Origin of the sequence: Nonomuraea sp. NPDC050022 (assembly GCF_044460705.1) — a bacterium.
Taxonomy (GTDB): domain Bacteria; phylum Actinomycetota; class Actinomycetes; order Streptosporangiales; family Streptosporangiaceae; genus Nonomuraea.
In genome coordinates this window covers 1-56,573 of the sequence record NZ_JBITKE010000009.1, presented here as the reverse complement: position 1 = coordinate 56,573, position 56,573 = coordinate 1, and the positions used below count along the sequence as shown (strand labels likewise).

General features: G+C 69.5%; 52 protein-coding genes and 1 tRNA gene (1 of these 53 running past the window's edge). 13 read left to right on the top strand and 40 right to left on the bottom strand.

Features of this window, described 5'->3' with window-relative positions:
- Window positions 1-148 carry the 3' portion of an IS200/IS605 family transposase gene (gene tnpA, locus ACIBO2_RS35445; protein WP_397302641.1) on the top strand. It extends 269 nt beyond the left edge of the window, so the window shows 148 of its 417 coding nt (coding positions 270-417); its start codon lies beyond the left edge, outside the window; it ends in the stop codon at window positions 146-148.
- A 95-nt stretch (window positions 149-243) separates the two neighbouring features.
- On the opposite strand, the gene ACIBO2_RS35440 is transcribed toward tnpA, so the two are convergent.
- Window positions 244-618 carry a hypothetical protein gene (locus tag ACIBO2_RS35440; RefSeq protein ID WP_358557242.1) on the bottom strand — a complete coding sequence of 125 codons (375 nt, stop codon included), beginning with the start codon at window positions 616-618 and terminating at the stop codon, window positions 244-246.
- 84 nt (window positions 619-702) lie between these two features.
- On the bottom strand, window positions 703-1,296 hold the full coding sequence (locus ACIBO2_RS35435) for a hypothetical protein (RefSeq protein ID WP_358557245.1): 594 nt from the start codon (window positions 1,294-1,296) through the stop codon (window positions 703-705).
- 27 nt (window positions 1,297-1,323) lie between these two features.
- On the opposite strand from ACIBO2_RS35435, the gene ACIBO2_RS35430 reads away from it, so the two are divergent.
- From ACIBO2_RS35430 to ACIBO2_RS35395, 8 genes are all read left to right on the top strand, one after another.
- Window positions 1,324-2,001, top strand: a complete 678-nt coding sequence (locus tag ACIBO2_RS35430) for a response regulator transcription factor (protein ID WP_358557248.1) — start codon at window positions 1,324-1,326, stop codon at window positions 1,999-2,001.
- Complete coding sequence (locus ACIBO2_RS35425; RefSeq protein ID WP_397302637.1) at window positions 1,998-3,299, top strand: sensor histidine kinase; 1,302 nt, start codon at window positions 1,998-2,000, stop codon at window positions 3,297-3,299. The genes ACIBO2_RS35430 and ACIBO2_RS35425 overlap by 4 nt, the downstream gene beginning before the upstream one ends.
- A gap of 41 nt (window positions 3,300-3,340) precedes the next feature.
- On the top strand, window positions 3,341-4,342 hold the full coding sequence (locus ACIBO2_RS35420) for a lytic polysaccharide monooxygenase (RefSeq protein WP_397303245.1): 1,002 nt from the start codon (window positions 3,341-3,343) through the stop codon (window positions 4,340-4,342).
- 176 nt (window positions 4,343-4,518) lie between these two features.
- Window positions 4,519-6,021 (top strand): M28 family metallopeptidase, encoded by a 1,503-nt coding sequence (locus ACIBO2_RS35415; RefSeq protein WP_397302634.1) that lies wholly within the window; start codon window positions 4,519-4,521, stop codon window positions 6,019-6,021.
- Window positions 6,022-6,186: 165 nt separating this feature from the next.
- The gene (locus ACIBO2_RS35410) at window positions 6,187-7,152 is read left to right on the top strand and encodes a hypothetical protein (RefSeq protein WP_397302631.1); all 966 of its coding nucleotides are present in this window, start codon (window positions 6,187-6,189) and stop codon (window positions 7,150-7,152) included.
- Between the two features lie 175 nt (window positions 7,153-7,327).
- Entirely contained in the window at window positions 7,328-9,124 is a 1,797-nt protein-coding gene (nhaA, locus tag ACIBO2_RS35405) for a Na+/H+ antiporter NhaA (protein ID WP_397302629.1), read from the top strand.
- A gap of 62 nt (window positions 9,125-9,186) precedes the next feature.
- A complete protein-coding gene (locus tag ACIBO2_RS35400; protein ID WP_358557266.1) occupies window positions 9,187-9,714 on the top strand; it encodes a hypothetical protein in 528 nt (175 codons plus the stop codon).
- 71 nt (window positions 9,715-9,785) lie between these two features.
- The gene (locus ACIBO2_RS35395) at window positions 9,786-10,562 is read left to right on the top strand and encodes a hypothetical protein (protein ID WP_397302626.1); all 777 of its coding nucleotides are present in this window, start codon (window positions 9,786-9,788) and stop codon (window positions 10,560-10,562) included.
- On the opposite strand, the gene ACIBO2_RS35390 is transcribed toward ACIBO2_RS35395, so the two are convergent.
- Entirely contained in the window at window positions 10,549-11,001 is a 453-nt protein-coding gene (locus ACIBO2_RS35390; protein ID WP_358557272.1) for a hypothetical protein, read from the bottom strand. The genes ACIBO2_RS35395 and ACIBO2_RS35390 overlap by 14 nt on opposite strands.
- Before the next feature lie 44 nt (window positions 11,002-11,045).
- Between ACIBO2_RS35390 and ACIBO2_RS35385 the strand changes: the two genes are divergently transcribed.
- Complete coding sequence (locus ACIBO2_RS35385; RefSeq protein WP_397302623.1) at window positions 11,046-12,020, top strand: helix-turn-helix transcriptional regulator; 975 nt, start codon at window positions 11,046-11,048, stop codon at window positions 12,018-12,020.
- Between the two features lie 16 nt (window positions 12,021-12,036).
- Here the strand turns inward: ACIBO2_RS35385 and ACIBO2_RS35380 are convergent, their stop codons facing one another.
- From ACIBO2_RS35380 to ACIBO2_RS35330, 11 genes are all read right to left on the bottom strand, one after another.
- On the bottom strand, window positions 12,037-13,038 hold the full coding sequence (locus ACIBO2_RS35380; RefSeq protein WP_397302620.1) for an ABC transporter ATP-binding protein: 1,002 nt from the start codon (window positions 13,036-13,038) through the stop codon (window positions 12,037-12,039).
- Entirely contained in the window at window positions 13,035-14,021 is a 987-nt protein-coding gene (locus ACIBO2_RS35375; protein ID WP_358557279.1) for an ABC transporter ATP-binding protein, read from the bottom strand. The genes ACIBO2_RS35380 and ACIBO2_RS35375 overlap by 4 nt, the downstream gene beginning before the upstream one ends.
- A complete protein-coding gene (locus ACIBO2_RS35370; protein WP_358557282.1) occupies window positions 14,018-14,845 on the bottom strand; it encodes an ABC transporter permease in 828 nt (275 codons plus the stop codon). Before ACIBO2_RS35370 ends, ACIBO2_RS35375 begins: the two co-directional genes overlap by 4 nt.
- Window positions 14,842-15,822, bottom strand: coding sequence for an ABC transporter permease (locus ACIBO2_RS35365; RefSeq protein WP_358557284.1), 981 nt, complete (start codon window positions 15,820-15,822; stop codon window positions 14,842-14,844). The genes ACIBO2_RS35370 and ACIBO2_RS35365 overlap by 4 nt, the downstream gene beginning before the upstream one ends.
- On the bottom strand, window positions 15,819-17,429 hold the full coding sequence (locus tag ACIBO2_RS35360) for an ABC transporter substrate-binding protein (RefSeq protein ID WP_358557287.1): 1,611 nt from the start codon (window positions 17,427-17,429) through the stop codon (window positions 15,819-15,821). The genes ACIBO2_RS35365 and ACIBO2_RS35360 overlap by 4 nt, the downstream gene beginning before the upstream one ends.
- Window positions 17,426-18,136, bottom strand: a complete 711-nt coding sequence (locus ACIBO2_RS35355; protein ID WP_358557290.1) for a PIG-L deacetylase family protein — start codon at window positions 18,134-18,136, stop codon at window positions 17,426-17,428. The genes ACIBO2_RS35360 and ACIBO2_RS35355 overlap by 4 nt, the downstream gene beginning before the upstream one ends.
- Window positions 18,133-19,068, bottom strand: a complete 936-nt coding sequence (locus ACIBO2_RS35350; protein ID WP_358557293.1) for a GNAT family N-acetyltransferase — start codon at window positions 19,066-19,068, stop codon at window positions 18,133-18,135. Before ACIBO2_RS35350 ends, ACIBO2_RS35355 begins: the two co-directional genes overlap by 4 nt.
- A gap of 155 nt (window positions 19,069-19,223) precedes the next feature.
- Window positions 19,224-19,763: a dihydrofolate reductase family protein gene (locus tag ACIBO2_RS35345; protein ID WP_358557295.1), complete on the bottom strand. Its 540-nt coding sequence runs from the start codon at window positions 19,761-19,763 to the stop codon at window positions 19,224-19,226.
- A 264-nt stretch (window positions 19,764-20,027) separates the two neighbouring features.
- The gene (locus tag ACIBO2_RS35340; RefSeq protein ID WP_397302614.1) at window positions 20,028-23,132 is read right to left on the bottom strand and encodes a DUF4082 domain-containing protein; all 3,105 of its coding nucleotides are present in this window, start codon (window positions 23,130-23,132) and stop codon (window positions 20,028-20,030) included.
- 472 nt (window positions 23,133-23,604) lie between these two features.
- Window positions 23,605-24,192, bottom strand: coding sequence for a TetR/AcrR family transcriptional regulator (locus tag ACIBO2_RS35335; protein ID WP_358557301.1), 588 nt, complete (start codon window positions 24,190-24,192; stop codon window positions 23,605-23,607).
- Between the two features lies 1 nt (window position 24,193).
- Window positions 24,194-24,580, bottom strand: coding sequence for a hypothetical protein (locus tag ACIBO2_RS35330; protein WP_397302611.1), 387 nt, complete (start codon window positions 24,578-24,580; stop codon window positions 24,194-24,196).
- A gap of 92 nt (window positions 24,581-24,672) precedes the next feature.
- On the opposite strand from ACIBO2_RS35330, the gene ACIBO2_RS35325 reads away from it, so the two are divergent.
- Window positions 24,673-25,173: a carboxylesterase family protein gene (locus tag ACIBO2_RS35325; RefSeq protein ID WP_358557307.1), complete on the top strand. Its 501-nt coding sequence runs from the start codon at window positions 24,673-24,675 to the stop codon at window positions 25,171-25,173.
- Window positions 25,174-25,249: 76 nt separating this feature from the next.
- On the opposite strand, the gene ACIBO2_RS35320 is transcribed toward ACIBO2_RS35325, so the two are convergent.
- A complete protein-coding gene (locus tag ACIBO2_RS35320; RefSeq protein WP_397302608.1) occupies window positions 25,250-25,543 on the bottom strand; it encodes a hypothetical protein in 294 nt (97 codons plus the stop codon).
- A 50-nt stretch (window positions 25,544-25,593) separates the two neighbouring features.
- Here ACIBO2_RS35320 and ACIBO2_RS35315 point away from each other — a divergent pair, with 50 nt between their 5' ends.
- Entirely contained in the window at window positions 25,594-26,028 is a 435-nt protein-coding gene (locus tag ACIBO2_RS35315) for a helix-turn-helix domain-containing protein (RefSeq protein ID WP_397302606.1), read from the top strand.
- A gap of 54 nt (window positions 26,029-26,082) precedes the next feature.
- On the opposite strand, the gene ACIBO2_RS35310 is transcribed toward ACIBO2_RS35315, so the two are convergent.
- The 6 genes from ACIBO2_RS35310 to nadD form a co-directional block, all read right to left on the bottom strand.
- Window positions 26,083-26,337, bottom strand: coding sequence for a hypothetical protein (locus ACIBO2_RS35310; RefSeq protein WP_397302603.1), 255 nt, complete (start codon window positions 26,335-26,337; stop codon window positions 26,083-26,085).
- 608 nt (window positions 26,338-26,945) lie between these two features.
- A tRNA-Ala gene (locus tag ACIBO2_RS35305) sits at window positions 26,946-27,018 on the bottom strand.
- 65 nt (window positions 27,019-27,083) lie between these two features.
- Complete coding sequence (locus ACIBO2_RS35300) at window positions 27,084-27,998, bottom strand: TetR/AcrR family transcriptional regulator C-terminal domain-containing protein (protein WP_358557315.1); 915 nt, start codon at window positions 27,996-27,998, stop codon at window positions 27,084-27,086.
- 174 nt (window positions 27,999-28,172) lie between these two features.
- Window positions 28,173-28,796: a histidine phosphatase family protein gene (locus tag ACIBO2_RS35295; protein WP_357939809.1), complete on the bottom strand. Its 624-nt coding sequence runs from the start codon at window positions 28,794-28,796 to the stop codon at window positions 28,173-28,175.
- Window positions 28,793-29,188, bottom strand: a complete 396-nt coding sequence (gene rsfS, locus ACIBO2_RS35290) for a ribosome silencing factor (protein ID WP_357648089.1) — start codon at window positions 29,186-29,188, stop codon at window positions 28,793-28,795. The genes ACIBO2_RS35295 and rsfS overlap by 4 nt, the downstream gene beginning before the upstream one ends.
- 91 nt (window positions 29,189-29,279) lie before the next feature.
- The gene (gene nadD / locus ACIBO2_RS35285) at window positions 29,280-29,897 is read right to left on the bottom strand and encodes a nicotinate-nucleotide adenylyltransferase (protein WP_357648087.1); all 618 of its coding nucleotides are present in this window, start codon (window positions 29,895-29,897) and stop codon (window positions 29,280-29,282) included.
- A 121-nt stretch (window positions 29,898-30,018) separates the two neighbouring features.
- On the opposite strand from nadD, the gene ACIBO2_RS35280 reads away from it, so the two are divergent.
- On the top strand, window positions 30,019-31,050 hold the full coding sequence (locus tag ACIBO2_RS35280; RefSeq protein ID WP_225302586.1) for a M48 family metallopeptidase: 1,032 nt from the start codon (window positions 30,019-30,021) through the stop codon (window positions 31,048-31,050).
- Between the two features lie 11 nt (window positions 31,051-31,061).
- On the opposite strand, the gene ACIBO2_RS35275 is transcribed toward ACIBO2_RS35280, so the two are convergent.
- The 19 genes from ACIBO2_RS35275 to ACIBO2_RS35185 form a co-directional block, all read right to left on the bottom strand.
- Window positions 31,062-32,834, bottom strand: a complete 1,773-nt coding sequence (locus ACIBO2_RS35275) for a protein kinase (protein ID WP_397302597.1) — start codon at window positions 32,832-32,834, stop codon at window positions 31,062-31,064.
- Between the two features lie 220 nt (window positions 32,835-33,054).
- The gene (locus tag ACIBO2_RS35270; protein WP_397302594.1) at window positions 33,055-34,335 is read right to left on the bottom strand and encodes a glutamate-5-semialdehyde dehydrogenase; all 1,281 of its coding nucleotides are present in this window, start codon (window positions 34,333-34,335) and stop codon (window positions 33,055-33,057) included.
- Window positions 34,336-34,536: 201 nt separating this feature from the next.
- Window positions 34,537-35,685 carry a glutamate 5-kinase gene (proB, locus tag ACIBO2_RS35265; RefSeq protein ID WP_397302591.1) on the bottom strand — a complete coding sequence of 383 codons (1,149 nt, stop codon included), beginning with the start codon at window positions 35,683-35,685 and terminating at the stop codon, window positions 34,537-34,539.
- 187 nt (window positions 35,686-35,872) lie between these two features.
- A complete protein-coding gene (obgE, locus tag ACIBO2_RS35260; RefSeq protein WP_358557324.1) occupies window positions 35,873-37,222 on the bottom strand; it encodes a GTPase ObgE in 1,350 nt (449 codons plus the stop codon).
- A gap of 243 nt (window positions 37,223-37,465) precedes the next feature.
- Complete coding sequence (gene rpmA, locus ACIBO2_RS35255; RefSeq protein WP_090773491.1) at window positions 37,466-37,723, bottom strand: 50S ribosomal protein L27; 258 nt, start codon at window positions 37,721-37,723, stop codon at window positions 37,466-37,468.
- Window positions 37,724-37,739: 16 nt separating this feature from the next.
- A complete protein-coding gene (gene rplU, locus ACIBO2_RS35250; RefSeq protein WP_357939795.1) occupies window positions 37,740-38,042 on the bottom strand; it encodes a 50S ribosomal protein L21 in 303 nt (100 codons plus the stop codon).
- A 201-nt stretch (window positions 38,043-38,243) separates the two neighbouring features.
- Window positions 38,244-41,042 (bottom strand): Rne/Rng family ribonuclease, encoded by a 2,799-nt coding sequence (locus ACIBO2_RS35245; protein WP_397302588.1) that lies wholly within the window; start codon window positions 41,040-41,042, stop codon window positions 38,244-38,246.
- A 143-nt stretch (window positions 41,043-41,185) separates the two neighbouring features.
- Window positions 41,186-41,938, bottom strand: a complete 753-nt coding sequence (locus tag ACIBO2_RS35240) for a TIGR03936 family radical SAM-associated protein (RefSeq protein ID WP_358557328.1) — start codon at window positions 41,936-41,938, stop codon at window positions 41,186-41,188.
- 165 nt (window positions 41,939-42,103) lie between these two features.
- Window positions 42,104-44,014 (bottom strand): TIGR03960 family B12-binding radical SAM protein, encoded by a 1,911-nt coding sequence (locus tag ACIBO2_RS35235; RefSeq protein WP_358557330.1) that lies wholly within the window; start codon window positions 44,012-44,014, stop codon window positions 42,104-42,106.
- A 20-nt stretch (window positions 44,015-44,034) separates the two neighbouring features.
- Window positions 44,035-44,214, bottom strand: a complete 180-nt coding sequence (locus ACIBO2_RS35230; RefSeq protein WP_357648066.1) for a hypothetical protein — start codon at window positions 44,212-44,214, stop codon at window positions 44,035-44,037.
- 4 nt (window positions 44,215-44,218) lie between these two features.
- Window positions 44,219-45,385, bottom strand: coding sequence for a rod shape-determining protein RodA (rodA, locus tag ACIBO2_RS35225; protein ID WP_358557333.1), 1,167 nt, complete (start codon window positions 45,383-45,385; stop codon window positions 44,219-44,221).
- Complete coding sequence (gene mrdA / locus ACIBO2_RS35220) at window positions 45,382-47,700, bottom strand: penicillin-binding protein 2 (RefSeq protein WP_358557336.1); 2,319 nt, start codon at window positions 47,698-47,700, stop codon at window positions 45,382-45,384. The genes rodA and mrdA overlap by 4 nt, the downstream gene beginning before the upstream one ends.
- Window positions 47,697-48,164, bottom strand: a complete 468-nt coding sequence (gene mreD, locus ACIBO2_RS35215; RefSeq protein WP_357939781.1) for a rod shape-determining protein MreD — start codon at window positions 48,162-48,164, stop codon at window positions 47,697-47,699. The genes mrdA and mreD overlap by 4 nt, the downstream gene beginning before the upstream one ends.
- The gene (mreC, locus tag ACIBO2_RS35210) at window positions 48,161-49,039 is read right to left on the bottom strand and encodes a rod shape-determining protein MreC (protein ID WP_358557339.1); all 879 of its coding nucleotides are present in this window, start codon (window positions 49,037-49,039) and stop codon (window positions 48,161-48,163) included. Before mreC ends, mreD begins: the two co-directional genes overlap by 4 nt.
- Window positions 49,039-50,070 carry a rod shape-determining protein gene (locus ACIBO2_RS35205; RefSeq protein ID WP_357939777.1) on the bottom strand — a complete coding sequence of 344 codons (1,032 nt, stop codon included), beginning with the start codon at window positions 50,068-50,070 and terminating at the stop codon, window positions 49,039-49,041. Before ACIBO2_RS35205 ends, mreC begins: the two co-directional genes overlap by 1 nt.
- Window positions 50,071-50,614: 544 nt before the next feature.
- Complete coding sequence (ndk, locus tag ACIBO2_RS35200) at window positions 50,615-51,025, bottom strand: nucleoside-diphosphate kinase (RefSeq protein WP_214642928.1); 411 nt, start codon at window positions 51,023-51,025, stop codon at window positions 50,615-50,617.
- Between the two features lie 594 nt (window positions 51,026-51,619).
- On the bottom strand, window positions 51,620-53,446 hold the full coding sequence (locus ACIBO2_RS35195; RefSeq protein WP_358557342.1) for a hypothetical protein: 1,827 nt from the start codon (window positions 53,444-53,446) through the stop codon (window positions 51,620-51,622).
- 11 nt (window positions 53,447-53,457) lie between these two features.
- Window positions 53,458-53,796, bottom strand: coding sequence for a DUF4233 domain-containing protein (locus ACIBO2_RS35190; protein ID WP_357648052.1), 339 nt, complete (start codon window positions 53,794-53,796; stop codon window positions 53,458-53,460).
- Window positions 53,796-55,085 (bottom strand): bifunctional folylpolyglutamate synthase/dihydrofolate synthase, encoded by a 1,290-nt coding sequence (locus tag ACIBO2_RS35185; RefSeq protein WP_397303242.1) that lies wholly within the window; start codon window positions 55,083-55,085, stop codon window positions 53,796-53,798. Before ACIBO2_RS35185 ends, ACIBO2_RS35190 begins: the two co-directional genes overlap by 1 nt.
- Between the last annotated feature and the right edge of the window lie 1,488 nt (window positions 55,086-56,573).

Genomic DNA, 56,573 nt, shown 5'->3' with positions numbered 1-56,573 from the left:
GCGGATGCGGCAAGAGTTCCCCGACCTGTCCGCCCACTACTACCGGGCCACCAAGCTGTGGTCGGGCTCCTACTTCGCCGGCTCCGTCGGCGGTGCACCCTTGTCGACCGTGCACCAGTACATCGAGCAGCAGAACCGACCAATCTGAACCGAAGGGACACCGGCCCACCCGGCGGCGAACCGGCTGTTCTCTCCCCGCTACACGGGCCAGTCGGCTTCACCCCCGGTCTGAAGCCCGGAGCACTACCGACGAACCCGGTAACCGGCGCCGGCCAGGCCCGCGATCAGCAGGGTCGCCATCACGCGGTGATACCAGGTGTTCAGCGTAGTCGTCTCGCCCGCGCCGAACGCCATCGCGAGTATCCCCATCAGCACCCCGGCCAGCGCGCCCGCGTGGGTGTGGAACAAACCGTCCCACGCCCACGGCCGGCGGCTCAGCGCACCGCGGGCGCCGACGAGCATGGCCAGGCCGCAGAGCGTCTCCACGATCGTCGCCGGCACGATCACCGGCTCGCGCAGCGGGCCGAGCGGGAGCCCGGTGTGCAGCAGCGCCGCGCAGAAGAAGATCAGCGCGTAGGCCGCCGAGAGGGCTCCCAGCGCTTTCCGCAGTGCGTCCATGCCGTCACGTTCGCACCTTGGGCGGCGCTGGGAATCGGCTGTACGGCTATGGCTCGGCTACTCCGTCCGTAGTACGTGAGCGCATCAGTACTCCCAGGTGTCGGTGCGCTGCTCGCCGCTGATGCACCACACCCCCGAGCCGTGCTCGCCCTTGACCAGGTCCACCCTGATCCAGCCGGTGTTCCTGGCGACCTTGGTGGAGTAGCCGCTCCTGGGAGTGGCCGACACCAGGCGGCAGCCGTCGGGGCCCAGCGTGAACGCCACCTCGCCGCCCTTCACCGACACCACCCGCAGGTCTTTCGGGCTGCTGGTGGGTGCGGTCGCCTGCGTCTTCCGCACCGCCGGTTTGGTGGAAGCCGCCGTCCTGGTAGGGGTGGGCGCCTTCGTGGGGGTGGCCGCCTTCATGGGAGTGGCCGTCTTCGTGGGAGCGGCCGTCTTCGTGGGAGCGGCCGCCTTCGTCGGAGTGGGCGTCCTGGTGGGAGTGGGCGTCTTGGCGGGAGCGGGCGCCTGGCTGGGCGTACGGTCGCCGTCCGCGACCGCCTGCGCCAGGAACGGCTCAACCTGGACATCGTCCACGAACTCGGTACGCAAGACACCGCGCACGCCGAACCACGACACTGAGACCGCGATCACGGTGGCTCCACACCAGACCACGATGTATCCAAGGGCTCGACGCATGGGACGAATTATGGACGGTTGGTGCGCATGGCGACGGTTCTTGTAGTCGAAGACGATGAATTCGTCCGATCGGCGATCATCCGCGAGCTGGCCGGCCGGCAGCACGCGGTGCGCAGCGCGGGCTGCGCCCTGGACGCGCTCCGGGAGATCTCGCAGAGCCCGCCGGACGCCGTCATCCTCGACCTCGGCCTGCCCGACCTCGACGGCTCGGAGGCGCTGAAGATGGTGCGCGGCATCTCCGACGTGCCGGTCATCGTGGCCACGGCCCGCGACGACGAGGCCGAGATCGTCAGGCTGCTGGAAGCGGGAGCCGACGACTACCTGGTCAAGCCGTTCTCGGGTGACCATCTGGGTGCCCGGCTGGACGCCGTACTGCGCCGGGCCAGGTCCGCGCCGCCGCCACAGGTGCTGCGCGTCGGCGGGCTGGTGGTCGACGTCAACCGGCGAACGGCCGCGCTGGACGCTGGGCCGCTCACGCTGACCAGGCGCGAGTTCGACCTGCTCGCCTACCTCGCCACGCGGGCCGACCGGGTCGTCACCCGCAAGGAGTTGCTGACCGAGGTCTGGCACCAGGCGTACGGGGACGACCAGACCATCGACGTGCACCTGTCCTGGTTACGCCGCAAGCTCGGTGAAAGCGCCTCGAACCCCCGCTACCTGCATACCGTCCGGGGTGTCGGCTTCATGCTGTCCGCGCCCCGATGAGACGCGCGCTGGCCGTGCTGATGGTCGCCGTCACCTCGATGGTGGCGCTGGCCTTCCTGGTGCCACTCGCCCTGATCGTCAAGGAGACGGCGCAGAGCCGGGCGGTCTCCGGCGCCGAACGCCAGGCGTCGGCGCTGGTCCCGGTGCTGGCCCTGACCACCAAGACAGACGACCTCGCCCACGCGATGGCGCGTACCGAGGCGGGCCGGCGCGGCCTGCTGGCCATCCACGTCAACGGCGGCCCGACCACGGGCGCCTCCCGCGCCCCGGCCGCCGACGTGGCGCGGGCGGCGGCGCAGACCAGGGCCGACACCGTCGAGCTGCCGACTGGCCAGGTGCTGCTCCGGCCGGTCGCGCTGGACGGTGACCGGGGCGCGGTGATCGAGGTCTTCGTGCCCGCCGATGACCTGAACCGGGGAGTCGGCACATCGTGGGCGGTGCTGACCGGTGTGGCCGTGGTGCTCGTGCTCGGCTCGGTGCTCGTCGGCGACCGGCTGGGCGCGCGCGTGGTCCGCTCGGCCCGCCGGCTCGGTTCGGCGGCCACCGCGCTGGGCGCGGGCGACCTGAGCGAGCGCATCTATCCGGAGGGGCCGCCGGAGCTGGTCGCGGCGGCCACGGCGTTCAACGCGATGGCCAACCGGGTCACCCACCTGCTCGCCGCCGAACGCGAACTGGCCGCCGACCTGTCACACCGCCTGCGTACGCCGCTCACCGCGCTCCGGCTCAGCCTCGACCAGCTCGGCACGCAGGCCGAGCCGAGCAGGCAGGCGCTGGCCCGGCTGGAGGGCGAGGTGGACACGATCATCTCCGCGGCCAGGCGGCCGTCACGCGCCGACCGGGTCTGCGACGCGGCGGAGGTGCTGCGCGACCGGCTGACGTTCTGGTCGGCGCTGGCGGAGGACCAGCAGCGGCCGTGGCAGCTCATGGGCGCGACGCTGCCGGTACGCGTGCCGGTGCCCGCGACCGAGCTGACGGCGGCGGTCGACGCGCTGCTGGGCAACGTGTTCCGGCACACGGCCGAGGGCACCGCGTTCAGCGTGTCCTTGCACGAGGGCAAGGACACGGTCGGCATCCTGATCTCCGACGCCGGTCCCGGCATCGCGGACCCGGAGGCGGCGCTGGAGCGGGGCACCAGCGGCGCCGGCTCGACCGGGCTCGGCCTGGACATCGCCCGCCGCCTGGCGGAGTCGTCCGGCGGGTCACTCCGGCTGGACCGCTCGTCGCTGGGCGGCGCGCAGGTCCAGGTCTGGATCCGCCGCACTGAAAAGGCACCTAAGTCAACCTTAAGAGCGGTTTAAAGAGCATTTTTCGCCCCTTTTCATGCTTCAACGTGATCTACATGCAGATCAAGCGCAAGGCGCTCGCCGCCGCCACCCTGACCGCCGCCACACTGCTCGTCCTGACCGGTGTCGCCGACGCCCACGGCACCATGAACAACCCGCCCAGCCGGACCCTGGTCTGCTACAACGAGAACCCGGAGAGCCCCAAGTCCGCCGCCTGCAAGAAGGCCGTGGAACTCGGCGGCACCCAGCCGCTCTACGACTGGAACGAGGTCAACCTGGCGAACGCCGCGGGCAGGCACCGCGAGCTCATCCCGGACGGCAAGCTGTGCAGCGCGGGCCGCGACAAGTACCGCGGCTTCGACCAGGCACGCGCCGACTGGCCCGCCACCAGCATGTCGAGCGGCGCCGCGTTCACCTTCCGCTACCGGTCGACCGCTCCGCACAAGGGCTCCTTCGAGCTGTATGTCACCAAGGACGGCTATGACCCGTCGAAGCCGCTCAAGTGGTCGGACCTGGAGTCGAAGCCGTTCCTCACCCAGCGGGATCCCGCGCTGACGGACGGCGCCTACAACCTTCAGGGCAAGCTGCCCGCCAAGCAGGGCCGCCACCTGATCTACTCCATCTGGCAGCGCAGCGACAGCCCGGAGGCGTTCTACTCCTGCTCGGACGTGACCTTCGGCGGCGGCACGACCACCCCGACCACCGCGCCGACCACCGCCCCCACCGCTGCCCCGACCAGCAAGCCCACCACGCAGCCGACCAGCGCTCCGCCGGCGCAGCAGCCCGGCGGCATCGCCCTGTCGGCGATCAACGCGGGAGCCGGGGTCAGCCCCGCCTCGGTCCGGGTGGGCGGGCAGGTGACGGTCACGGCGGTGTGCGGCGGGTCCAAGGTACGCGGCGTGGCCTCCGGCGCCTTCAGCCCGCGCCAGGCGTTCGCTCCGGCGTCGACCGCCGCCTGGACGCCGTCGTTCAGGGCCGCCCAAGCGGGCAGGTACCCGGTGATCGTCTACTGCCGGAACGGCGGCCAGGCCCGCACGGTCGTTTCCGTACGGGCCTGAGGCTCGCCCCCTGGCCATCCCCATGTGAACTTCTGTGACAAATGGGTCTTCTCAGGATCAAGTCCGCTAGTTACGTTCAGGCAGCGCGGCTGTTTACGGGGCTGTCCGCGCCTGCCGAACATCCCAGAACGGGATCTAGCAACCTGACCTCTGTCCACCCCCCACGGAGGACCCCGATGAAGCTCCTCGCAGCATTAGGTGCTCTCGCGCTGGCCTTACCCCTGGCGCTCAGCGCGCCCACCCAGGCAGCCGTCGCGGCGGCACCGCCGAACATCTCCCTCACCAACGTCAAGGCCCACCTGGCGCAGCTACAGACGATCGCCAACAACAACGGCGGCACCCGCGCGCACGGCCGGCCCGGCTACCTGGCCTCAGCCAACTATGTGAAGGGCCAGCTCGACGCCGCCGGATACACCACGACGCTGCAGTCGTTCACCTACAACGGCGCCACCGGCTACAACGTGATCGCCGACTGGCCGGGCGGCGACCCCAACGACATCCTCATGATCGGCTCCCACCTCGACAGCGTCACCGCCGGACCCGGCATCAACGACAACGGCTCGGGCTCGGCGTCGATCCTGGAGGTCGCGCTGGAGGTCTCGCGCCAGGCGCTGCAGCCCACGAAGCACCTGCGTTTCGCCTGGTGGGGCGCCGAGGAGCTGGGGCTGCGCGGCTCGCAGTTCTACGTGAACAACCTGCCGGCCGCCGAACGTACCAAGATCAAGGCGTACCTGAACTTCGACATGGTCGGCTCCCCCAACCCCGGCTACTTCCTCTATGACGGCGACAACTCCGACGGCACCGGCTCCGGTCCTGGCCCGGCCGGATCGGCGCAGCTGGAACAGACCCTGGCGGCGTACTTCTCCTCCATCGGTGTCCCGACCCGCGGCACCGACTTCGACGGCCGCTCCGACTACGGCCCGTTCATCGCCGTCGGCATCGCGGCGGGCGGCACGTTCACCGGCGCTGAGGGGATCAAGTCGAGCGCGCAGGCGCAGCTGTGGGGCGGTACGGCGGGCCAGGCGTTCGACGCCTGCTACCACCGCTCCTGCGACACGACCGCCAACATCAACGACACCGCTCTCGACCGCAACGCCGACGCCATCGCCTACTCCGTCTGGACGATCGCCACCGCGACACCGCCCGTGACCGTCTGGTCGGACACCTTCGAGACCGCCAACGGCTGGGTCACCAACGCCGGCGGCACCGACACCGCGACCACCGGCCAGTGGGAGCGCGGCGACCCGGAGGCGACGACCTCCAGCGGCACCAAGCAGCTCGGCACCACGGTGAGCGGCACGAACGACCTGGTAACCGGCAGACTGGCCGGGGCCAGTGCGGGCGAGAACGATCTGGACGGCGGCACCACCTCGATCCAGTCGCCGGCGATCACGCTGCCGACCGGCGGGACGCTCCGGCTGTCGCTGTCGTGGTATCTCGCGCACGGCAGCAACGCCTCCAGCGCCGACTTCTTCCGCGTCAGGGTGGTGGGAAACACTTCCAGCACGGTGTTCCAGCAACTGGGGGCCGCGAGCAACCGCGACGCGGCCTGGAGTACGGCCGCCGCCGACGTCTCCGCCTTCGCCGGGCAGAGCGTCCGCATCGTGATCGAGGCCGCCGACGCGTCAGGGGCCAGCCTGGTCGAGGCGGGCGTGGACGACGTCAAGATCACCCGGTAGTCGAATGACCCAATGAGCCCGGGCCGCGCGGGGCCTGGGCTCATTGCTGTTCGGAAGGCTGAAGGGTGTCGGCCGTGCACTGCGGGGCACATGTGGCTGTCGTCCGGCTTACTCCCGTTTTAGACCCGCCGGGATTGAATCGGAGCAACTCAGCTGGAGGACATAGTGACGCCAACGCGTTCTGACCACCCAAACGAGGACCAGTCGATCGGACCGGACGAGCCGCGCAGGCGCGTCCCACGGCCGCTGATCGTTGCCGCGACCATCGCCATGGTGGCGACGAGCGGGATCGGAGTGGCCGCCGCGGCGTCGGGAACGCCGACGGAGACGCCGACCCCCACGCCGACCATCAGCGAGACACCGACCGAGACCCCCACCGAAACCCCAACCGCGACCGAGTTGCCGCCCATCAGCCCTTGGGGCTTCGTCGGCGCGATGCACGGCGAGTTCGCTGTGGCGTCCAAGGACGGTTGCGGCGTCGTCACGCTGCTCGCCCAGACCGGGCAGGCGACCGCTGTCGCCGAGGACTCCATCACCGTGAAGAGCCAGGACGGCTTCGAGAAGGTGTACGCGATCAGCGAGTCCACCCGCACGATCGCGGGACGCCGTGGGACCAGCAAGGTCAAGGAGGGCGACTGGGTATCGGTGACCGCCACCGCAAATGACGACACGGGCACAACGCCACCCACAGAGACGCCCACCGAGACGCCCACAGAGACACCGACCGAAACACCGACCGAGACCCCAACAGAGACACCGGCCCAAACGCCCACCGAAACGCCCGCCGAGACGCCGACCGTGACGCCCACGGTCACGGCGACATTGGCGCCCACCGAGACGACCGCACCAACAACGACGGCGACGGCGACAGCCGCTTACGTCTTCGACCTGTCCAGGCCCACCAAGAACTTCTGGCGCGGCCACGGCTGGTGGCAGTCGAAGCAGCCGTGGATGAACCCGCCGACCTGGCGGACCCCGACCGCCTGCCCCACGCCCACCGAAACCGTGACCCCACCCGAGACCCTCACAGATACTCCGACCATCGACCCGACCCCGACAATCTCCGAGACCCCGACCCCGACCCCGACCCCGACCCCGACCCCGACCCCCACGCCCACCCCGAACTCGTGAGCATCCGGTAGCGGCGCAGCTCCTGTCCCGAGCAGCCCCCTCACCACCCCGGAAGTGCTCCGACCAGCCGCTCCACCCCTGAAGCGCGGTGGGGCGGCCGATGCGAGGCGAACGTCGCCGCCCATCTTCGGTCTCACCCCGCGGGCCGCCTATCATCGGACGCCGGGGGTCTGACATGTTGCGGGCGTTCTTCAAGACCGAGACCGGCAGCACCAGCGTGCTGCTGGCGGCCACCCTGCTTGCCCTGCTGTGGGCCAACTCCCCCTGGGGCGGCAGGTACGAATCCTTCTGGCACACCAACATGGGCCTGTCGTTCGGCAGCGCCACGTTCGAGCTCGACCTGCGCCACTGGGTCAACGACGGCCTCATGACCATCTTCTTCTTCGTCATCGGCCTGGAGATCTCCTACGAGGCGCGGCTCGGCCAGTTGCGGGATCGGCGGCTGATCGCGGTGCCGGCGCTCGCGGCACTGGGCGGGATGATGGTGCCCGCCGGTGTCTATCTGGCGCTGAACGCGGGTGGGCCCGCGGCCGGTGGATGGGGAGTGCCGATCGCCACCGACACCGCGTTCGTGCTCGGCATGCTCGCCATCGTGGGTGCGCGGTGCCCGGAGCCGTTGCGGGTGTTCCTGCTGACGCTGGCGATCGTCGACGACGTGCTGGCGATCATCATCATCGCGCTCTTCTACACCGAGAGCCTGGACGTCATCGCCCTGGTGGTCGCGGCGGCGCTGCTGGCGGCGATCATGACGCTGCGGTGGCTGAGGATCTGGCGGGCGCCCGCGTACATCGTGCTCGGGTTCGCCCTGTGGGTGGCCACGCTGGAGAGCGGCGTGCATCCGACGCTGATCGGCATCGCGCTGGGCATCCTGGTGTTCGTGTACGCGCCCAGCGACCGCAAGTTGCTCCGCGCCGACGAGGCCGTACACGAGTTCACCAGCGACCCGAGCCCCGAGGCGGCCAGGGTGGCGGCGCGCACGCTGCGGCGGGCCGTGTCCGTCAACGAGCGGCTGCAACTCCTGCTGCACCCCTGGAGCAGCTATGTGATCGTGCCGATCTTCGCGCTGGCCAACGCGGGTGTCCGGCTCGACGCCGAGACGCTGCGCACGGCCTTGACCTCGCCCATCACGATCGGGGTGGCGGCCGGGCTGCTGCTGGGGAAGTTCGTCGGCATCTCGCTGGGCACCTGGCTGCCGCTGAAGTCCGGCTGGGGGATCCTGCCCGGCAACCTGGTCTGGGGGCAGTTGCTGGGTGGCGCGGCGGTGTCCGGCATCGGGTTCACGGTGGCGCTGTTCATCGTGGACCTGGCCTTCGACGACCCGGCGGTGCAGAGCCAGGCGAAGATCGGCATCCTGGCCGGGTCGCTGCTGGCGGCGCTGATGGGCGGGGCGATCTTCCGGATCGCCTGGGACCGGGGCGGGGTGTGCGCGCCTCCCGACGCCGAGCCGGAGGAGGAGCTCCCCGTGCTGCTGACCGAGCCCGTGGGACCCGACGACCACGTACGGGGGCCGGCGGACGCACGGGTGACGATCGTGGAGTACGGCGACTTCGAGTGCCCCTACTGCGGAGCTCTCCATCCGGTCCTGAGCGAGTTGCTGCGGAAGTCCGCCGACGTGCGCCTGGTGTTCAGGCACTTCCCGCTGCGCACCATACATCCTCGGGCCTTTCCCGCCGCGGTGGTCGCCGAGGCCGCGGCGATGGAGGGCCGGTTCTGGGAGATGCACGACACCCTCTTCGACAACCAGCGCTTCCTGACCGACACCGACCTGGCCCGCTACGCCGCCGAACTGGACGTCGAGCCGTGGCCCGACGTGCCCGCGCAGGCCGCGCGGGTCGACCGGGACGAGGAGTCGGGCCGCGCGAGCGGCGTCCGCGGGACGCCCACGCTGTTCCTGAACGGCGTCCGCTATCAGGGCGATCTGGATCTCCGTTCGATCACCCGGGCGGTGGAAAGCGCGCGTCAATCCCCGTAAGGTCGCGTCTCGACACAGATCGTGTGAAATGCGTGCGTACCGGAGCCGAAAGACGGGGACATATGTCATTTGCCAATCTGCTCTACTACATCCTCAGGCTGCTGATGATCAGCCTGCTGATCGTGGGTGTCGTGCTGACGGCCAAGGCGAAGGCGGAGCGCGGCCGGGCGGCCACCTTGGGGATGTTCGGCTGTCTCGTGCTCCTGTTCGGCGAGCTCTTCAGCATCGTGCGCGTCGCCTCGGCGGCGAGCCTGATCCGCGCGGTCGGCATCAACTCCTACAACATGGTGATGGTCGCGATAGAGACGATCGCCACGCTCATCACCGCAGTCGGCGTGGGCTTGCTGATCTGGGCCGTGGCCGCCCGCCGCACCCCGGCCCAGCCGCAGCAGACGCCGGGCTGGCCGCAACCCCAGCAGCCGCACGGCTGGCCGCAGCCCCAGCAACCCCAGCCCCAGCAGCCCGAGTGGCAGCGCCAGTCCCAGGCGCCGCCCGAGTGGCAGCCGCAGTCCCCGCCGCAGCCGCCCTCGGCCCCGCAGCCGGGCTGGCAGGACCCCGAGCGGCCCGGCTGGCAGAACCCGCAAGGCTAACCAGCCGCCCGATCGCCAAGGAATGTGACAATGTCTGGATAAAAGCTCTCTGCGCCGCGTCCGAGGGGATCATGACTCCAGAGCAGCCGGATCAGCCCGGCCCCGACCCCAACCGGACCATCAGGCACCGCTGGCCGCAACCTGAGCCACCCCGCCAGGAACCCGGCCTGACGCCTTACACGCAGCGCCTGCCCTACACCCCCGACATGCTCCCCGACGTCCCCCAATACGAGGCCAAGCCACCGAAGTCGGGCTGGTGGTGGGTGATTCTGGTCGGCGGGATCGCGGTCCTGGTGGTCGCCGTCGCCGTGGTCGCCCTCCTGTGGGCCCGGAGCACCGTCGAGCCACCCGTCAAACCGGGCTCGCAATCGTCCGTCAAATCGGGCCCCGCGCGGGTCACCGACACCAAGGCCCAGGTGTCCTACCTCATCCCGGAGGGCTGGACGAAGGCCGACCGGCCGTCCTACACCTCGGGCATCGCCGCGGGCGGCGCGGTCGTGGTCGCCTTCCCGCAGCAGCAGGGCGGCATCGGCGGCGCCGCCACGTCCGAGCAGTTGCAGGCCAGGGCCGACGCCGTGGCGCTGGACACGGCCCGGCGGTTCCTGCCCGACCTGGGCAGCCGGGACGGTCTGCGCACCCGGGCGCTGGAGGTCGGCGGCCAGCCGGCGGCCACGGCGTCGTTCCGGGTGGTGTTCAAGAGCGCTACCAAGGATCCGGCTTATGTCCGCATCGTGGCGGTGCACACCGCCGATGGCGGCCTCTCCTACGTATACGGCAGCACGGTGCCCGACGGCGACGCCGCCCGCCGGGCCCTCGACGGGGTGCTCGACAGCGTCACACCCGCGTGAAGTCCATGGTCCAGTTGGTCTCCCAGGTCTGCCCGCCATCCGCCGAGAATGCCTGCTCCCACCGGCAGGAGTCCGGGCCGCGCACGGTCCAGATGAACCGGCAGCGCACCGGCGCGCCGTCGTGCTGTTCCTCGCCGTAGAACTCGCCCCGGTCACCGTCGAAGGCGCCGACCATGGGCGTCGGGTCGAGCGTGCCCCTTGAGGTACTCGCCCAATAGATGGACCACTGCTCCGTCGCGGGGTTGAAGATCCGGATGGTCAGCCCGGTGAAGCCCCTGGCCGGGCACTTGATCTCGTCGAAGCTCGCCGCGCCGTCGAAGTGGCGACTGGCCACACTGGTGCCGGGGAACTCGTCCCACTCGTCACTGCCCGTCAGGGGCTTGACGAGCCTGCGGTGGGTGACATTCCAGGAGCCGGCGAAGAAGTCGAAGTCGTTCATGCGGACGAACGTAGAGCAGGGTCACTGACAGGTAGTGTCAGTGAATGCGCGCCTCCCGGCTGGTCTCCCTCCTCCTGCTGCTGCAGACGCGCGGCCGCATGACGGCTCAAGAGCTGGCCGAGCGGCTCGAGGTCTCCGTACGGACGATCTACCGCGACGTCGAGTCGCTGCACACCGCGGGCATCCCGCTGTACGGCGACGCCGGGCCGAAAGGCGGCTACCAGCTCCTCGACGGCTATCGCACCCGGCTCACCGGGCTGACCACGGACGAGGCGGAGTCGTTGTTCCTCGCCGGGCTGCCGGGTCCCGCGGCCGAGCTGGGATTGGCCGCCGTGGTGACGGCCGCGCAGCTCAAGCTGATGGCCGCGCTGCCCGTCGAGCTGCGCGACCGGGCCGGGCGGATCCAGGAGCGCTTCCACCTGGACGCCCCGACCTGGTACCGCGACGCGCAGCCGGTGGCGCACCTGCCGGCCGTGGCCGACGCCGTGTGGAACGAGCGCGTCCTGGAGGTCAGATACCGCCGCTGGAAGGCGCCGCAGGAGGTCGAGCGGCGGCTGGAGCCGTACGGGCTGGTGGTCAAGGCCGGACGCTGGTATCTAGTGGCGCGGGCCGGTGAGCAGGTGCGTACCTACCGGGTGTCACAGATCCTCGGCCTGCACGCGCTGCCCGAGCGCTTCACCCGGCCCGACGACTTCGACCTGACCGCCTACTGGCAGGCGTACCTGGCCGAGTTCGAGGCCCGGCTGCGGTGGGGCGAGGCGGTGATCCGGCTGTCGCCGCAGGGGATGCGGCTGCTGGCCAACCTCATGACACCCGGTGTGGCGGCGGCGGCGAAGGAGAGCGCGCAGCCGCCGGACGGCGAGGGCTGGACCCAGGTGACGGTCCCGATCGAGTCGATCGAGCACGCGGCGGGTGAGTTCCTGCGGCTCGGCACGGACGTCGAGGTCCTCGCTCCCGCCGAGCTCCGCGACCGCGTCGCCACCACGGCCGAGGAACTGACCCGCCGCTACAACGGGTGAGCCGACCCGCGTGAGCTCACCGCGTGAGCGCTGTCTCCTCGGCCTGCCAGCAGTGCGTCCAGTGCCCCTCGCCCACCTCGGTACGGCCGGGCACCCGCTCCGAGCAGACCGGCAGCGCCACCGGGCAGCGCGGATGGAAGCGGCATCCGCTCGGCGGCTCGATCAGGCTGGGTGGCTCGCCGTGGCGCGTCGCCTCCGGTGCCGTCACCCGGTCGGGGTCGGGCGCCGACTCCAGCAGCAGGTTCGTGTAGGGATGGGCGGGCGACTGGGTGAGCGTCTCACCGTCACCGCTCTCGATGAGCCGCCCGGCGTACATCACCGTGATGTCCTCGGCGAAGTAACGCGCGCTGGCGATGTCGTGCGTGATGTACAGGAGCGCCAGCCCGCTCTCGTCGGCCAGTTTCTCCAGCAGCCGCAGCACGCCGAGCCGGATCGACACGTCGAGCATCGACACCGGCTCGTCGGCGATGAGCGCGATGGGCCGCACGGCCAGCGCGCGGGCGATCGCCACCCGCTGCCGCTGCCCGCCCGACAGCTCGTGCGGCAGCTTGTCCATGAACTGATCGACCGGTGTGAGGCTGACGCGTTCGAGCAGCTCGGCGACCTGCTCCTGTTCGTGCGCGGGCGAGCGGACATGTCCGTGAATGCGCAGCGGCCGCGCCAAGTGGTAGCGGACCCGGTGGAACGGGTTCAGCGACGCGAACGGGTCCTGGAAGATCAGCTGCACCTGCCGCCGGTAGTCGCGGAACGCCGCCCCGCGATGCGCCTTCACCCGCTCGCCGCGCAACAGCACCTCACCCGAGGTCGCCGGGTACACCTGGGCGAGCAGCCGGGCCACCGTGCTCTTGCCGCAGCCGCTCTCGCCGACCAGCGCGGTCACCGTTCCGGCGCGCAGCGCCAGGGAGACATCCTCGACCGCGCGCACCGGGGGCCGCTTCCCGAACCGGCCCCGCGGGCCGCGGGCCGCGGTGAAGTGCTTGGTGAGGTTCCGGCCCTCCAGGACGATCTCGCCGCTCACTGGCGCACCCCCTTGTCGTCGTTCAGCAGGCACGCGACCTGCCCTTCCGTGCCCGGGACCAGCTCGGGCCGCCGCACCGAGCACGTGTCCATGGCGAACCGGCAGCGCGGATGGAAGGCGCAGCCAGGTGGCAGTGAGCGCAGGTCCGGCGGGGTGCCCGGGATGCCGAGCAGTTCCTCGCGCGGCCCGTGCAGCCGGGGGAACGAGCGCAACAGGCCCAGCGTGTACGGATGGCTGGGCGACTTGTGCAGCGCCTTGGCCGAGCCCGTCTCCACCACCCGGCCCGCGTACATGATGGCGATCCGGTCGGAGATCTCCATGAGCAGGGACAGATCGTGCGTGATGAACACGACCGCGAAGCCGTACTCCTCCCGCAGCGTCCTGATCTCGTGGAGGATCTCCCGCTGGACGACCACGTCGAGCGCGGTGGTCGGCTCGTCCATGATGATGATCTCGGGGTTGAGCGCCAGCGCGATGGCGATCGCGGCCCGCTGGCGCATGCCGCCCGACAGCTCGTGCGGGTAGCCGCGCCGCCGGTCGGCGCTGATGCCGACGCGTTGCAGCAGCTCGACCGTCCGCTCGACGCGCTCCTTGCGTGACATGCGCGGGGCGTGGACGCGGAGTACGTCGTCGATCTGGTCGCCGATCGTGCTGACCGGGTTGAGCGCGTTCATGGCGCTTTGGAAGACGACCGCCAGCTCCTTCCAGCGGAAGGCGCGCAGCTCGCCACGACCGAGTCCGAGCACGTCGACCGGCTCGTCGTCCCTGCGGTGGTAGACGACGGAGCCGGAGGTGATCGCCGCCGGTGGGCGCAGCAGCCGGGCGACGGCGTTGGCCAGCGTCGACTTGCCGCTGCCGCTCTCGCCCGCCAGGCCGAGGATCTCGCCCCGGCGCAGGTCGAGCGAGACGTCGGAGACGGCGTGCACGGCGCCGCTGCCCGACTGGTAGTCCACGCTGAGGTCGCGGATCTCCAGGACGTTCATGCGCGGGCCTTCCGGACCTTGATCGTCCGTAGACGGGGGTTGGCGATCTCGTCGATGCCGAAGTTGACCAGCGCCAGCCCGGTGCCGATCAGCGCGATGCACAGCCCCGGCGGGATGAACCACCACCAGGCCCCGATGAGCAGCGCCTGCCCGTTCTGTGCGAAATACAGCATGCTCCCCCAGCTCACGGTCGACAGGTCGGCCAGGCCGAGGAAGGACAGCCCGGCCTCGGCCAGGATCGCGCCGACGACCGTGGCCAGGAAGCTGGTGGCGATGACGGGCAGCAGCACGGGCAGGATCTCGAAGAAGATGATCCGCAAGGGCCCTTCGCCACTGGCCCGGGCCGCCGCCACGAAGTCGCGCCGCCGTACCGACAGGGTCTGGGCGCGCAGCACGCGGGCACCCCAGGCCCAGCCCGTGACGGCGATCACCACGGCGACCGAGGCGACGCCGCGCTGCGGCAGGTAGCCCGCCAGCACGATGATCAGCGGCAGCGAGGGCAGCACCAGGAAGATGTTGGTCAGCACCGAGAACGTCTCGTCGATCGCGCCGCCGAAGTAGCCGCCGACCAGGCCCACCGCCACGGCCAGCACGGTGGCGATCACCGCCGACAGCAGGCCGACGCCCATCGAGATCCGGGCGCCGTACACGATCTGGGTGAGGATGTCCTGCCCGGTCTGTGTGGTGCCGAGCCAGTGCGCGGCCGAGGGGCCCTGCAGGCCGTCGTCGCTGGTGGCGGCCGGGTCGGCGCCGATGAGCAGCGGCCCGACGAGCGCCATCAGCGCGAAGAAGACGAGGATGCCCACGCCGATCTTGATCTTCACTGGGCCTCCTGCCGGGTGCGGGGATCGAGGACCACGTACGCGAGGTCGGCCAGGAAGTTGGCGACGAGCACGGCCAGCGAGATGACGAGGAAGATGCCCTGCATGAGCGGAAAGTCCTCGTTCTCCACGCCTTTGAGGAGCATCGACCCGATTCCCGGATAGGAGAAGACGATCTCGGTCAGCACCGAGCCGCCCACCACGAAGCCGAGCGACAGGGCGAAGCTGGTGATGTTCGGCAGGATCGCGTTGCGGGCCGCGTAGGCCCACATGACCCGGCGGCTGGTCAGCCCCTTGGCCTCGGCCATCACCACGTAGTCCTCGCCGAGGGTGGTCACCATGACGTTGCGCATGCCGAGGATCCGGTCGGCCATCGAGGCGACCACGATCGTGACGGCCGGCAGCGTCGCGTGGTAGAGCACGCTCGCGGCGAACTCCCCGGTGAAGCCGGGCGCGACCTCCAGCCCGTACGCCCGGGAGACCGGAAACCACTGGAGCGTCACCCCGAAGACGAACACCAACGCCAGCGCCACCCAGAAGTACGGCACCGCGTGCATGAACGTGGCGGCGGGCAGCACCCCGTCGAGCCAGGTGCCGCGCTTCCACGCCATCAGCACGCCCAGCGAGGTGCCGACGAAGTAGCTGATCAGCGTGGCCACGCCGACCAGCCCGACCGTCCACGGCAGGCTGTCGGCGATGACGGTGGACACTTCGGTGGGAAAGAAGGTGATCGAGCGGCCGAGTTCCCCATGAGCGAGATTGCCCAGATAATCCAGATACTGCTGCCACAGGCTGGCGTCGCTGATCCCGAAGGCCCGCCGCATCGCGTCGATGGCGGCGGGGTCCACGTTGTCCCTCATCCGGGCGACCAGCAGCTCGACCGGGTCCCCCGGCATGAGCCGGGGGATGAGGAAGTTGAGCGTGACGGCGGCCCAGGCCGTGAGCAGGTAGAACCCGAGCCGCCTGGCCAGAAACCTCACTTGGCCGCCGGCTTCAGGTGCAGCAGGACCACGGCGGCGTCAGGCGAGGTGTACGGCGAGGGCATCGCGTACGGATCCTGCTCGGAGGGCCAGCCGACATACTTGTTCGTCCGGTACTGCGACCAGGCCGGGCTGTAGAACAGCGGCACCGTCGGCAGCTTCTCCACCATGATCTTGCCCAGCCCTTGGACGGCCTTCTGCTGCGCGGCCTCGTCCTCGGTGGCCGCGTACTCGTCGATCAGCTTGTCGGTCTCGGCGTCCTTCCACCGCTCGTAGTTGCCGGTCCCCGGCTTGCCGACCGGCTGCGCCAGGTCGCCGTAGAGCATCGAACGCATCTGGAAGTACGGTGTGGGTCCGGAGGGCGTGGCCCGGATCGACAGGTCGTAGTCACCCTTGCCGACCTTGGACACCCAGTCCGCGAACGCCACACCCCGCGTGTTCACCTTGATGCCGACCTTGGCCAGGTCCTCCCTGATGAGCTGGGCGGCGTTCACCCAGTCGGTGAACGGCGAGGGCACCAGCAGGGTGAAGCTCAGCTTGGCCGGGTCGACGCCCTTGAGCAGCTCCTTGGCCTTCTCCACGTCCACCTTGAAGGCCGCGTCCTTGTACTCCGCGGGCAGGTAGGCCTCGCCGCCCGGCATCGGCACGCTGGTCGGGTGCGCCGGCTTGGTGTAGCCGCGCTCGGCCACCCGGACGATCTTGTCCCGGTCGACGGCCAGGCTGATGGCCTGCCGGACCTCGGGCTTGGCCAGGATCGGGTTGGCCTGGTTGGGCAGCAGGTTCACCACGCCCTCGGGCGGGAAGAAGAACTTGTTGATCTCCGGCTTGCCCTGGACGTAGATCTTGTCGATGTCGGGCACGAACGCGCCCGCCCAGTCGAGCTCCCCCTGCTGAAGCGCCGTCTGCACCGCGTTGGCGGTGTAGGCGGGGAACTTCAGCGTCGGCACCTCCGGCTTGCCCGGCTGCCAGTAGCCCGGGTTCTTCTCCATCTCGTAGAGCTGCGAGCTGAACTTCGACAGCTTGTACGGCCCGGTCCCCACCGGCTTGGGGTTGGTGAAGGTGACCGGATCCTGCTGCTTCTCCCAGAGGTGCTTGGGCACGATGGGGGTGTTTCCGGCGATGTTGTAGAGCTTGGCGTACGAGGTGGACTTGAAGGTGAGCTCCACCTTGTCCGGCGCGAGGACCTTGGTGCCCGCGATCTCCAGCGCGCTCCTGTTGAGCTGGGCGTTCTTACTGAGCAGATCGAAGGAGAAGGCCACGTCGTCGGCGGTGAACGGCTGCCCGTCGGTCCACTTCACCCCCTGACGCAGGGTGAAGGTGATCGTCTTGCCGTCGTCGGACCACGCGTGCTCAAGAGCCAGCCAGGGGGTGACCTCGCCGGGCTTGAGCTTGTTGAAGAACTCCAGCGTCTCGTAGATCATCCCGGACGTGCCGAAGTTCACGTTCTCCAGGTGGTACGGGTTGAAGTCCTCCTGGAAGGTGCCCGCGTCCACCGCGTGAATGACTAATGGCGGCGAACCGGCGGTGTTCTTGCTCGTGGAGCCGCTGCTCGAACAGCCCGCCACCGCGACGGCCAGCGCCGCGGTGACCACCAGGCTTCGTTTCATTGAGGTGCCGCCTTTCCGAGATAACGCGCCCGGAGATCGCGGGCCCCCTTCGGCGCGGCGAACGCCTGGGCCCGGCGGAATCCGGCTGGTGCGCCGCGCACGATCGTCAGCGCGCGGTAGTAGTCCACGTACGGGAAGCCATACGTCTCGCCTCGGGCGTACGCGTAACCCGTGATCGCCGCCGACCAGACCTCGTAGGCCTCGTCGGACAGGTCGACGAACACGTCGGGCGTGTAGCCGTCGGCGTCCTCCCAGTTGTCGGCGTAGTAGAGCTCGCTCGCCCAGTACGCGGGCAGGTCGCGCTCGAGCGTCTTCAGGCCGCCGTAGAAGCGGGCGTCCTGGACGATCCGGTGAGTGCGGGCGTGGTCCTTGTGGATGGACTCGGCCCAGTGGGTGAGGATGACGTCCGGCCGGAGCTCCCTGATCAGGTCGCCGACCCGCATCTTGACGTCCTCGTCCTCGGGCAGCAGGCCGTCCTCGTAGTCGAGGAAGCGCACGCCCGCGCCGATCGCCGCGGCGAACGCCTCCGCCTCGGCGCGCTTCTGCTCGGCGTACGCGGGGATGGACAGGCGCGGGTGGCCGCGCTCCCCGAGCGTGAGGTGCAACAGCGTCGCGCGGTCGCCGCGCAGGACGTGCTGGGCGAGCACGGCGCCCGCGGTCAGATCCAGGTCGCCCGCGTGGGCCCCGATGGCGAGCACATGGGTCACGCCGACCGCCTCATCACGTGGAAGCGCCTGGTCACCTCGTAGCCTGCTCTGCTGTAGAGGTGACCGGCCGGGCTGGCCTCGCCCGTCCACAGGAACCACGAGGAGTGCAGGGCTTCGGCCCGCATCATGGTCATGGTCAGGTGGAGGAGGATCTTGCCGAGCCCGGTGCCCCGCTCGCCCGGATCGACCCCGAACGGCCCGAACCTCTCAGGGAGTCCCCGATAAGCCCCGTATAACGCGAACCCGACTATTTCCGCCTTTTTCGCGATGATCATGCGTTTGGTGTCGCGGTGCTGCCTGATCGCCTCGCCCCAGTCCGGGTTGAAGACGTCGGCCGCGAACCGGATGAGCTCCGGTAACTCCCCTTCACGCGGGCTGCGGAACTCATACCCCTCGCCCTCCCGCTTGGCCCGCAGCGCGTGCACCTCGTCGGGCGTCACGTAGCCGACCAGTGTGCGGTCCATCGCGACCGGCGAGTAGAGCGTCTCGAACCCCAACCCCTCCAGCAGCCGGTACCCGTCGGGGTAGAGCGCGGCGTCGGCGCCCGGCAGCACGTAGTTGGGCGTGTAGGAGGAGAAGTCGATCCTGGTCCTGCCCTGGGCTTCGAGGAAGGCGACCGCCTCGCCGAGCAACCGCCGGCCGAGCCCGGTCCCCCGATGCTCGGGCGCCACGAAGAAGAACGGGATCCAGCCCGTCTCCGGCTCCAGGTCGGTGCCCGGGGCCAGCGGGATCAGCCGGCGCACGGCGTACGCGCAGCCGGCCACCCGCCCGTCGATCACGGCGACCCGCAGTCCTTCGGGGTCGAAGTTGGGGTCGAGCAGCACGCAGTCACGGAACCAGCCGGAGGTCGTGGGGTCGCCTGGCATGCTCTGATTCCAGGCGTCTATGAGGGAGACCTCGTCCCCCGAGGCGAACGCGCGGACAGTGACCATGGGGGTCCTTTCACCCTGGGCTCTGCCTTCCCACCCTCCCCAGTGATTAAGAGCCAGGTCAAGAGGGATCAGGAAAAAATTTTCCCCGATGACGTAGACCTAGAAACTTTCTTTCGCCTCCGGTAAGTATGGAACGTTGACCTTGACCCGACCTGTCAGAGGACGCGGAACCAGAGGTTCGTCGCCTGCGGCGCGCTGGTCAGGCTCAGGCGTTCGAGCTTGACGTCGGCCCCGCCCGGCCGGTCGAACAGCCGGACCCCGTCGCCGAGCAGGACGGGCGCGATGAACACGAGGATCTCGTCGAGCACACCGGCCTCGAGGCACTGCCGGGCGGTGTCGGCGCCGAGGACGTTGACGTACTTGTCGCCCGCGGCGGCCTTGGCGGCGACGACGGCGCCGTCCAGGTCCCCGACGAAGGTGACACCCGGCACCGGCGTGTCCGGCGTGTGGTGGGTGAGCACGAACTGCGGTCCGGTCCATCCGCCGCCGAACGGCTTGCCCTCCTTGTCGGTGCCCCTGTGCGGATCGTCGCCGCGGAAGGTGCGGTTGCCGACGAGCAGGGCACCGATCTTGCCGATGACGTCGTCCACCAGCGGATTGGGGCCGATGTGCTCGGTCAGCCAGGACATGTCACCGCCTGCCCCCGCGATGAACCCGTCCAGCGACATGGTGCACGAATACAGCAGCTTGCTCACGACGTACCTCCATCAAAGCGGTTGACCCTTGATGAGACTGAGGTTGGGCCGAGAACTCATCGGTGCGTCGGCGAGAGCCCGAAAGCCGCGAACAGGCCGGGATCGTGGAAGGCGGTCATCTCCGCGATGCGCCCGACCTCGATCCGAGCACGGAGATCGCGAAGGCGCGGTGGCCAGGAGCGCCAATTCGATCGCCCCCTGGCCACCACCACGGCATCCGGCTCGTTCCACCGGCCCGCGTCCGCCTGCGCTTTACCCCGCCGACTACCCCGTGCCGGCGGTGAACAGCACGTCCACCCAGTAGTTGCTGGCCTGGTAGCTCTTCGTCGGGAAGCCGTTCGTCGCGCCGTACCGATACACGCCGTTACCTCCTGACGCGCCGCTCGCCAGCGCGAGGAGCGGATCGTTGTTGTACTGGGTGGCGAAATACTGCCGGTCCACCGCGTAGTTCCCGGAGGTCGTGAAGTACGAGACCACGTAGGTGGTGTTGGCGGAGATCGTGACAGGCGTGGCGAAGTTCATCCGCTGCCAGCCGCTCGCCGTCTCATTGGTGAACGTCCCGGACGCCAGCAGCGCCCCGGCGCTGGTCCACAAGTACCCGGTATGGGTCCCGGTGTTCTGCGCTCCCTTGTAGAACCGGACCCCCAGGATCCTGCCGCTCGTCGTCGCCCTGAACTTCACGCCCAGCGCGACGGCCGTCGGATCGTCCGCCGACGGCGTCGCCGGAACCGACGTGTCAGGCCACAGGCTGTTCGTCGGCGTCGGAGTCGGAGTGGGTGTCGGAGTGGGCGTTGGCGTTGGCGTCGGCGTCGGTGTAGGGCCGGAAGTGTTGAGGACGACGTCCACCCAGTAGTTGGTCGCCATGTACGTTTTGTTGGGAAAGATGCTGCTCCCCGAGTAGGTGTACACGCCGTTGCCGCCGCTGCTCGCGCTGGCCGGGGCGGTGAGAGGACCCCGCACGACCGCGTTCGAGAAGTACGAGACGTCCCTGGCGTATCCGCCGTTGGGCGCGAAGTACGAGGCCACATAGGTGGTGTTGGCGCTCACCGGGACCGGGGTCGAGAAGTTCACCTGCTGCCAGCCGGTCGCCGTCTCACCGGTGAACGTCGCCCTCCCCAGCAACTGGCCGCCGCTGGTCCACAGGCTCCCGACGTGGGTGCCGGTGTTGCCCGAGCCCTTGTAGAACCTGACCGCCGAGACGGTGCCCGCCGTCGAGGTCTGGAACTTCACCCCGACTTCGACCGGGCTCGGGTCATCGGCGGCGGGCACGGAGGGCACCGTGGAAGACGTCCAGAGGCTGCAGGGGCAGTCCGTGGTCGAGTTGACCGTCCTCGTGGTGACGGGCGACTGGATGTTGCCGCTGTCGTCGACCGCCCTCACCATGACCGTCTTGGCACCGGTGCCTTGGATCGTCCATGCGTACTGCCAGGTGGTTCGGCCAGTCGCCTGGCGCCAGGTGGCGCCGCCGTCGACCGACACCTCCACGGCGCCCACCACGCCTCCGCCGGTGTCGGCCGCCGTTCCCAGGACCTGGATGGTTCCAGGACTTACGTTCTCGCCGGCGGCCGGAGCCGTGATCGCCGAGGTCGGAGGGGTGGTGTCGGTCGACGCCGTCGCCGGCACCAGCCCCGGTTGGAGGCTGGCCGGCTGGGCTTTCATGTCGGCCAGGAGGTTGACCGTCGCCTGTTTCATCCGGACATCTGTGGGGGTGCCCGCCCGGTCATGGACGCTGTCCAGGCCCCACGACCACTGGACCGTGCCGGCGCCGAAGACCAGCGCGCCACTCGGCGCCTTGGAGAACGTCAGATCGTGCGTCGCGGTCCCGGCACCGTAGGTGCTACCGAAGTCGAGCAGGTATTTGGTGGACGAGAACAGCGTCGTCTGGGCGAGCCGCACCGTCCCCGGCGGCTCGAAGTCGTTGTCCGGGGCCTCATCCCATTCGAACCCGAGCGTTCCCGCCGGGAACGTCGCGGTCTGCCCTGGTTGCAGGCTTGCCACGGACGTGTTGCGCCAGAACCGCAGCGGCCCGTACTCCGCCGGAACGGTCATCGCGTCGTTGACCGTACCGTTGATCCTGAAGAAGGTTCCGCTCACGCGGTTCTCCGGCCTGCCTCCGTCCGACGGCGGCGAGAAACGCGGGTCGCGCCACGTCCCGGTCCATTCCGGACTGGGGTCGATCTTGGCGTTGGCGTGCGTCTCCTTGTAGCAGACGATCGTCCGGAAGGGCGTCAGCGCACCGGTGATGCTCGGTTCCCATCTGGTCTTCCAGAAGATCTCGTTGCCGGAGAAGAAGGCCACGTTCACGCCGCTGTCGCGGGCGGTCTCCACGGTGTTGCGCATCTGGTTCGACCAGTACTCGTCATGCCCGACGGAGAGGAACGCCTTGTGCTCCAGCAATTCCTGACCGCGGGTGGCGCTGTCCACGCCGCTGAAATAGCTCACGTCATATCCGTTGGCCTCAAGCCATCGGACCATGGGGTATTCGGCGTTGAAGAAGAAGCTCTCCGGAGCGTCCATGGAGAAAGGGTCGCGCGTCTTGAACGGGCGGTTGTAACTCACCTTGTAGGCGCGGCCGACAGGATTGCCGAAGTAGAGGCTGTTCCCGCCGTACCGGTTGTACGCCTGCCAGGTCGTGTCGGAGGTCTGCACGAGAATGTCCGAGCCCCTGGTGTCGTCCCGGACCACGAAAATGATGTGGCTGGCACCGGTCGTTCCGTCCTCCCGGACCAGCTTCGCGATATAGACCCCCGAGACGGCGTCGCTGGGCACCGCCCAGGAGGCCGACACCGCCCAGTTGCCACAGTCGATGAGCCCGGTCGACGTGTCCTCCGCGCATAGGGGCTGCGACTGGGGCAGGGGGGCGGACGGCTGGACCGTCGTTATCTTTCGCGCTCCCATTCCGCCGTAATAGCCGATGCGGTAGATGTCGAGGCGGTAATCGGTCGCCACGGTGTCGACCTTGAACAGCACGGTCTCCCCGTGATTGACGCTCATCTGCGTCGCATAGCCCTGGATGGTGCTGCTGCCCGCTCCCGAGATGTCCCATTCGCTGGCGGGGTTGCCGGGCTTGTTGTTCTCTATGCAGATGACGGAGGTCGGCGGGCAGACAGCGGGTCTCCGAGCGCCGACCGGCACGCCCGAGCGGGTTTCCCACTCCTGCCGGCGGGTGCCTTCCGCGACACGGGCCGCGAAGTCCGACGCGCTCCGCGCCGGTTCCGCACGGTCCGTTCCCGCAGAGGCCGCGCCCGCAGGGGCAGCGCCCGTACGGGCTATGCGCGCCTCCGCACCGGATCCTCCCCCAGGCCCGCACACCAGGCCCGCCACCATGGCGACGACCAGCCCAACCCAGGGCAGTCGACGCCTCCCCACGGCTTTCTTCTCACGCTCCGACATGTGCCACCCCCGGTCGCAGTACCCCACGCGAAAGAGCCGGACAGAAGACGGCTGCGCAGGCCGTCAAGATCATCGACTCAGTGAGGAATGCTATGGGCCGGACTGGTTGCTCCTGGAGCAGACGGTGATACGACAGCAGCTCTTATGAAATGGGCGTGTCGCCGCTTATAACGAGGAAAATCCCAGCAACCCGCCCCCGCACAGGAACACGGCCAGGGCTGAGCTCGGTCGAATCAGGCCTCGTACCACGCCCTGGCGACGTTGCAGCCGTACGGGTCGCCGGAGACTTCAGACACGAACCTGTCCGGCCCACTGTGCCGATATATCCATGGCCCCCAAATGATGGTCGCGCAGGGCCAGTGCCCGGAATTGCATTCGGCCCGCCGCCACGCCCTTTCGCCGCACTGTCGCAGAACTGTCGCGAGCGATGGGACGAGGAGAAAAGAATTTAAAATCCAGCTCCGGTCGCCCGGCCGAAGATCTCGACGAGTTCGTTCGCGCAGTGGTCGGGGTCGAGGCCGTCGACGATGCGCTCGGCCATCGCGTCGATCGACGCACGCAGGGCCGTACTCATCAGCACACTGTCGAACGCCCGGAAAGCCCCCGTACGCTGCCCGTCCGTGAACAGCGCCACCAGCCTGGCGATCGCGGCGTCCCGCTCGTGGTCACCCGCGAACGCCTGGTTGTGCGCGATCTGCTGCACCGCGCGCACGTGTCCAGGATGGGCGGCGATGAAGGCGATGTTGGCCCGGATGAACGCCTCCAGTTGCGCATTGGCTCCGGAGGCGGCGTCCAGCCTCGGACGCATGAAGGCGGCCGCGTCGGTGATGACCTGACGCACAACGGCCTCGAAAAGCTGCTCCTTGTTGGAGAAGTGATAGGAGATCAGCCTCTTGCTGCTGAGCCCGGCGTGCTCGCAGATGGCCTCGAATGTGGTCTCCGCATAGCCGCGCTCGGCGAGCACGGCGATGGTGGCGGAGGCGATCTGGGCTCTGCGGGCCTCGGTGGCTTCGCGGCGAGTTCCGGAGGTCTGCATATCACCCCAGCTTGCCACGCTTCGGGTACGCCTCACGTACGGCACGACGGTTGACGATGACCGCGACGGCGGCGACCAGGACGCCGACCACTGCCTGCTCCGCCTTCATCCAGCCGGGATAGCCGCTGTCCGGCGCGAGGAGGATGAGCACGATCCCGATGGGCGCGGCGAAGGTGATGAAGCGAATGCGCAGGTAGGCCGATCGCTTGCCTCGTGCGGCCTGCCCGGCCAGAGCCACGAGCCAGACGGAGACGGCGGCCACGGCGGCGCCGCGCAGCCACACGACCCAGTTGCCACCGATGACGGCGGCCACGCCGAGCGTCGCGATCGAGATGACGAGCACGGCGACGAAGAGCGTCCGGACCAGATTCCACGGTTTCTTATCCATGCGTATAAATTTACACAGGCGGATAACGACGTGCAAGGGCCTAGCGCTGACCACAGAACGAAACATTCGTCCCAGACACCCAGGCTCGGAGCTTGTGCTGCTCGATCTCGTGTCCGGAACGGCTATCCCAAGCGGGCCTCCCGAGCCGCCCGTGCGAGGACTGCCTCAACCTCAACGTGTGGACCCCCGATCCCGGGGCATCCGGCTTACCGGTACTGGTCTGGATTCACGGCGGCATGTTCACGAAGGGGTCCGGATCCATCGCCGGCTACCGCGGCACCTCCTTCGCCCGCGACGGGGTCGTGTGCGTCACGATCAACTACCGGCTCGGCGGCGCCGCCGGCGGCGTACGCCTCCTGGCCAGGTGGAACCGCGACGACACCCGGATCGGCCTCGTCCCCACCGGCATGATCGACCTCGCCGACGAGCGCATCCTCTCCGCGGTCGTGGGCGCCTACGGCGGCCCCGACGGGACGATCGAGCTCTTACCGGGCGGCCCGGCCGGGCGCGAACGACGGGGACCTGCTCGCCGCCGTGACCACCGACCGCTTCATTCGGGTTCCGGTGATCCGGGTCGCCGAGGCCCGCCTTGAGGCCGGCGAGGCCGACACCTGGATGTGCCCGCTTCGACCACGAGTCGCCGAGCTTCGCCGGTCGCCTCGGCGCCGCTCACGCGGTGGAGCTCCCGTACGTGTTCGACCTCCTCGACGAGAAGTCCAGCCAGGCCTCGCGCTGGTCCCGCACCCCACGGTCATGGTGATCTTCGACCTCGGCGGCCAACCATTCGTCATCGAAGACGGCCGTGGTTCGCAGCAGCGAGAACGCGTCGCCGCCGGACTCGCCCCCCACAGGGCTCGAGGGCGGGTTCGCCAGCAGCTCCGAAGGCCTCCAGCCGCGGCTCTCGCGGATGGTCGCATACGCGGTCTTGGGCGCCTCCGCGGAACTGGGCGGGACGCTGGTCACCCTCGACGACCTGTGGGGACAAGACGCCGTACGAACCCACGAGCGCTTGCATGCCGCCAGATCGTGGGAGGAGCGATTCGCCGGAGGCCGCGCTGGCCCGGCAGGCCGACGCAGGCCGAGCCGTCGATCCGGAAGTCACCTTCTCCTGGCGGCAGATGGTGGCCAGCCGAGGGCGGGTACGCGTCGAACGCCTGGTCACCGAGATCGGCTGGAGCCGCAAGCGCCTTTGGTCCCGGTTCCGCGCCCAGGTCGGCCTCACCACCAAGCGCGTCGCCCAGCTCATCCGCTTCGACCACGCGGCCCACCGCCTGGCCGCCGGCCATAGCGCCGCATTGGTAGCGGCGGAGAGCGGTTACGCCGACCAGTCCCACCTTCACAGAGATGTCATGGCCTTCGCCGGGATGACGCCGACGGCGGTCGCGATCTCGCCGTTTCTCGCGATCGACGATGTCGCGTGGCCTCCCAAGCCCTCGTCTGTCATCTGACAAGAGCGAGCGGGTGGCCCACGAAGGACACAATACTCAGCCTGTCGCTGTTTCCTATATGGACTTCACCCAGGAACGGGCCACCTTGGGAGGCATCGCCAATTCCTCCTGTACGAGCCGGACCGCCTGCTCTTCGTATCCGCGAACCTTGAGCTGGCGCACACGACCGGTGAGTTCGGTAGCTCTGACGGCGTCCGTGTACTTGAGGACACGGCGCTGCCGAAGAGTCCGAACGACCATCACGCCCCAGAAGACAAGGAAGCAGGCAGAGAGCCCTAAGAAGCCCAGAGGAACCACGGTGTCAAGCATGAGCTGATCTTAGGTGTCATCTTCGGCTCCAGCGAAGGCCCTAGCACGCACTCTGGGCGCAGACGTGATGCTTCCCCGCGGAGGCGACTTCCCCCGGTAAATCCGAGTTCCCCCGTCACATCCGGGGTCCTCGGCACATCCGGTCGGCACCGAAGCACTCGCCCACGCGCCGCTCATCCAGATGCAGAGCCCACAGGCGACAACAACACCGGACGGTAACTGCGGCCAACATGCCTACACCGGTGGCCACGAGCAGTCCTCATGCGCCCTACCCGACGACGAGCGCACTCCGCCACATGCTCCCAACCGAGGACCCAAATGGCCCCAAGCAGGCGAAGCGCCTAAATAAGACCGCCCGAGCGAAGCGAAGGCCCTACAGGGGTCGGGACCAGGCCCGACTGGAAGAAAACGCCTGAAGCCCCAAGCGCGAAGCGCCAAAAGAGGCGAAGCCGATTAGGCAAAAAGAAAAACAGCCCGGAGCGAAGCGAAGGCCGGTTGGCCCGACGCTGGGGGTCCGGGGGCTATCCCCCGGGGTAAACAATGAGGAGGCCGGAGGGAGCGAAGCCCCCGTAGGGGGCGAGCGACCAAACCAACCCCGCCGACGAACGTGGAGCTATGGGGATTCGAACCCCAGACCCCCTCCATGCCATGGAGGTGCGCTACCAGCTGCGCTATAGCCCCTGGTCACCGTGACGAGCTGGCTCGTTACGGCGCTCCGAGAGCATATAGCCATCGGGGGGATTCGCCTAATCGCGCCGTCCGTGCGCCGCACCGGCCACCAGTACGGCCAGCCCGTCCAGCTGGCGCCGCAGCCCGAACTCGAAGAGCGAGTCCAGGTCGAGGTCGAGTCCGGGCTGCACGATCACCCTGGCCATGGTCGGGAAGCCGCCGGAGGAGAGCGCCTCGGCCAGCTGCCCCTCCCTGACCGCCGCTTCATCGTCGGCCTCCGGGGCCGCCGCGACCCCTCGTACGAACCCGGCCAGCGACACGCTGGCGTGCAGCATGGCGTTGGGGGTGAGGCCGAGGCCGTCGAGGGCGCGCAGGATCCATTCGGTGTGCGCCATCGCGTTGCGGACGAGCTCTGGCCTGGTGAGCGGGATGGCCTGAGAGAGCCAGGGATGGCGGCGGTGGAGGCGCCATTGAAGCCGCAGCGACACCTCCAGCTGGGCGCGCCAACCGGGCGGCGGCTGTGCGGGCAGCGGAATCTCGCCGTAGGCGGCGTCCGCCATCAGGTGTAGAAGCTCGTCCTTGCTCCGTACGTACATAAGTAGCCACAAAACCGGAGCACCGAGCTCGGTGGCGAGCCGGTCCATGGAGACGGCGGCGAGCCCTTCACCGTCAGCGATCTTGATGGCCACGCCGAGGACGCGCTGCCCAGTCAGGTCCGCGGGGGCGGACTCCAGCCCCCCACCGCCGTCAGCCGCCTCGGGCGGAGCGTCGACCCGGTAGACCACCACGGTGCCGATCCCGGGCACCGGGCGTACCAGCCCTTCGTCCCGAAGCGTGCCGATCACCTTGCTGGCCGTGGCCATCGCCACTCCCCAGTCACGCATGATCTGCCGGGTGGACGGGATCCTGTCCCCCACCGCCAGCTCCCCTGCGGCGATCCGCCGCCGCAGTTCGCCGACGATCCGGAGGTAAGGCACCTCACCTCGGTCCACCGCGAAGTCTCCTCATCGCCCTAGCGCACTAAGACGAAATAACACCACATCACCTCCGCCACCCGCACTAGAGCTACAAATCCGCTATCGCCGGAAGAATTCGCCCACGCAGCAGGACCCGGGCACGACGCGACCCGACCCGGGCTCGACGCAGCAGACCGAGGGCCAGGGGGGCTAGGCGTCCGGACGGTCGTCGCTGTTGACCGGCTCAGGCAGCGTGCCCGCGTTGTGTTCGAGCAACCGCCACCCCTTACGCCCCTCCTGCAACACCGACCAGGAGCAGTTTCCGAGCCCGCCCAGCGCCGGCCAGAGCTCCTCAGGAAGCCCCAGCAGCTCGCAGATGCCCAACCGCAGCGCCGCGCCGTGCGAGGCCACGACCAGCAGGCCGTCGTCGTCGAGCCGGTCGGCCCAGCGGCGCATGGCGGCCGCCACCCGGCCGGCCACGTCGGCGACCGGCTCGCCGTCGGGGGCCTCCCAGGCCACGTACTCCTCCGGCCAGCGGGCGGCGATCTCGTCGCGGGTCAGGCCCTCCCACTGACCTCCGCCGCGTTCGCGGAGGTCCTTGTCGACGGAGACCTCGAGACCGACGATCCGGCCAAGGGCCAGCGCGGTGTCGTTGGCCCGCTGAAGGTCGGAGGAGACGATGACGGTGGGCCGCAGCGAGGCCAGCAGAGACGCGGCCCTGGCCGCCTGGGCGACACCGGTCTCGTCGAGCGGGATGTCGGAGTGGCCTTGGAAGCGACGCTCGACGTTCCACAGCGTCTGGCCATGCCTGAGGCAGACGATCCTCTTGCTCAAGTGCGAGCCCGCTGGATGTTGGCCTGCGCCACGCTCTCCGGGAGCGGGATGGCCGGGCAGTCCTTCCAGAGGCGCTCCAGCGCGTAGAAGGTGCGGTCCTCCTCGTGCTGCACGTGTACGACGATGTCGAGGTAGTCGAGGAGCACCCAACGGCCCTCGCGCTCACCCTCGCGGCGTACCGGCTTGGCGTCAGCCTCGATGCGCAGCCTGTCTTCGATCTCGTCGACGATGGCGCGGACCTGGCGGTCGTTCGTGGCGGAGCAGAGCAGGAACGCGTCGGTGATGACGAGTTGCTCGCTCACGTCGTAGGCGAGAATGTCATCGGCCAGCTTGTCGGCCGCGGCCTCGGCGGCGATCTGGACGAGCTGGACGGCTCTTTCGGATGCGGTCACGATGCGGGTCGGTCCTCCTGTGTCGGCAACATGCCCCTATGTTGAGGGTACCCGTTACGGCTCCACAGCCCCACGTATGGCACGAGCACCTTCACCCCTCTGCGTGGTAAAGGCCGCGTTTGTTGATGTACTGCACGATTCCATCCGGCACCAGGTACCAGATCGGCTCACCCTTCTCCACCCGCTGCCTGCACTCCGACGAGGAGATGGCCAGGGCGGGGATCTCCAGCAAGGTCACCTTCCCCGGGGGCAGGCCCGGATCGTGCAGCGTGTGGCCGGGCCGCGTACACCCCACGAAATGGGCGAGTTCGAACAGCTCCTCGGCGTCCTGCCAGCTGAGAATCGCGCCGAGGGCGTCGGCTCCGGTGATGAAGTAGAGCTGTGCCTCAGGTCCGTAGATCGCGGAGATCTCACGCAGCGTGTCGATGGTGAAGGTGGGCCCGGGCCGGTCGACGTCCACCCGGCTCACCGAGAAGCGGGGGTTCGACGCGGTCGCGATCACGGTCATCAGATAGCGGTCCTCGGGCGCGGACACCTCGCGCTCCGACTTCTGGTACGGCCGGCCCGTAGGCACGAAGACGACCTCGTCGAGATTGAAGTGGTGAGCCACTTCGCTGGCAGCGACCAGGTGACCGTGGTGAATCGGGTCGAACGTCCCACCCATCACTCCCACGCGTCGCTTTCCCTGGACACTCGGCGCGTTCATCATGAAAGGACCCTACGCGTCGGCAATCCGACACCCACATGGCACCCCCCGCTGACCAAAGCGGTCACCAACCCCGTCACGAACCCAGGTGATGAACGCGCGCCGTCCCGGCTGCCGACGTAGCATGCCGGGCATGACGACCACCCCGGACCGCAACCGCGTCCAATTGCCCGGCATCTCGTCTCGTGCCTACGAACACCCCGCAGACCGGTCCGCGCTGGTCGCTCTGCGTAAGTTGAGTGGGTTCGACACGGTTCTCAAGCAGATGTCCGGCCTCATCAGCGAGCGCCGCCTGCGCCTGATGTACCTCGCGTCGGCCGTGCGTGTGAGCGAGACCCAGTTCCGCTCCCTCTACGACATGGGCCGCGACGCCGCCTACGTCCTCGACCTGCACCGGATCCCCGAGATCTACGTCCAGCAGGACCCGCAGGTCCAGGCCAAGGCCATCGGTTTCGACGACCCGTTCATCGTGGTGACCACCGGCCTGCTCAACCTCATGAACGAGGAGGAGCAGCGCTTCGTCATCGGTCACGAGACCTCGCACATCCTGTCGGGCCACGCCGTCTACCGGACGATGCTCGACATCCTCACCCGCCTGGCCACCCGCGTGGCCTGGATCCCGCTCGGCTACATCGGCCTGCGCGCGATCGTCGCGGGCCTGGAGGAGTGGTACCGCAAGTCGGAGCTCTCCTCCGACCGCGGCGGCCTGCTCACCGGCCAGGACCCGGACGCGGCCAAGCGCGCGCTGATGAAGCTGGCCGGCGGCGCCTACACCCACGAGATGAACATCGAGGCGTTCCTGGAGCAGTACCAGGAATACGACACCGCGGGCGACCTGCGCGACGGCTTCCTCAAGGTGCTCAACCTGCTCGGCACCACCCACCCGTTCGCCGTGGTGCGCGTGGCCGAGCTCGACAAGTGGCACCGCGGCGGCGAGTACGAGCGCATCCTCGGCGGCGACTACCCGCGCAGGGAAGACGACGCCAGCGCCCGGGTCACCGACGAGATCAAGGCCGCGGCCGAGTCCTACCGCGCGTCGTGGTCCCAGTCGCAGGATCCGTTCATCGGCGTACTGCGCGACGTGGCAGAGGGCGCGGTCAACGCGGGCGAGCGCATCTTCAACCGCTTCTCCCGGCGCGACGGCGGCCAGGGCTAACCCACAGCCGGTCACAGAAGCAGCGCGATAGCGCGCACCGCCGCCGCGCACAGGGCGACGAACCCGCCCAGCACGGCCAGTGCGCGCAGCCCTTCCCTGCGCAGATCCGGCAGATGAGCGCCGACCCGCTCGATCTCGCGTCCGGTGATGCCGCCACACAGCATCCCGAACACGACACCCGCGGCGGTGACCGGCGCGGGCTGCTGCCACCAGTCGGCATCGATCTGGCCGCCGCCGATCAGCCAGAGCGCGCCACCCGCCGCCACCGCGACGGGCACGCCCGGCCACACCACGGCGGTCGCGGTCGCACCGGTGAACGCGAACGGGAAGAGCACCACGCGCAGGGTCACCCTGACCCGGCGCGAGACCCGCTTCCTGACCATCCAGTGGCTCATCCAGAGCGTCCTGGTCAGCAGTACGAACGCGGCCGTGATCCCGATCGTCGCGATCGGCCAGATCACCGACGCCACCACACAGGGCACGGCCAGCACCGCGAGCAGCAACAGCGCGGCGTTGCCCGCGGGCAGCGTGGTGGAGCCCGACTCCGACCTGAGTCCGGTGTTGCGCGTGCCCGGCGTCCGGGGTTTCCCGGTCACGGCCTTCGTGCGGCTCCGTACGGGTGTGGCCTTGACGCCCTCGCCTGTGCGGAGCCGTGGCCCCGTGCCCTTTCCATCCGTACTCGTGCGGCCCCGGGGTGCGGGCACCTTCCCGTCCGCACCTGTACGACCGCGCGGCACCGGGACCTTCCCGTCCGGGTTCGTCCGTGTCCGCGGCGCGGGCACCTTCCCGTCGTCCACCGTCCGGCCGCGCGGTGGCTTGGCCTCCTCACCGGTCCGGCCACGCGGCTTGGCCTCCTCCGCCGTGCGGCTGCGGACTTTCGCCTCCTCCGCCGTGCGGCTGCGCGGCTTGGCCTCCTCACCGGCCCGGCCACGCACCGCGACGCCCTCCTCGGCCGCGGGCACGACGCGGGCGGCATCGGGCTCGGCGGGGCTGGTCGCCTTGGCCAGCCGTGACAGGCGGTCGGCGAGCAGCGCGGCCGTCGGGCGCTTGCCCGGCTCCCGGTTCAGCGCGGCCCGCACCAGCGACAGCAGCGCCACCGGCACGCCCTTGAGGTCGGCCTGCCCGTTGAGCACCGCGTACATCTGCGCCTCGGCCGTCCCTCGCCCGAAAGTCGGCCGCCCGGTCGCCGCGAACGCCACCGTCGCCGCCCACGCGTGAATGTCGGCGGGCGAGTCGACGTGCTCGTCGGCGAAGATCTCGGGCGCGGTGTAGCCGGGTGTGCCGAGGAAGGTGCCGGTCAGGGTGAGGCGGGTGGCGTCCACCACCTGCGCGATGCCGAAGTCGATGAGGACCGGGCCCTCGGCGCCCATGATGATGTTCGCGGGCTTGAGGTCGCGGTGCACCACGCCGGCCGCGTGGATGATCGCGAGCGCAGTGGCGATGCCCTGCGCCAGCTCCACCAGCTGCGCCATGTTGAGCGGGCCGCTGTGGCGCACCATGTCGAGCAGCGTGGCGCCCTCGATGTTCTCCATGACGAGGTACGGCCGTTCGCACGAGAGATCGGCGTCCACCACCTTGGCCACGTACGGGCTCTCGACCCGGCGCAGCGCCCGGACCTCGCGTTCGAGCCTGACCCGCATGGAGCTGTCTTCCGCCAGGTCGTGCAGGACCTTGAGGGCGACCCGCTCGCCCCGGCGGGAGCTGGCGAGATAGACCTCGCCCATGCCGCCCCGACCAAGCCTCTCAAGCAGGGTGTACGGCCCGACCTTGCCGAGCTTGGTCACCGTCCCTCCCCGCCCGGCGCGCCCATAAGGGACAACACCCTAGCGCTGGGACGCCTGATAGCGCGTGCGGCGCGCCGAAGCTTTATCGGCGGGATTGCTCGGACAACATACTGTCGAGCTCCGTCGTGGGCCCCGCCGACAGGACGATCTCCATGTGGACCAGTCAACCGAGCTCCTCCGCTGACCGGTCACGCCGACACGCCACCGCTGCCCAACCCCGTCAGGCGCCTGACCTTGGGATGACCGTGCCTGCTGATGTACGCAGATGCCCTTCGCCGGTATAGACCCATTTGGTGGACGTCAGCTCGGGCAGGCCCATCGGCCCGCGTGCGTGCAGCTTCTGGGTGGAGATGCCGATCTCCGCGCCGAAGCCGAACTCGCCACCGTCGGTGAACCGGGTGGAGGCGTTGACCGCGACGGCCGCCGAGTCGACCCGCGAGACGAACTTGCGCGCCGCCTGCTGCGACCGGGTGACGATGGCGTCGGTGTGGCCCGAGCCGTAGCGCCTGATGTGGGCGACGGCCTCCTCCAGCGAGCCGACGACGGCGGCGGCGATGTCGAGCGAGAGGTATTCGGCGAGGAAGTCGTCCTCGGTGGCCGCCTCCACCTCGCCGTAGGCGGCGATCCGGTCGTCGCCGTGCACGGTCACGCCCGCGTCCTTGAGCGCCTGGAGCGCCCGGGGCACGAACGCGTCGGCCACCCCGGCGTGGACCAGGAACGTCTCGGCCGCGTTGCACACCGACGGCCGCTGCGCCTTGGCGTTGACCAGGATGTCGACGGCCAGGTCCAGATCGGCGTCGGCGTCGATGTAGACGTGGCAGTTGCCCACGCCGGTCTCGATCACCGGGACCGTCGACTCCTCGACCACCGAGTTGATCAGCGACGCGCCGCCGCGCGGGATCAGCACGTCGACCAGGCCGCGGGCCCGCATCAGCTCCTTGACGGAGTCGCGCGTCAGGCCCGGCACCAGCTGTACCGCCCCAGAAGGCACCTCGGTGCTCTCCAGCGCGTCCTGCATCACCCGCACCAGCACGGTGTTGGAGGAGTAGGCGCTGGAGGAGCCCCTGAGCAGGGCCGCGTTGCCGCTCTTGAGGCAGAGCGCGGCGGCATCGACGGTGACGTTGGGGCGGCCCTCATAGATGATGCCGATCACACCCAGCGGCACCCTGAGCTGGCGCAGCTCCAGGCCGTTGGGCAGCGTGCTGCCCCGGATCACCTCGCCGACGGGGTCGGGCAGGTCGGCCACCTGGCGTACGGCCTCGGCGATGGCCTCGATCCTGGGCCCGTCGAGGCGCAGCCGGTCGATCATGGCCTCCGGCGTGCCCTGCTCCCGCGCCTGCGCGACGTCCTTGGCGTTGGCCTCGACGATCTCGGCGGTGTGGGCGACGAGGGCGTCGGCGACCGCGCGCAACGCCCGGTCCTTGGGCGCCCGCGGCAGCGGGGCCAGCTCGGCGGCGGCCTCTCGCGCCGCGCGGGCGACCTTCAGGAACTCCTCGGACATCACACGCTCCTCTGCCGACGGCCGGCGAACCGGCTGCCTGCCTAGTTGTGGCTTCCGGTCTCCGGCCGCCTCGTTGCGGGCTTTCGGTGACCGGTGGCCTGGTTGCTTCGGTGACCGGTGGCCTGGTTGCTTCCGGAGACCGGTCGTCTGGTTACTTTCGGTGACCGGTGGCCTGGTTGTGGGCTGCCGGTTTCCGGTTGTCTAGTTGTGGGCTTCCAGTATGACGATGTCGTCGCGGTGGATCAGCTCGCGCTCGTATTCGGGACCGAGCTCGTTGCCCAGGTCTCGCGTCGAGCGGCCGAGCAGTCCGGGGATCTCCCCCGCGTCGAAGTTGACCAGCCCCCGCGCCACCACCCCGCCGCGCGGCCCGCACAGGTCCACCGGGTCGCCGGCCGCGAAGTCGCCCTCCACCGAGGTGACCCCGGCGGGCAGCAGCGACTTGCGCCTGGCCACGATGGCCTCGACCGCGCCGTCGTCGAGCAGCAGCCGCCCGCGTCCAGTGGTCGCGTGGGCGAGCCAGAGCAACCGGGTGCCGGGGTGACGGCCGCCCGGGTGGAAATAGGTCCCGACATCGGCCCCGGCCAGCGCCTGGGCGGCGTGCGCGGCCGCGGTCAGCACGACCGGCACGCCGGCGCCGGTGGCGATCCTGGCGGCCTGCACCTTGGTGACCATGCCGCCGGTGCCGACCGCCGCGCCGTTCTTGCCGAGCTCGACGCCGACCAGGTCCTCGGGGCCGCGGATCTCGGCCAGCCGCCGGGACCCGCTGCGGCTCGGCGGCCCGTCGTAGAGGGCGTCGACGTCGGAGAGCAGGACCAGCGCGTCGCTGTGGATGAGATGGGCGACCAGAGCCGCCAGCCGGTCGTTGTCGCCGAAGCGGATCTCGTCGGTGGCGACGGTGTCGTTCTCGTTGACGATCGGCACGATGCCGAGCTCCAGCAGCCGGTTGAGAGTGCGCTGGGCGTTGGCGTGGTGGGCGCGGCGCATCATGTCGTCGGCCGTCAGCAGCACCTGCCCGACGCGCAGGCCGTAGCGGGCGAAAGAGGAGGTGTAGCGGGCGACGAGCACGCCCTGGCCGACGGAGGCGGCGGCCTGCTGGGTGGCGAGGTCGCGGGGGCGCACGGTCAGCCCCAGCGGGCCCAGGCCCGCCGCGATCGCTCCCGAGGAGACCAGGACCAGCTGGGTCCCGGCGCGGCGGCGGGCGGCAAGCACATCGACCAGGGCATCGACCCGGTCGACGTCGATCATGCCTTGGGGGGTGGTGAGCGACGAAGAGCCGACCTTGACGACGACCTTCGACGCTGAGCTGATCTGTTCCCGGCTGACCTGTTCCCGGCTGACCTGTTCCCGCACGTTCGAAGCCTATCGGAGACCGGCGACCCGACCTCCCCGGCCGATGCTCCCGCCGTCGGCAACCGGCCGAGAGCCGGGATGCCGCCGGGGCCAGACCACCGGGGACGGGAAGCCAGAGGGCGGGCCGGGGCGACCTAGGACCGAAAGCCGGGGGCCGCCCAGGAGCGAAGCCGGGGGTCGAGCGCCGCTAGAACCGGTTGTCGGTGCCGCGCGGCCCCTGTCGTACGGACTCGGCGTTGAGCGTGGGCTGCCAGTCGAAGACGTAGCCACCCTCCATCGGCCCGATGACGACCTCCGCACCCGCGGTGGCACCGGCCTTGACCAGCTGATCCTCGATGCCGAGCCGCTCCAGCCGGTCGGCCAGGTAACCGACGGCCTCGTCGTTGCTGAAGTCGGTCTGCCTGATCCAGCGCTCCGGCTTCTCGCCGGTGACCTGGAAGAGGTTGTCGTTGACCCGGCGGACGCTGAACCCGGCCTCGCCGAGTTGCTTGGGCCTGAGCACCAGCCGCGTGGGCTCCTCGACGGGCTTGGCGGCCCTGGCCGCGGCCACCCATTCGCCCATCGCGAACGTCAGCTCCCGCAGCCCGTCATGGGTGGCGGCCGAGATGGTGAAGACCCGCAGCCCGCGCTCCTCGAACTCGCCCTTGACCAGATCGGCCAGCTCACGGGCGTCCGGCACGTCGGCCTTGTTCAGCACGACCATGCGGGGCCGATCCTCGAGCTTGCCGTAGGCCTCGAGCTCGGCCTCGATCACCTCGTAGTCGCTGATCGGGTCGCGTCCCGGCTCCATGGTGGCGCAGTCGATGACGTGGATGAGCATGTCGCACCGCTCGACGTGGCGCAGGAACTCGTGCCCGAGCCCCTTGCCCTGCGACGCCCCGGGGATCAGCCCCGGCACGTCGGCGACGGTGAAGATGGTCTCGCCCGCGGTCACCACGCCCAGGTTGGGGATCAGGGTGGTGAACGGGTAGTCGGCGATCTTCGGCCGGGCCGCGGACAGGGCCGCGATCAGCGACGACTTCCCGGCGCTGGGGAAGCCGACGAGCGCCACGTCGGCGACGCTCTTGAGCTCCAGCATGACGTCGAGCGCGTCCCCCGGCTCCCCGAGCAGCGCGAACCCGGGCGCCTTGCGCTTGGTGCTGGCCAGCGCCGCGTTGCCGAGCCCGCCGAAACCGCCTTCGGCGATCACGTAGCGGGTGCCGACGCCCACCAGGTCGATGAGCACCTCACCGGTGGCGGCGTTCTTGACGACCGTCCCGTTGGGCACCGGAAGGATGACGTCCCCGCCATTGGCCCCGTCGCGGTTGGACCCCTGGCCCTGCTTGCCGTTGTCGGCCTTGCGATGCGGCCGGTGGTGGTATTCGAGCAGTGTGGCGGTGTTGGGGCTCACCTCAAGGATCACCGCGCCGCCGCGCCCGCCGTTGCCGCCGTCGGGCCCGCCGAGCGGCTTGAACTTCTCCCGGTGCACGGACGCGCAGCCGTTGCCGCCGTCACCCGCCTTGAGGTGCAGCACCACTTGGTCCACAAAGTCAGCCATCCCGGCCCCTCCTCCTAGGCCGATCAAGGCCCGTCACATAACCCAGTCCATGGACCGGGGCCAAGAATGCGCACGTCACGGCGCGCGACCACGTCCACCGGAGGAGCGTGCCCTTGGACGGGCCCCGGCCCCGCACGGCGGGTGGGGCCCACCGCGCTGAGCCGTACACCAAAAAGTCGTGAAAAACGCACTCAGGGACGGATCGAGAACCCGATCCGCCCCTGAGCAGGAAACTCTGAGAATCTACTCCGCCACCGGAACGATGCTCACCGCGCGGCGACCGCGCTTGAGACCGAACTGCACGTGGCCGGCGGCCAGCGCGAACAGCGTGTCGTCGCCGCCGCGGCCGACGTTGTCGCCGGGGTGGAAGTGGGTGCCACGCTGCCGGACGATGATCTCGCCCGCGTTGACCAGCTGGCCGCCGAAGCGCTTGACGCCCAGGCGCTGGGCGTTGGAGTCACGGCCGTTCCGGGTGGACGACGCGCCCTTCTTGTGTGCCATCTCTCTAACTCCCCGATCAGGCCTGGTCGATACCGGTGATCTTCACCTGGGTGTACCGCTGACGGTGACCCTGGCGCTTCTTGTAACCGGTCTTGTTCTTGTACTTCAGGATGCGGATCTTCGGCCCCTTGGTCTCACCGAGGATCTCGGCGCTCACCAGGAACTTGCCCGCCTCCGTGGTCACATCGCCGTCGTTGACGACGAGGACCGTCGGCAGCGAAACCGAAGTGCCGACCTCGCCGGCGACCTTGTCCACCTCGAGGACGTCACCGACGGAGACCTTCTGCTGCCTGCCGCCGCAACGAACGATCGCGTACACCGCGGAACCCTTCTACTGACTTCTGAATGCTGCGCCCGGCATTCGGTGCTGTCTGGAACCGACGAACCGAGTAGGCGCGCGAACAGGGCGCGCCGCTGGACGCACCGATTCTCAAGAGTACCGGATTAACGGTGCCCTGGTCGAACCGGACGGATCGTCGGGGCAGTCCGCCGAGGAGCGCTCCCTTGCGGGAGCGCCTGGCTACTCGGCTGACTTGGCTCGGCGAGAGCGTCGCCGCCCTCTGCCGGAAGTCTGGCCCGCCTGGTCGTCCTCAGCCGGGACGTCTTCAAGCGCATCGGTCACGGTATCACGGCTACCGGAGTCCTTGGCCGCGGACACCTTGTCCGAGACCGCCTTCTCGATGGCCATCTTGCCCTGAGTGCCGCGTGGCTCCGGCTTGGACTCGACCGGCTCGGTGGAGACGATCAGACCACGCCCGTTGCAGCAGTCACACGGCGTGGAGAAGGCCTCCAGGAGGCCCTGACCGACCCGCTTACGCGTCATCTGGACCAGACCCAGCGAGGTGACCTCAGCCACCTGGTGCTTGGTCCTGTCGCGCGCCAGGCATTCGAGCAGCCGCCGCAGCACCAGGTCGCGGTTGGACTCCAGCACCATGTCGATGAAGTCGATCACGATGATGCCGCCGATGTCGCGGAGCCTGAGCTGGCGGACGATCTCCTCGGCCGCCTCCAGGTTGTTGCGGGTGACGGTCTCTTCGAGGTTGCCGCCCTGCCCGGTGAACTTGCCGGTGTTGACGTCGACGACGCTCATCGCCTCGGTACGGTCGATCACCAGCGAGCCGCCGCTGGGCAGCCAGACCTTCCGCTCCATCGCCTTGCCGAGCTGCTCGTCGATCCGGTAGGACTCGAACACGTCGCCCTGCTCGGTGTCCCACTTGGACAGGCGCTCGCCGAGGTGCGGCGCGACATACTTGACGTATTCCTCGACCGTCTCCCACGCCTCCTCGCCCTGCACGACCAGCGAGGTGAAGTCCTCGTTGAAGACGTCGCGGACCACGCGGACGGTCAGGTCCGGCTCGGCCGAGAGCAGCTCGGGCGGGCTGGCCGACTTGGCCTTCTTCTGGATGTTCTCCCACTGCGCCGACAGGCGGGCCACGTCGCGGGCCAGCTCGTCCTCGGAAGCGCCCTCCGCGGCCGTGCGCACGATCACGCCGGCGTTCTCGGGCATGACCTTCTTCAGGATGCTCTTGAGCCGCGTGCGCTCCTTGTCGGGCAGCTTGCGGCTGATGCCGGTCATCGAGCCGTCGGGCACGTACACGAGGTAGCGGCCCGGCAGGCTGATCTGTGAGGTCAGGCGGGCGCCCTTGTGGCCGATCGGGTCCTTGGTGACCTGCACCAGCACCGACTGGCCGGACTTCAGCGCCGCCTCGATGCGCTTGGGCTGACCTTCCAGGCCCGCGGTGTCGAAGTTGACCTCACCGGCGTACAGGACGGCGTTGCGGCCCTTGCCGATGTCGACGAAGGCCGCCTCCATCGACGGAAGTACGTTCTGGACCTTGCCGAGGTAGACGTTGCCGACGTAGGACTGGCTGGCCTCGCGGTTGACGTAGTGCTCGACGAGCACGCCGTCCTCCAGCACCGCGATCTGGGTGCGGTCGCCCTGGCGGCGCACCACCATCATCCGGTCGACCGACTCGCGCCGAGCCAGGAACTCCGACTCGGTGATGATCGGCGGACGCCGGCGGCCCAGCTCACGGCCCTCCCGACGGCGCTGCTTCTTGGCCTCGAGCCTGGTGGAGCCGCGCACGCTCGTGACGCCGTCGGCGGAGATGTCATGCCCGGCGGCGCGGCCCGTGCGGGGCGCGCGGATGCGTACGACGGTGTTGGGCGGGTCGTCCCCGGCCGGCTCGGCGCCGTCATCGGCACCACGGCGCCTGCGGCGGCGACGACGGCGGGAACTGGACGCCTCTTCTTCCTGAGGCTCCTCGCCCTGTTCGTCGTCGGACTCGTCGGACTCGTCGTCGGCGTCGTCACGCTCGCGCGCCTTGCCACGGCCCCTGCCGCCACGACGGCGGCGGCGACGGCGGCTGCCGCCCTCTTCCTCCGTCTCGTCGACGGTGTCGGCCTCCTCGTCGGTGACCGTCTCCGCGGCCTCCTCGGGCTCCGGGGCCGCCTGTTCGGGCTGCGGTTGCGGCTGCGGCTCGGGGCGCCGGGTCGCGGCGGGCTTGGCCTGGGTCGGGTCCGGGGCCTGGAACAGCGGCGCGAAGATGGCGGCGGGGCGCTGGAACGCGGTCCCCTGCTGGCTCTGCGCCCGCGCGGACAGGCCGAACGGGTCGGCGAGCAGGCTCGGCCGGTCGACCTCGTCGAGGTCCTCCCCGGCGGGCTCGTCGTCCAGCGGCTCGTCCTCGGGCAGGAGCTCGGTGACGTCCTCTTCGGCGTCGGCGCTGCCGAGCCGCTCGGCGGCCACCTCACCGACGCCCGCCGCGACCTCGGCGGAGCGTCCCGGAGCCGTCTCGACGCTCTCAGCGGCCGCCTCAGGCTCTGTCTTCTTGCGGGTGCGGCGACGCTTGGCCGGAGCGGCCTCGACCGCCTGCTCGCCCCCCTCAGCCGCTTCCAGGGTGCTCACGGCCTCACCGCCGGTGCCGGTCACGCTCTCGGGGACCCCACCGCTGGTGTCCTGCGCGCTCTCCGTCGCCTCGTCCGCGGCCTTCTTGCTGGTACGGCGGCGCGTCGTCGTGGCCGTCGACCGCGTCCTCGCCGCCCTCTTGGGCTTCTCCTCAGTGACGGTGTCGGCGGCCTGCGCCACAGCGTCATCCATGGCCTGCGCCACAGCGGCCTCGACCGGGCTCGCCGACTCGACCGGGCTCGCGGGCTCGGCCATAGCGGCCGCGACCGTGGTCGTGGGCGCCGGCTCCTCTGGCAGCTCGGGCGGCGGTCCCGCCGGCCGGCTCGCGGCACGGCGACGCTTTGTCACCTTGGACTGTTCAGTTGTCTCCCCGCCGGGGCCGTTGGCCCCGCCGTTGGGCTCGTTCTCGAGCATGCGGGCGCTCTCCCGTCAGCTCCCGGGCGCGTCGCCGCGCCGCGCAGGAGCTCTCGTGTCTCGTTGTCCGCCCGCACCCCCAAAAGGGGGCGCGGGCGCCAAGTCCTGTCAGCGGTCGTACCCCGCTCACGCAAGGCACGTCCTTAACCGTCGACCTGCTCACCCGCCGAAACCGCCTCGCCGCCGCGCGTAGTGTCGCGGTCCAGGCCGAGCGGATCGGCAAGCGCACCGGTGCTGGCGTCGAGCGGCCCCTGCGCCAGCCTGGTCACCTCGGGGGGAACCGGCGGCGCGAAGTCGGCCACAAGGCGCAGCCCTGTGAGCACATCGTCGGGTCGTACGGCAGGAATCACGTGCCGAACAACCATGCGCAGTATGACACACGACTGTCCTGGCACCTGAGCTGCGGTTCTGTCTGCTCCCTCGGGCACCTCGAGCCTCAACACCGCCTCCCGGGCGTCGAAGCGTCGGGGCCCCTTCTTGGTGAGGCGTTCGACCTCCACGGTCTCGGCGGCGAGGAATTTCGCCACCGCCGTCTCCGCGAGCTCCCAGTCGGCGCCGGGCAACCGCACATCCCACTCAGATGCCTCCAAGCGGTCGGCCAGCCCACCAACGGTGGCCTCCACGACGTCGAGCACGTCGAGACCGGGCGGCAGAGAGCCGTCCAGGTCGGCACGGATCCGTCCGGGTTCGCACGGTTTCGTGACGCCGATCTCGAGGTATTCGGCCTCGCTGGCGACGCCGGTCGGCGCCGCGCCCGCATAGGAGATCTTCGGATGGGGTGAGAAGCCCGCACTGAAGGCCACCGGAATGCCGGCACGGCGGACCGCTCTCTCGACGGCCCGCGAAATGTCGCGGTGGCTGGTGAAGCGCAGACGTCCGCGCTTGGCGTAGCGCACACGCAGGCGCTGCACCGTAGGCGCGGGCGGAGGCCCATCGGGAACAGGTTTCAGAGCTGGTCGTCCTTCCCGTGTAAGTGTTTCCTTCGTCTCAGGATATGCCGCTCCGGAGACTCAACGTCCCAGATCATGTACGGCGAGGTACGGGCCGCGCACTCAGCGCGGCTAGACCACCGTGAGAGGAAGAAGTTTCTTACCCGTCGGGCCGATCTGGATCTCCGTCCCCATGGTCGGGCAGACGCCGCAGTCGTAGCACGGAGTCCAGCGGCAGTCCTCGACCTCGGTCCCGGACACGGCCTCCTGCCAGTCCTGCCAGAGCCATTCGCGGTCGAGCCCGGCGTCGAGGTGGTCCCAGGGCAGAACCTCGTTCTCCTCGCGCTCGCGCACGGTATACCAGTCGACGTCGACGCCGGCCTTCTCGGCCGCGGCCATCCAGCGCTCGTAGGAGAAGTGCTCGCTCCACCCGTCGAAGCGCCCGCCGTCCTCCCAGACGGCCCGGATCACCGCGCCGACCCGGCGGTCACCGCGCGACAGCAGGCCCTCCACGATCGACGGCTTGCCGTCGTGGTAGCGGAAGCCGATGGCCCGGCCGTAGTTCTTGTCGCCACGCAGCGAGTCACGCAGCGCCTTGAGCCGCCGGTCGACGGTCTCGTGGTCGGCCTGGCTCGCCCACTGGAACGGCGTGTGCGGCTTGGGTACGAATCCGCCGATGGAGACCGTACAGCGGATGTCGCGCGAGCCGGTGATCTCGCGGCCCGCCTTGATGACCTTCTTGGCCAGGTCGGCGATGCCGAGCACGTCCTCGTCGGTCTCGGTGGGCAGCCCGCACATGAAGTAGAGCTTCACCTGCCGCCAGCCCTGGGAGTAGGCGGTGGTGACGGTGCGGATCAGGTCTTCCTCGGTGACCATCTTGTTGATCACCCTGCGCATGCGCTCGGACCCGCCCTCCGGGGCGAAGGTCAGGCCGGAGCGCCGGCCGTTGCGGGAGAACTCGTTGGCCAGGTCGATGTTGAACGCGTCGACGCGGGTCGAGGGCAGCGACAGCGAGGTGTTGGTGCCCTCGTAGCGGTCGGCCAGGCCCTTGGCCACCTCGCCGATCTCGGAATGGTCTGCGGACGACAGCGACAGCAGACCGACCTCGTTGAAGCCGGACTCCTTGATGCCGTTCTCGACCATGGCGCCGATCGTCGTGAGCGACCGCTCGCGGACCGGCCGGGTGATCATCCCCGCCTGGCAGAAGCGGCAACCACGCGTGCAGCCGCGGAAGATCTCCACGCTGAACCGCTCGTGCACGGTCTCGGCGAGCGGGACCAGCGGCTTCTTCGGATAAGGCCACTCGTCGAGGTCCATGACCGTGTGCTTGTGCACCCGCCAGGGCACGTCGGGCCTGTTGGGCGCGACCCGCGTGATGCGGCCGTCGGGGTGGTAGTCGACGTCGTAGAACTTCGGCACGTAGACGCCGCCGGACTCGGCCAGCCGCATGAGCAGCTCGTCGCGCCCGCCGGGGCTGCCCTCGCCCTTCCACTCGCGGATGACCTCGGAGATGGCGATCGCGATCTGCTCGCCGTCGCCGAGCACGGCGGCGTCGAGGAAGTCGGCGATCGGCTCCGGGTTGAAGGCCGCGTGACCGCCCGCCAGCACGATCGGGTCGTCGTCGCCACGCTCGACGGCCAGCAGCGGAATGCCGGCCAGGTCGAGCGCGGTCAGCATGTTGGTGTAGCCGAGCTCCGTGGAGAACGACAGGCCCAGCACGTCGAAGGCGCGCACCGGCCGATGGGCGTCCACGGTGAACTGCGGGATGCCCTCCGCGCGCATGAGCGCCTCAAGGTCGGGCCAGACGGCGTAGGTCCGCTCGGCCAGCGTGGCGGGCAGCTCGTTGAGGATCTCGTAGAGGATCGCGACGCCCTGGTTGGGCAGCCCGACCTCATAGGCGTCCGGATACATCAGCGCCCACCGCACGTCGGTGGAGTCCCAGTCCTTCACGGTCGAGTTGAGCTCACCCCCGACATACTGGATGGGCTTCTGCACCTTGGGCAGCAGCGCTTCCAGGCGGGGAAAAATCGACTCGACAGTCATGGCACCAAGACTAGCGGCGCTCAGACCGTGGCAGGTCCCGGGATGTCGATGTCGTTGCCGCTGAGGACGATCAGCTTGTGTCCCTCATAGCAGGTCAGCTCGATGGCGATGACCCCGCTGGCGAGGTTGTGCACGGCGGTGATGTGGCTGGCGGGCAGGAGGAAGCGCTCCTCGCACTCGTCGCAGTAGGCCAAGAACATACTGTCAATTAAACGACTGTTCGCGGATCCGGATCGACTGTAGAAGCCCAATCGAGATGAGATTGGCGAACGTGGCCGTGCCGCCGTACGAGACGAACGGCAGCGGCAGCCCGGTGATCGGCATGATGCCGATGGTCATGCCGATGTTGACGAACGTCTGGAACGCCAGCCAGCACACGATCGTCCCGGCCACGAGCGTGCCGAACCTGTCCTCGCACAGCCGGGCGATCCTCAGCCCGCGCACCAGCACCACGCCGAGCAGCAGCACCACGGTGAGCGAGCCGAGGAACCCGAACTCCTCCCCCGCGACCGTGAAGATGAAGTCGGTGTGCTGCTCGGGCACGAACCGGCCGGTCGTCTGACCGCCGTCGAAGAGCCCCTTGCCGAACAACTGCCCCGAGCCGATGGCGATCAGCGACTGCGTGCTGTTGTAGCCGACACCGCGCGGGTCGACGCGCGGATCGAGAAAGGCGGTGAACCGCGCGACCTGGTACGGCTCCAGCATCCCGAACGCGAACACGCAGAACACCCCGACCCCGGCGATCAGCGACAGCAGGATGATCCACCTCTTGCGCACTCCCGCGATCACCAGCCCGGCGGCCGTGATCACGGCCAGCACGAGCGTGGTGCCGAGGTCGGGCTGCAACATCACCAGCCCCATCGTCAGCAGCGCGGCGAACAGCGCCAGCCAGACGTCGAGCCCGCGCGGCCGATCACTGCCCTCGCCGGGCTGGGCCAGCAGCATCGCGATGATGAGCAGCAGGCCGAGCTTGGCGAACTCCGACGGCTGCACGGCGAAGCCGCCGCCCAGCAGGATCCACGAGTGCGAGCCGTTGATCGTCGCGCCCAGCGGTGTGATCACCAGTCCCAGGCCGACCAGCGAGAGCAGGAACGCCAGGGGCGCGTACGCCCGCATCGCCCGATGGTCGATGACGGTCACGGCCGCGCAGAGCAGCGTCCCGATGGCGAGGTTGAGCATGTGCTTCTTGACCAGCCCCGTGGAGCCGGGCGCCCACGTGCGGGTCGACGACCAGACCAGCAGCGTGCCGATCACGCAGAGCGCGGCCACCGCGACCAGCATCACCCCGTCGAGCCGCCACATGGCCGACTGCGCGCCCACCGCCCGCCGGGCGAACGAGCGCCGCCCGCCCATCAGCGTGCGGTCCATCATCCTCCCGCCTCCGTGCTGCCCTCCTTCTTGGCGCCCTTGCCCTTGCCGTCCTCCCGTGGACCGTCCGCCCGTGGACCGTCCTCCCCTGTGCTGCCCGCCACGGTGCCACCCGTCCCCGCGTCACCTGTCTCCGCGCCGCGTTTCCCCGCGCCGCCCGTACCCGCGCCGCGTTTGTCCGCGCCGCTCTTCCCCGCCCCGTCTGCCCCCGCCTCGTCTGTCGCGGGGCCGCTCGTGCCCGCGCCGCCCGCCACCGCGTCGTCGGTCGTCTTACCATCGGCCACCGTGCCGTCGGCCGAGATCTTCGGCAGCTTGGACACCGGCCGGCCGGCGGGCAGCGCGGGCTTGTTCTTCGCGAAGCCGAAGATGCCCTCGTAGATCTCGCGTGCGGCGGGCGCGGCGGTGGAGGCGCCCATCCCGCCCTGCGAGACCATGACGACCACGACGAAGTGCGGGTCATTCGCCGGTGCGAAAGAGGCGAACCAGGAGGTGTCCTCCTTGCCCCACACCTCCGCGGTGCCGGTCTTTCCGCCGATCCGCACCTTGTCCATTGGGAACCCGGCGAACGCCCCCGCCGCGGTGCCGTCGGAGGGCACGTCGCTGAGCGCGTCCTTGATGTAGAGGCGCTCCTTCTTCGACAGCGGCAGCTTGCCGACCACCGGTACGTCGACCCGCCTGACCAGCGCGCCGTCGGGCCGTACCGTGGCCCAGCCGATGCGCGGGCTGCGCAGCTTCCCGTCGCTCACCAGCGCCGCGTACGCCCTGGCCAGCTGGAGCGGCGTCACCAGCACGTCGCCCTGGCCGATCGAGAAGTTGGCCGAGTCACCCGCCCGCAACAGGAAGCCTTCGAGGCAGTTCTCGTTGGCCAGCCGCTTGAGGAACTCCGCCCGCGACTTGTCGGCCACCTCCGGGTAGCCGCTCTTGGCGCGCCGGCAACTGGTGCCACTCGTCTGGGCCCACATGTTCTTCTTCCAGGTGCGATCCGGGATGCGCCCGGCCGACTCGCCCGGCAGGTCGATCCCCGTCGGCTTGCCGAACCCGAACGCCTTGGCGGTGTTGGCGAACACCTCCTTCGGCGCCTTCTTCGGATTGAGCCCGCCGTCCTTCAGCCACTGGTCGTAGCCCGCCCGGTAGAAGATCGTGTCGCATGACTTGACCAGGGCGGTGTGCAGGTTCATGGAGCCGAGGCCGATGCCGTGGAAGTTGTGGAAGGCGCGGTCGCCGACCATGACCGCTCCCGGGCAGTCGTACGTGCCGTTCAGCGGATAGCCCGCCCGCAGCATCGACGTCACCGACGACACCTTGAACGTCGAACCGGGCGCGAACATCCCGTTCAGCGCCCGCGACACCAGCGGCTTGCCCGTGGCGTCCGACAGCAGCCGCTGGTAGCCGCGGTCAGAGATCCCGCCCGCCCAGACGGCCGGGTCGTAGCCGGGCATGCTGGCCAGCGCGATCACCCGGCCGGTGTCCGGTTCGAGCACGACCGCCGCGGCGCCGTCCGCCTTGGGGGCGTTCTTCATCGCGTGCTGCAACGCCTGCTCGGCCAGGTCCTGCACGCGGGCGTCGATGCTGGTGACCAGGTTGTCGCCGCTGACGGGCGCCACCTGCTCCTCCACCCCGATGGCCTTGCCCATCCGGTCGACCTGCACCCGCCGCAGCCCGGCCTTGCCGCGCAGCTCATCGTCGTAGATGTACTCCAGGCCGTCGCGCCCGACCAGGTCGACGCCGGAGAAGGCGGCCTTCAGCCCTTCGCGCTTGGCCAACTCGGCCTCGGTGACCGGCTGCAGGTAGCCGAGCATCTGCGCGCCGGCCTTGCCTCCGGGGTACTGCCTGACGGACTGGATCTCGGCGGAGACGCCGGGAAACTCCTCCTGCCGCTCCAGGATCTGCAGCGCCTGGCGGGTGTCGGCCCGCTCCTCCACCGGAATCGGCTGGTACGGCGAGCCGGTCCAGCAGGGCTTGGTCACCCCGGGCCCGCACGGCGTGATGCGCTTCTGCAACTGCTTGACCGGCTGGCCCAGCACCTCGCTGAGCTTGCGCAGCACCGGAACCCCCTGCTCGGGCATCCTGATCAGCCCGGTCCGGTCGACCGAGACGACCAGCGAGGTCTGGTTGCGCACCAGCGGCCGCCCGGAGGAGTCGAGTATCTGCCCGCGCACGGCCGGCACGATCACCGACCGCGTCCTGGTCTCCGTGGCCCTGGTGACCAGCTCCTGCCCCCGCACCACCTGCACCTGCCAGAGCCGCAGGCTGAGCACCGCCAGCACACCCATCACGATCACCTGCAGCACGACCAGCCGGGTCCGCATCCTGATCATTGCGGGAACCTCGGGTGCGGCCTTTCCCGGGTGACCAGCCAGATCGCCAGCGGCGAGAGGATCAACGTGTAGACGACGGTCACCGGCACCTGCTCGGTCAGCGTCGAGAGCGTCACCCGCGGATCGGCGATCAGCCCGCCGAGCGCCGCCGACACCAGCGGCGCCATCAGCACACACAGGACGACGGTGGTGGCCGGACCGCCGACGCCCCGCCCGGCCACATAGCCGACCAGCGCGAACACGAACGCGTACTGGCCCACCAGATGCGCCGTGGGCGGCACGATGTCGACCAGTAGCCCCGCGCAGAACCCGATGATCGCCCCCGCCGCCGGCCCGCGCAGCAGCGCCATCGCCACCACGACGAGCAGCACCACGTCGGGCGCTCCCCCGGCCGGCAGCGGCAGCCGGTTGATGAGCATGACCTGCAACAACACCGCCGCCAGCACGCACAGCCCAACGATCATCGCGGCTCCTCCTTGGGTGGTAGCACGGCGTCTCTCGGATCCTTCGCCGGCGCCCCCACCACCACGCCGACCACGTCGAGCGCGGTCAGATCCGCGTACGGCCTGGCGTAGGCGATGCGGGTCAGCTCGCCCGGCGTCGCCTCCACCCGCTCGATCACCCCGATCGGCACCCCGGCGACGTACGGCGCGCCGCGCTGGGAGCCGAAGCTGACGATGCGACTCCCACGAGTGATCGCCGCCGTCGAGTCCAGCAGCCGGAACCGCACAAGCCGCCCGTTCTCCCCCACCCCGTGCACGACGCCGATCTCCTGACCGCCTTCGAGCCGGGCGCCGGCGGCCGAGCCCGGGTCGCTGATCAGTACCACGGTCGAGCTGTCGGTGGACGCCTGGATGACCCGGCCGACCAGCCCTTCACCATTGAGCACGGTCATCTCGGGGCGTACGCCGTCGGCGGTGCCGACGTCGATCTCGATGGCGTCCTCGAAGCCGGGCTGGCCGCGCCTGGCGACCACGTTCGCCGTCACGATCTTGTAGCCGCCGAGCCCCGCCACACCGAGCAACCGCTTCAGTTCGGCGGCGCGCGCGGCGTCGAGCCGGCCCGCGGCCAGACCGGCCCGCAGCCTGACGTTCTCCGCCTTGACCCGGTCGAGCTCGGCCTGGGCGGTGGGGGCGTTGACGATGGCGTGGAAGAAGCCGCCGACCGGGCGGACCACGGAGCCGCCGACCTGCTCGACCGTGCCGAAGAACCACGAACCGGCTGTGCGCAGCGGCCACAGCGGCGAGGCCGCGCCGGCGCGGTGGTCGACGGTCAGGATGACCAGCGCCACCGTGAGCAGCGTTCCGAGGATCAGCCGGGCGTGGCGGGAGTCTCTCATCAGCGACGTGACTCCGGTACGAGCACCTGGTGCAGTGCCTCGAACTCCTCGACGCACTTGCCCGAGCCGAGCGCCACCGAGTCGAGAGGGTTCTCGACGAGGTGGACGGGCATGCCGGTCTCGGTCTTGATGCGTTCGTCCATGCCCTTGAGCAGCGCGCCCCCTCCGGTGAGCGCGATGCCGCGGTCCATCAGGTCGCCGGACAGCTCGGGCGGGCACTTGTCGAGCGTGACCTTGACGGCGTCGACGATGGTGTTGACCGACTCCTCCGTCGCCCTGCGGATCTCATCGCCGGACACCACGACCGTCTTCGGCAGGCCGCTGACCAGGTCACGGCCGCGGATCTCGGCGTGCAGGTCCTCACCAATGGGACATGCCGAACCGATGGCCATCTTGATCTCCTCCGCGGTGCGCTCGCCGAGCATGATCGAGAACTCCTTCTTCGCGAAGGTGATCACCGCTTGGTCGAGCTCGTCACCGCCGACCCTGATGGACTGGCTGGTCACCACACCGCCCATGGAGATGATGGCCACCTCGGTGGTGCCGCCGCCGATGTCGACGACCATGTTGCCCGTCGGCTCGTGCACCGGCAGCCCCGCGCCGATCGCCGCGGCCATCGGCTCTTCGACGATGTAGACCTTGCGGGCCCCGGCCTGGTATCCGGCCTCCTTCACCGCCCGCTGCTCCACCCCGGTGATGCCGCTGGGCACGGCGATGATGATGCGCGGCTTGGCGAAGTGCCGCCTCTTGTGCACCCGCTGGATGAAATAGCGCAGCATCCGCTCGGTGACATCGAAATCAGCAATCACACCGTCTTTGAGCGGCCGGACGGCGACGATGTTGCCCGGCGTCCGGCCGATCATGCGTTTGGCCTCGATGCCGACCGCGACGATCTTCCCGGTGGCAGTGTTGATCGCGACGACCGACGGCTCATTGAGCACGATGCCCCGGCCGCGCACGTAGACCAGCGTGTTGGCGGTGCCGAGGTCGACCGCCATATCACGGCCGAGAAACGCGAGCTTGCTGCCCATGGGGAACGGAGCCTTCCGTAACGTCGTTCGCGAATGACTACGGATCGAATTCGAATCGTAACGTGACGTTACCCACCAGGGCGCGCAATGAGCCCCCTGTGCCCCACAAATTCTTCAGCCCATCCGGAAGCCCCGATGTCGCCGCAGGCGAAGGACAACATTGGGCCTCCGTCTTGCACCGTTTTGACCCACCCGCCGTCGGCGGCCGATCATCGGACGCCTGGGGATCTAACTCCTCTGTACCGTGGCCGGCCCAATCCACGGAAGACGGCCCACAGCGCGCACGTCACGGTGCCCGGCCACCTCCACCGGAGGAGCGTGCCCCTGGACGGGCGCCGGCCCCGTGCGGCGGGTGGGGTGCACCGGGCTTGCCGTACAAGATCGCAAAAAGCCCGTCATATCCCCGCCGCACGCTGGCACGCACGGCCTGGTGGACCGGCAAAAATTGCGCAAAAAAAGCGCCCGCCATCATGGCGGGCGCTCGGCACCTCAAAGACGTCAGAGAAAGCGGAGACGTCAGAGAGAGCAGGAGAAGCGGGAAAGACTAGAACCGGTCCGGGAAGAAGATCTTGATCTCCCGCGCGGCCGACTCGGGCGAGTCGGAGCCGTGGACGATGTTCTCGCCGATCTCCAGCGCGTGGTCGCCGCGGATCGTGCCGGGCGCCGACTTGACCGGGTCCGTGAGCCCCGCCAGCGCGCGGAACGCCTCGACGGCGCGCGGCCCCTCCAGCACCAGCGCGACCAGCGGCCCCGAGGTGATGAACTCGACGAGCTCGCCGAAGAACGGGCGCTCGGAGTGCTCGGCGTAGTGGGCCTTGGCGGTGTCGACGTCGAGAGTGCGCAGGTCCATCGCAGCGACCTTCAGGCCCTTGCGCTCCACGCGGGCGATCACGTCACCGATGAGGCCACGCTTCACCCCGTCGGGCTTGATCAGGACAAGAGTGCGCTCGGACACTTGAGGTTCTCCTTCGAACAGGGTGTGGTTCGGGGCTGCGGCCACATGCACCGGCTTGGCTCCACGGGGGATCGGCCCGGGGGCGCAGGCCCTCGCGTCGAGGTGGCTGCGGCTCAGCTTACCGCCCACGACGGCTCCCGTTTCCCCGCGTCCGAGCCCATCAACGCCGCACACACCGGCACGGCTCGCGCCAGCCACACCTGTACACGACTCGCTCGGCGACACACCATCGACCAACGGCCTGGGAGGTGGCCCTCCACGGAACCACTCCTACGGCCGGTCCCACAGGGTGGTCATACAGGCTAGCCCTACGCGGGCCCAACGGACCGGGTCCGGCGGGCCAGCCTCGGGCGGTGGTCCTATGGGCCGCTGCCACGGACCAGTCCTACAGACCAGCTCCACGCGAGGCCCTTACGAACCGGTGCTGCGGACCGGCCCTACGCGAGGCCCTACGGGCAGGTGCCTATGCGGGGTCCTCATGGGCCGATGCCTCGGGGCCGGTCCGCCGGGCCAGCCCTACGCAGTGGTCCTAATGGGTCAGTGCTACGGATGGGTCGGTGCTACGGATGGGTCGGTGCTACGGATGGGTCGGTGCTATGGAGCGGTGTCCTCGGGCGATTGAGCCTGAGGCGGGACAGGTGGGACAGGACCAGTCGCCTCACCCACCCCCTCCACGCTCGCGACATTTCGGTCAGCCGTGCCGGAGGAGTCGGGCGACACGGGGAGGCGTGGTATCGCCCCGGCAGGCCGATCCTCTGCCCCGGCTGCCGGCTGGGCAGGCACCTCCACAGCGTCCACCGCCATGGGCGACCCGCGGCGCTCAGACCGGCGGCTCCGCACCGTAGGGACCGCCGCCTCAGCGGCTGAGCCTTCCCCCGCCACCTCCGCGACCACGTCCGCACCCGTGGAAGCCCCCGAAGAGGCCGAAGAGGCCGAATGACCGTCTGCATCCGGCGAAGACACCGAAGAGGGCGAAGGCGCCGAATCACCGCCTGTCGGCTCGGCCGCTTCATCTGCCTCATCTGCCTCATCTGCTTCATCGGCCGGAGCCGCGCGCCGCGAGAGCAGCTCCGCCAGGACGATGACCGCCACCACCAGGAACCCGCCGATCAGCGACCACAGATGCAACGTGCCCACGAACCGGTCCACCAGCTGCTGCGCCACCGTGACCCCGCGCAGCATCGACAACTGCACCCCGGTAGCCAGCAGGTAGCCGGCCAGCACGCCGGGAAAACAGAGCGCCAGGCCGAACAGCGCCGCCCCGATGCCCGACTGACTGAGCGCGGACGTGAGCGCCACCGCCGCGCCCGCCGCCAGCAGAGTGAACGGGATCACCAACACGAGCCCATCGGCGGCCGGCACCAGGACGCGCACCGAGCACAGACCGACCACCATCGCCAGCAGCCCCATCGGCGCGAGCCACCGCGCGCCGGCGAACATCCGCACCGCGATGGCGGAGGCCAGCCCCAGCACACCCGCCACCACGAACGGGATCCACAGCCCGGTCATGCCCGGACCGCCGAGGCCACGCATCTCCACGTAGGTGATCTGGGCCAGGCTCGGGAGCAGCACGATGCCGACCGCGACCATGACGTATGCCAGTGTGCGGCCCTCACGGCTGCCGAAGGAGGCCATCACGAGCAGCGCGACGACCGCCAGCACGGCCAGCAGGATGACCAGGCCGGGCCCCCACTCCTCACTCGCGGTGCTGATGGCCACCACCGAGATGCCCACCGCGGGGACGCTCGCGAGCAGCAAGCGGCTGCGTTCGGCGGCCCGTGGCGAGGGCATCGACGGCTGGCCCTGCAGCAGCCAGACGACGAAGTAGACCGCTGCCAGCGCGAGCGCGATGCCCGTCAGCAGCGGGTACGGCTGGAGCGTGATCTTCCAGTCGCTCACCCGGTCGAGCGGCCACAAGGCGAGCGCCTGGGCGGCGAGCAGGCTGAACGCGAGCATGCCGGTCCAGATCGCCCGCAATGCCATGGAACGCTCCCAGGCCGCGACCAGCGTGGCCGGGATGAGCAGGCCCGCGCCGATCCCGTGCAGCACGCGCAGCGTCGCCACCAGGAACGTCGAGCCCGCGAACCCGCCCGCGACGTCGGCCAGCGCGAGCACCGTGAGCCCGCCAAGCAGCATGTGGGGGACCTTGACGTGGCGCAGCGCCACCGCGGCGAGCGGCACCGTGAGGATCATCGCCGGGAGCGCCAGCCCGTGCGCGCGCATCAGCGCGAGCTTGTCGAAGCCCTCGGGCAGCAGACCCGAGACCACGGACACGGTGTTGGGGATCGCGAGCATCGCCAGTGGCAACGCGACGATGATGAGCAGCCCGAGCACCGAGTCGAGCAACCATGGGAACCTGACGCGTGCGGTGGGTCCCGCGCTGTGTGCGTTCGGGGACCGCTGGATCGGGGGGACGGCCATGTTCGCCGACTTTAGCGGGAAGTCACGCCCTCGACACGGCGAGCGACGAATATCGCGGTAATCCATAGCGCCGCGAAGATCACCCCTAGGAAGAACATCGTCGGCACGAGGAACCCCGTGCCTATGGCCAGGACCTGCAGGATAGTGCCTGCGACGTACGCGAAGGGCCGCTTGAGCAGCCCGGCGACGATCACGCACAGCACCGCCAGCCCGATACCGACAGTGACCGCCACCGCCGTCTGAACGCCGCTGTTGATCGCCACCGGCGTAATCAGCGCGGCGACGATGGCCTCCATGCCGAGGACGCTGGCGCCGAGCCGGCGCATGCCCGGGGTGACCTGGAAGTTCATCACACACTCCCCGCCTTGAGCAGGTGACGCGCGTCTCCGGCCGTCACGACCGAGCCGGTGATGAGCACACCCGTGCCGCTGAACTCACCCTGGGCGTCGGCGATGCCGATGCCCATGTCGATGGCCTCGTCGAGGCGTTCGACGACCCGCACCCTGTCCTCTCCGAACAGCGGTATGGCCACCTCAGCCAGCTCGGCGGGCGACATCGACCGAGGCGAGGAGTTACGCGTGACCACGATCTCGTCGAGAATCGGCTCCAGCAGGTCGAGCAGGGTAGCCACATCCTTGTCGCGCATCACCGCGACGACGCCCACGACCTTGGCGAAGTCGAACGCCTCCTGCATGCCCTCAAGAGACGCCTGCATGCCGCCGGGGTTGTGGGCCGCGTCGACGACGACCGTGGGATTGCGGCGCAGGATCTCCAGCCGGCCCGGTGAGGACGCCCCCGCGAACGCCTGGCGTACGAGCTCCACGTCGAGCGGATCGTCACCCCCCGTCAGAGCCTCCACAGCGGCCAGTGCGCAGGCGGCGTTGCTCGCCTGGTGCTCGCCATAGAGAGGCAGGTAGACCTCCTCGTAGACGCCCTTGAGGCCCCGCAGGGTGAGCAGCTGTCCGCCCATCGCCACCTCGCGGGCGAGCACACCGAACTCGAGCCCTTCGCGAGCGACCACCGCGCCGACGTCGACGGCCCGGCGCATCAGCACCTCGGCGGCCTCGAGCGGCTGCTGGGCGAGTATGGCCGTGGCACCGGGCTTGATGATGCCCGCCTTCTCCCCTGCGATGCTCGGAATGTCGGGCCCGAGCCGGTCGGTATGGTCGAGCGAGATCGGGGTGACGACGGCGACGGTGCCGTCCGCGACGTTCGTCGCGTCCCAGGAGCCGCCCATGCCGGCCTCGACGACCGCCACGTCCACCGGAGTGTCGGCGAACGCGGCGAAGGCCATGGCCGTGAGCAACTCGAAGAACTGGATCCGCCGCCCCTGCGTGTCGGCGAGCTCAACGTAAGGGGCGATCTCCTCATATACCTGGGCGAACCGCTCCTCGCTCAGCGACTCGCCGTCAACGGTGATGCGCTCGCGCACCGAGACGAGATGCGGGCTCGTGAACCGGCCCACGCGCAGATTGCGCTCCTTGAGCAGCGCCTCGGTCAAGCGTGCCGTGCTCGTCTTACCGTTCGTGCCCGCTATATGTACGACAGGGTACGCCTGCTGCGGCGAGCCGAGCAGGTCCATGAGAGCCGCGATCCGGTCCAGCGTCGGCTCGAAGTCCCACTCGACGCCTCGCTCCATGATCGCGCGTTCAACCGCACGAAAGTCCACCCCTCAACCCTACTGACCATACGGAGCGCTCTCCCACGCCACCGCCCGATGATCAGCGGTTTCGGTGCGTGGCTTTGCCGACAATGGGCTGGCAGCTCGCGGTACGCGACCCGCACGGCCGACGGCTTGTGTCGTCAGTGCCCGCCGACTGCCGAACGGTCACCCCCGTGACCCTCCATGGCCGACTGTCGGATGCTCGCCCCGCGTGGTACTCCATCATTACCTTCCTCAATTGCCCGTCGATCTGAATCTGTGTGCCGCGAACCGGAGGGCAGGGTCGCGGGCATTTCCTCCACAACATCCCTCCACACGCTCGAAAAGATTGCAGAGGACAAGGGAAACCACGATGACGAGACCATGGATTACCGGTCTCAGACGTCAGCCGCAAATCCTGGCGGCCCACCTGAGGTTCGCCATGCCGAACCGACACGGGGAAGGCGGTCGTCCATTAACCACACCGCGCGGCTCCGGCTCGCGCCATCCTCGGTCCAAGCCGCTTGAGGTCTCGCCGAACTCGCCTGAGGTGTGGGAGCTCATCCGAGGGCTGCCCCGTTGCCGGCAAGCACCTCTCGCCCCCGACAAGCGCCTCCGCAAGACCCGGGAACGCAAAAGCAGCCCCGCGCCAAACTGTCCCGTCCCCTCCCGCCGTCCCCTCCCGCCGTCCCCTCCCGCCGTCGCCGTCCCTCCGTCGCCGTCCCTCCGGCAGGCCGCCTCCAGGCCGCCTCGTGCGGGACGAACTCTCCAGGCCCGAGAACAGCGCGAGGCCCGGAAACGGCGCCTGACCTCATAACGCAAAGATGAGCCCCCACCCCAAGCCATCCCCCACCTGCCTCCGCCGTCCCTCCAGTAGGCCGCCTCATGCGGGCCGCCGCGGTCTCTCCAGTAGGCCGCCTCCAGGCCGCGCCTCGTGCGCGCCGAGCCCTCCAGGCCCCCGAGAACGGCGCGAGGCCCGGGAACAGCAATGCCCGGGAACGGCGTCTGACCCCTAACGCAGAAAAGGGGGCCACGCGTCCAAGACGTGAAGCCCATCGCCGTGAACGAGCCTTGGCGTGCTGCCCGCCCGTAAGGCCTTAACGGGCCCAGCGCGCCACTGCCCTCGGTGGCGTCCCATCCCGTGGTGGATCAACGATCTCGTTGTGTGTCTCCAACGTGGGCGAACAGGGCTGAGCAGGTGAGAAACTCCACCGCTCCGCGGGACATCATCCTGCCCTTCCGCACGCCCGACCCCCCGAAACGACCCGAAACGACCCGAAACGCAAAAGAAGGGCCCACGCGCGCAACGCGGAAGGCCCCACAACGCAGAGAAGAGCCCCACACGCGGAAAAGGGCCCCACGCGCGCCACGCGCAGGGCCCCGAAACGCGAAAAGGGCCCCACGCGTCATGCGTGGAGCCCTTTCTGCAACCAAAGATTGTCCGGCGGTGACCTACTCTCCCACACCCTCCCGAGTGCAGTACCA

What these genes read in the sequence shown, in the direction of transcription:
- ACIBO2_RS35425 (WP_397302637.1), top strand. Translation starts at nt 1,998, where the DNA reads ATGAGACGCGCGCTGGCCGTGCTGATGGTCGCCGTCACCTCGATGGTG.
- mreC (WP_358557339.1), bottom strand. Translation starts at nt 49,039, where the DNA reads ATGAGAGACTCCCGCCACGCCCGGCTGATCCTCGGAACGCTGCTCACG.
- ACIBO2_RS35400 (WP_358557266.1), top strand. Translation starts at nt 9,187, where the DNA reads ATGTCATTTGCCAATCTGCTCTACTACATCCTCAGGCTGCTGATGATC.
- ACIBO2_RS35415 (WP_397302634.1), top strand. Translation starts at nt 4,519, where the DNA reads ATGAAGCTCCTCGCAGCATTAGGTGCTCTCGCGCTGGCCTTACCCCTG.
- ACIBO2_RS35195 (WP_358557342.1), bottom strand. Translation starts at nt 53,446, where the DNA reads ATGGCCGTCCCCCCGATCCAGCGGTCCCCGAACGCACACAGCGCGGGA.
- ACIBO2_RS35230 (WP_357648066.1), bottom strand. Translation starts at nt 44,214, where the DNA reads ATGTTCTTGGCCTACTGCGACGAGTGCGAGGAGCGCTTCCTCCTGCCC.
- ACIBO2_RS35440 (WP_358557242.1), bottom strand. Translation starts at nt 618, where the DNA reads ATGGACGCACTGCGGAAAGCGCTGGGAGCCCTCTCGGCGGCCTACGCG.
- ACIBO2_RS35190 (WP_357648052.1), bottom strand. Translation starts at nt 53,796, where the DNA reads ATGAACTTCCAGGTCACCCCGGGCATGCGCCGGCTCGGCGCCAGCGTC.
- nhaA (WP_397302629.1), top strand. Translation starts at nt 7,328, where the DNA reads ATGTTGCGGGCGTTCTTCAAGACCGAGACCGGCAGCACCAGCGTGCTG.
- ACIBO2_RS35270 (WP_397302594.1), bottom strand. Translation starts at nt 34,335, where the DNA reads ATGTCCGAGGAGTTCCTGAAGGTCGCCCGCGCGGCGCGAGAGGCCGCC.
- nadD (WP_357648087.1), bottom strand. Translation starts at nt 29,897, where the DNA reads ATGATGAACGCGCCGAGTGTCCAGGGAAAGCGACGCGTGGGAGTGATG.
- ACIBO2_RS35335 (WP_358557301.1), bottom strand. Translation starts at nt 24,192, where the DNA reads ATGCAGACCTCCGGAACTCGCCGCGAAGCCACCGAGGCCCGCAGAGCC.
- ACIBO2_RS35435 (WP_358557245.1), bottom strand. Translation starts at nt 1,296, where the DNA reads ATGCGTCGAGCCCTTGGATACATCGTGGTCTGGTGTGGAGCCACCGTG.
- ACIBO2_RS35245 (WP_397302588.1), bottom strand. Translation starts at nt 41,042, where the DNA reads ATGCTCGAGAACGAGCCCAACGGCGGGGCCAACGGCCCCGGCGGGGAG.
- ACIBO2_RS35235 (WP_358557330.1), bottom strand. Translation starts at nt 44,014, where the DNA reads ATGACTGTCGAGTCGATTTTTCCCCGCCTGGAAGCGCTGCTGCCCAAG.
- mreD (WP_357939781.1), bottom strand. Translation starts at nt 48,164, where the DNA reads ATGATCGTTGGGCTGTGCGTGCTGGCGGCGGTGTTGTTGCAGGTCATG.
- ACIBO2_RS35310 (WP_397302603.1), bottom strand. Translation starts at nt 26,337, where the DNA reads ATGCTTGACACCGTGGTTCCTCTGGGCTTCTTAGGGCTCTCTGCCTGC.
- ACIBO2_RS35185 (WP_397303242.1), bottom strand. Translation starts at nt 55,085, where the DNA reads ATGGAGCGAGGCGTCGAGTGGGACTTCGAGCCGACGCTGGACCGGATC.
- ACIBO2_RS35330 (WP_397302611.1), bottom strand. Translation starts at nt 24,580, where the DNA reads ATGGATAAGAAACCGTGGAATCTGGTCCGGACGCTCTTCGTCGCCGTG.
- obgE (WP_358557324.1), bottom strand. Translation starts at nt 37,222, where the DNA reads ATGGCTGACTTTGTGGACCAAGTGGTGCTGCACCTCAAGGCGGGTGAC.
- rpmA (WP_090773491.1), bottom strand. Translation starts at nt 37,723, where the DNA reads ATGGCACACAAGAAGGGCGCGTCGTCCACCCGGAACGGCCGTGACTCC.
- ACIBO2_RS35385 (WP_397302623.1), top strand. Translation starts at nt 11,046, where the DNA reads ATGCGCGCCTCCCGGCTGGTCTCCCTCCTCCTGCTGCTGCAGACGCGC.
- ACIBO2_RS35360 (WP_358557287.1), bottom strand. Translation starts at nt 17,429, where the DNA reads ATGAAACGAAGCCTGGTGGTCACCGCGGCGCTGGCCGTCGCGGTGGCG.
- ACIBO2_RS35420 (WP_397303245.1), top strand. Translation starts at nt 3,341, where the DNA reads ATGCAGATCAAGCGCAAGGCGCTCGCCGCCGCCACCCTGACCGCCGCC.
- ACIBO2_RS35375 (WP_358557279.1), bottom strand. Translation starts at nt 14,021, where the DNA reads ATGAACGTCCTGGAGATCCGCGACCTCAGCGTGGACTACCAGTCGGGC.
- ACIBO2_RS35205 (WP_357939777.1), bottom strand. Translation starts at nt 50,070, where the DNA reads ATGGGCAGCAAGCTCGCGTTTCTCGGCCGTGATATGGCGGTCGACCTC.
- mrdA (WP_358557336.1), bottom strand. Translation starts at nt 47,700, where the DNA reads ATGATCAGGATGCGGACCCGGCTGGTCGTGCTGCAGGTGATCGTGATG.
- ACIBO2_RS35350 (WP_358557293.1), bottom strand. Translation starts at nt 19,068, where the DNA reads ATGGTCACTGTCCGCGCGTTCGCCTCGGGGGACGAGGTCTCCCTCATA.
- ACIBO2_RS35315 (WP_397302606.1), top strand. Translation starts at nt 25,594, where the DNA reads ATGCCGCCAGATCGTGGGAGGAGCGATTCGCCGGAGGCCGCGCTGGCC.
- rodA (WP_358557333.1), bottom strand. Translation starts at nt 45,385, where the DNA reads ATGATGGACCGCACGCTGATGGGCGGGCGGCGCTCGTTCGCCCGGCGG.
- ACIBO2_RS35390 (WP_358557272.1), bottom strand. Translation starts at nt 11,001, where the DNA reads ATGAACGACTTCGACTTCTTCGCCGGCTCCTGGAATGTCACCCACCGC.
- ACIBO2_RS35395 (WP_397302626.1), top strand. Translation starts at nt 9,786, where the DNA reads ATGACTCCAGAGCAGCCGGATCAGCCCGGCCCCGACCCCAACCGGACC.
- ACIBO2_RS35280 (WP_225302586.1), top strand. Translation starts at nt 30,019, where the DNA reads ATGCCGGGCATGACGACCACCCCGGACCGCAACCGCGTCCAATTGCCC.
- ACIBO2_RS35430 (WP_358557248.1), top strand. Translation starts at nt 1,324, where the DNA reads ATGGCGACGGTTCTTGTAGTCGAAGACGATGAATTCGTCCGATCGGCG.